This is a genomic window from Streptosporangium sp. NPDC006930 (assembly GCF_040635605.1).
Lineage (GTDB): Bacteria > Actinomycetota > Actinomycetes > Streptosporangiales > Streptosporangiaceae > Streptosporangium.
Genome location: NZ_JBEYID010000022.1, coordinates 57,672 through 115,342 on the forward strand (window position 1 = coordinate 57,672; position 57,671 = coordinate 115,342).

The window sequence follows — 57,671 nt, forward strand, 5'->3', positions numbered from 1 at the left end:
GAAATCCGCCAAGGAGACCACGACAGCTGGTTCGAGGACCCTGCGGCATGACCATCACGGACACCACCGCGCTGGAGGCGACGTTCACCGCGCCAGTCGCCTCCTTCCGCAATCCCCTCTACGCGGGTGTACAGGTCACCCTGCCGTGTCCTCCTCCGGCGACCGTCGGAGGGCTGCTGGCCGGTGCCGCTGGCGGGTGGGACGCCGTGGACCCGGGTTTGCAGTTCGCGATGGCGTTCCGGTCTGCCGGGAAAAATGTCGACTACGAGACCTACCACCCGTTGGATGCCTCCGGAAAGAAAGCCTCCCCCACACCACGGGATCGCGAGTTCCTGGCCACAGCTGTCCTGACGGTGTGGCTTCCCGATGATCCAGAGGTCTGGTTGCGTAGGCTACGCCGCCCGGTATGGCCACTGCGCCTGGGCCGCAGCCAAGATCTCGTAGGAATTTCACTGCGCACAGTGACCCTCACCCCCGATCCTGGCGCGCTGCGGTCCGCGATCGTTCCCGAGGACGCCGGAGTCTCCGGAGGGACACCGCTCCGGCTGCCGACGACCATCGGGCCAGGCCGGGACCGGACGAAGTGGGACACCTACCGTTACGACTCCTCCGGACTCAGCCAAGCTGTGGTGCCGGGGAGCCGGTCGACCGAAAGTGGTCAGGCGGTGGCGCTGCTACCCGTCTGCCACCCCGAAACCGTCGCTTGGCGATGACGTCGGTGGATCTGAAGTCTTCTGTTTACGCCAAAAGCAGCCGCGGCGGTCGCCCTCCGGAGTTACTCATTGACCACCTGGCTGATACCCATGTCGCCGCCCGCCAGATCTCGCGCCGGGTGGGGGCACTCTCGGGTCTCGACGACAGTCTCCGGCCGCTGTTCTGGGCTGCCGTGGAGCTTGCGGGGCTTACCCACGACGGCGGGAAAATCTCCACCGGGTTTCAGGACATGCTCGCGGGACGTGTCCGGATGTGGGGGGAACGGCACGAAGTCCTGTCCCTGGGATTCCTGCCGTCCCTCATCGACGACCCGGACTTGCTGCTCTGGGTTGCCACCGCCGTCGCCACCCATCACCGGCCGCTGCACGGGGAACCGGGCCGTGACTTGATGAGCCTGTACGGCGACTGCGACGTAGCCGACCTGCAGGAAAGAATTGGGCCGATCCATGAGCAAATCGTCCCCGACTTGGAGGACTGGTTCCGCGACAAGGCCCGGTTGGTCGGTTTGCCCGTGGCCACCCCGGCACGGACGCCGTTGGACGTCGACGCCCTACTGATGGCGGCGTACGACGTGCTCGATGTTGTGCTGGAGAAGTGGGACACGCGGATCACGCCGGATCGTGGCCTCACCGCGGTCCTCTTGCAGGGAGCCGTCACGCTGGCTGACCATCTGTCGTCCGCGCACCAGCACCTGTCCCTGGTCCAGCCCTTGGACAGCTCGTTCCGCGCGCTCCTTGATCAGAGATTCGCCGATCAAGGCAGAGCACTCCATCCTCACCAGATAAGGGCCGAGACGAAACTGGGCCATTTGCTCTTACAGGCTCCAACGGGCAGCGGTAAAACCGAGGCCGTCCTGTTGTGGGCGGCTAAGCAGATCACCGACCTGGCCCAACGCACCGGCGGCGTGCCGCGTGTTTTCTTCGTCCTGCCTTATCTGTCGTCCATTAACGCGATGGCTGATCGCCTCGAAGGACTCTTCCAAGTTCCCGGAACCGTAGGAGTCGCGCATTCAAAGGCCGCTTCCTACCACCTCGCCGCGTCCATCGCTCCTGAGGACGGCGACGAGACGGATCAGGACAACGATCCTTGCCGTGTCGACGCCGCCACCAAGGCCGTTTCCCGTGCGGCAGCGACCAAGCTGTTCCGCGAGAGCGTCCGGGTCGCCACCCCGTACCAACTGATGCGCGCCGCGCTGGCCGGCCCCGCCCATTCCGGCATCCTCATCGACGCCGCCAACTCCGTTTTCGTCCTCGACGAACTCCATGTCTACGACCCTCAGCGGCTCGGCTGCATCCTCGCCTCCGCTCGCCTTTGGGAACGCCTCGGAGGACGCGTCGCCGTCGTCTCGGCCACCTTGCCCGACGTGCTGTCGGAACTGTTCGCCCAAACACTTACCCAGCCCGTCTCCCCGGTGGGCGCCGCCGATCTCAAACTGCCCTCTCGTCATCGCCTCCGCACCAGAGGCCACCACCTCATGGATCCGGCGGCACTAGACGAGATCCGCTCTTGCCTGGCCTCTGACAAGTCCGTTCTGATAGTAGCCAACAACGTCGCCCAGGCGTTGGAACTGTTCGAAGAACTCAGCCCGGATACGGAAGAACTTCATGGCGAAGGCTCCGCGCTACTGCTGCACTCCCGTTTTCGACGCGGCGACAGGAACAGCATCGAACGGAGTATCAGAAACAGGTTCGGTGCCGGTCTACCGGAACGGCGTCCGGGACTCCTGGTCGCGACACAGTGCGTCGAGGTCAGCCTGGATCTGGATTTCGATGTTCTCCTGACGGCCGCGGCTCCCCTGGAGGCCCTGCTTCAACGATTCGGCCGCGTCAATCGCCTTGCCGCTCGGTCTCCCGCCGACGTCATCGTCCATCTCCCCAACTGGACGACGCGCCGTAACGCACCAGGCGCCGAGTACGCAGACGGGATCTACGCTCGTGAATCCGTCGAGACCGCCTGGCGACTTTTGGTCACCCACTCCGACACCATCGTCGATGAGTCCAACGCCACCGCCTGGTTGAACCTCATTTACGCCACCCCCTGGGGAGCGGCCTGGCGTAAGGAAGTGCACGAGTACTACGAAACCTTCACCGATCGGCTCCTGACCTTCCGGCGGCCTTTCGACTCCCGCTCCGACCTCGCTGCGGTCTTCGACGAACTCTTCGACGGTTCCGAAGCGATCCTCGCCGAAGACCGGGAAGCATACGCCGATGCCCTGGCCCAGGCCCCCGGGCAGCCAAGAGCAGGCCGCTTGCTGGCCGACGAATATCTGTTCCCCATGCCTCACTGGGCCGGCCGCCTCAGCGGCTACGACAAGAAACTCCAGGTCCGCGTTATCAACGGTGACTACGACTCGCGGTTGGGCCTCCGCGCCGTTCACGGTCCCGCCCACATCACCTATCAACCAGGAGAGGTCCTGTGATCGAAGCCGAAGACGTCGGCGGCACTCACATCAAGTACCTCTACCACTGCCGCCGTCAGCTATGGCTCTTCCTGCGAGGCATTCGACCGGAACACCTGAGCGCGGCCGTGCAGATGGGGGAAGCCGTTCACGACACCACCTACACCCGCGCCACCCCGGTCGATCTCGGTGCCGCCCGCCTGGACTTCGTCGATGGCCAGAGATGGGTCCACGAAGTGAAATCGTCCAGTCGGCCGACCTCAGCGGATGAGGCCCAGGCACGCCATTACTGCCACCGCCTGCACCGTGTCGGAGTCGATGCGAAAGGTGCGGTCCTGCATTACCCCAAGACACGCCGGACCAAAAGGCTGGACTACACCGAAAAGGCATCCGCACAGGCAGAGGCCGATATCGCCATGGTCCTGGAAACTGCAGCGCTGTCCACCTCCCCGCCTCGACTCGCTCGCAACGCCTGTAAAGGATGCAGCTTCATCGACTACTGCTGGACGGAATGACTCGTGCCAACTGCTTCTCGTACTTACTGGCTTACCAGCCCTTGCCGTATCCGGCGTAAGGATCAATCGCTCTTGATCGAGCGCGAGAACGCCTCGCCCGTCCACATCCCCATCACCGATGTGCGGGATATCGTCGCCTGCGCCGAAACCGACATCAACACCGCGGTCGTCTCCCTGCTCAACCGACACCGCATCAACGTGCACCTGCTCAGCTACTACGGCGATTACGCCGGTTCCCTGCTGACCTCCGACACCAGCACCTCAGGCGAGACCGTCCTCGCTCAGGCCCGGCTCGCCGGCGCTCCAGAAGCCGCACTGAAGATCGCTCGCGATATCGTCGAGACCACCGCCTTCAACGTCCGACGCGTCGTTGACCGTCAATTATTGAAGGGTCCCTACACCGCCCTTCAAAAAACTGTCGCCGAAGCTGAGAGCGCGGCTCATCTAATGGGCGCCGAAGGGACCTTCCGCCGTTCGGCCTGGGCCGTTATCGACACAAAACTGCCCGCATGGCTTCAGCTTGAGGGACGCAGTCGGCGACCGCCGAAAAACGCCGGCAACGCATTCATCAGTTATGTCAACGGCATTGTGTATGCCCGCGTTCTCACCGCTGTCCGGCTCACACCACTGCACAGCGGAATCGCGTTCCTGCACAGCAGCATGGAACGCCAACGACACTCGCTCGTCCTGGACCTTTCCGAGATGTTCAAACCGCTCTTCGCCGAACGTCTGCTTCTCCGTATGGCCAGCCGTAACCAGCTCAAGGAGCATCACTTCGACAGCGACACCAACCAGGCCATGCTCAGCGAGGCCGGCCGCAAACTCGTCGTCCAAACGGTTCGTGATGAATTCGCCGTCACAGTCGCCCATCGCACCCTGGGCCGCTCCGTGGCGTACGACGAACTGCTCTACCTCGACGCGCTCGCCCTTACACGCCACTGCCTGGAGAACGTCGGCTACAGACCTTTCCGGATCTGGTGGTGACCTCATGTACGTCGTGGTGGTCTATGACACCGCTGCCGAGCGGAATCCGCAGATCCTACGAACCTGCCGCCAATACCTCCACCACGTGCAGCGCAGTGTCTTCGAAGGTCGGCTCACTCCAGCACAACTCCGTCGCTTCCAGAGCGCTGTGACCGCTGTCCTCGACCTCAGCTACGACAACGTCATCGTCTACACCTTCCCGCCCGGCGCCACGCCGCAACGGCTCGCGTGGGGAGCCACCGAACCGGAGCCCACAGATATCCTGTGATCCGGCTCTTTGACCACTCCATAGCGACAAATTTCAGCGACACACCGGGCTCGGCTGCACTACCGGAGGTCTGCTGAAAATCAGGCCGAAAACGCATCGATCCCACCGCCTGTGACCAGCGGCTTTACATTGGGGTCCTCATCGCCCCTACGAGGGGTCTCAACCTGGCTGCTCCGGACGGGTCGCTGAGCAAGACGGGCCGTCCTCATCGCCCCTACGAGGGGTCTCAACTGTCTGGGGTTCCAGCCTTCCGCTCGACTCCCCTAGAGTCCTCATCGCCCCTACGAGGGGTCTCAACGTGGAGGCAGGAGTGGGGCGGACGGTGCTGAGCGCGGGTCCTCATCGCCCCTACGAGGGGTCTCAACACGGCCGACTCGAACCGCCGCGCGGGCGCGCGGTCGTGTCCTCATCGCCCCTGTGAGGGGTCTCAACCGGACGATGTGGAACGGGCGCGTCATGCCGCACCTCCGGTCCTCATCGCGCCCCTGCGAGGGGTCGTAACCTGATTGGTCTCGATGGCCCACTCAGCGCACTCCTGCGTCCTCATAGCCCCTGCAAAACGCCACTACTCATTGGTAGTGACCTGCTACTTGACGCTCACATGGCTGCTCCCTGATCGCCGTGCCCGAGTCTCTGGATGGTCTGCTTTACGTCCTCGATGCTGCTCAGATTGTCACCCGATGCCACGGTTACCTGGTCTGGTCGGGTACGGCAACGCGACTGCGAGGAAGGTCTGTCGCCGCACCCGACCGGTGATCATTTGGTGTCGTCGGTTTGCAGCGCGTGTTTTCCGCGACTGCCCGGAGTGCGGTGGGACTGGAGGCGGGCCAGCGCAGTATCGACCAGGCGGCCGAGGTTGCCCAGTTCGTACAGCATCCGGTGGCGCTCAGCGTCCTCCCACGCCCTGATGACCGACCTGATGTCGCCCGACTTACCGGCCGTGACGATGACCTCTTTGCCGTTGACTCTCTTGGTGGCCGCATCGCCCACGATGATCCAGCCGTGCACGGTTACCTCCCCCGAGCAGCCACGATCAGGGCGACCACCTGTTCGGGATGCTCGCTTCGCACTGCCTGCAGGCCCGCGCCGTCGCGAAGAGAGACCAGGTAACTGCCCGAGCGCGCCCCCACGGTCACCGTGGCCACACACCAGCCCTGCGGACCCTTCACGGTCAACTCCGGCGGGTAGCGCTCCATCCACGACCGCAACGGCGGCTGATCGGGCCAGGCAGCCTCACTGTCGGCGAACAGTCCCAGGCTGATCGTGTGATGACGGTGAGCACGGATTCCCCGCTCGGTGAGAAGCCGCTGGACGACGGCCAGCGCCTTGTCATGGCTCTCCACCGTCGCCTCATCAACGGCGGGTGGGACGGCTCTACAGTTGTCCACGGGTCGCACCTCCAGTGTGCGATCAAGGACCCGCCGAACGAGTGGTGTCGTGTCGGCGGGTCCGCCATTTATTCGTTGCGCCAATCTCCGGTTCTGTTGTGCGGCTACCGAGAAGCATGTGTGATTGGTATCTCTCCGAACGAGGGGTTGCCTGGGCGAGGCAACGTGGCAACGGGAAGAGGCAACGATGAGTTTCGGGGAACAATTGCGTCGATATCGTCAGCAACGGAAGATTTCACTGGCGGGTCTTCACGCGGTGACCTACTTTTCCAAGAGCTATCTCAGCCGCGTTGAACAGGGGAAACGCAACCCGGAACGGGTATTGGCCGAACTCGCCGACGATGCCCTCGGAGCGGGAGGGAAGCTCGTCGAGGCATGGGAGAAGCAATACGGAAAACCGTTGCCTATGCTGGAGACGAGCACAGGAGGTAGGGCAACGAAACGACGTACGTTCATCAAGAGCGCGGCGATCGCTGCGGGAGTCGGGCTGACCGATGGAGCCGGACAGACCGACCAGAGCGCGGCAGCCGTTGCGCGCCTGCGTGATGCCCTCATCCCCAACGAGCCCAGCTCAGGACCCGTCCTCACACAGGCGTCCTTCGCCCGCGCCGTCACCCGTGCCCGGCGGGACTTCACCGCCGCCCGCTACGCCGATCTCGCCGGTGATCTCGCCGAGCTGATCCCCGTTGCCCGCGACGCGTCCGATCCGGCGGACCTCGCCACGGCCGCACAGGTCTACCACCTGACGACCCGCACGCTGATCAAGCTGAGCGCCTCACCGTACGCGTGGGTGTCGGCCCATCAGGGCGAGCGGGTCGCGCACGCCAGCGGTGACCTCCAGGCCATCGGGGAGGCACGTCGAGACCTGGCCAGCCTTTTCCACCGGGCGATGGACTACGGCAAGGCTCGTGACCTCACGGTGAGCACGGCGGAACTCCTTCGCCCGCAACTGCCCTCCGCTCCCGCCTCCGCCTGGGGATCGTATGGGGCGCTGATGTCCACCGGCGCCATCGCCGCAGCCCGGTTGGAAGACCGTGACAACGCCCTGGGCATGCTGGAGGAAGCCGAAGAGGCCGCCCGGCACGCGCCCAAGCTCGTGCTCAGCGTCGGGCATGTCGCCACCTACAAGATCGGTGTGTCCATCGTTCTCGGGGACGCCGGAACGGCCATAGAGCACGCCAGGGACATCGTTCCCGACGAGATCCCGACCCTGGAGCGTCGCGCCAGCTACTACACGGGCATCGCCGAGGCTTACACGCTCTGGGGGAAGACCGACCGCGCCGTGCGTGCGCTCCTGGTCGCCGAGAAGATCGCCCCATCCGAGGTACGGCGCACCGGACCACGGCAGGTGATCACCGATCTACTCCACCGCGACCGCCACGGCAAGCTCTCCGGTCTGCACGCTCTCGCACGTCGCTCCGGTGTAGCTCTGTGATCATTTTCTGAGTGACGATTCGACTGATCCCGCCCTCGTAGCCACTACTCGGCGGTTGTTCCTCCGGCCTGCGGTTTTCTGTGTTCGCGCGGTGGAGTTTCTATTGACGGCACCGAACTTCCGCCGGAAAGCGACAAAAGTTCCACGATTTCGACCGTAACATCTGGACAGTCGGTACGTAACATTTTAAGCTCACACCAGAATGAGCCGCGAAGTTGGCGAAAGTTCGGGAGGTGCAGCGATTGAGAACGCAGCACCACGCTCTTCGTCCCCTGCGCGGCGAGGGGCACCGCCCGAGATCAGTGGTCGGCTCGGACCCCGCACGGCCGTCGGACCGGAGCCGGAGTGACCGGGAGCAGTCCCTTCGCCCACTCACCCCCCACCCCCCTCGAACGGCCTGGAGGTCGTCATGCTGCCACCGATCTCTCCCACCATGACCCGCTGACGGCCGACGCGGCGCCCGAGGGTGCCGTGCCGCCGTCACAGGGGGATAGCCGGGGCGGCGGGGGCGGACGCCGACCGCTCCCGCCGACCCGGTCCCACCTCCCCGTTTTCCCTCTTACCGACCCAGCCCTCGCTCCCTCTCCCGCCGCTCCGGTGCCACCTTTCCGTTTTCTCGCGCCGTGGTCACCCATGACGGCGGATGACGGCCACCTTCGTGATGCCCTCCGACGCGCTCGCCCATGTTCACCGAACGGCGCACCCCGATCACGCAGCGCTCGAAAGTGACGTGTCTCACATTTCCTGACAGCAGCTTATTGACTGTTTTACCAATAGCAGTCACAGTTTGTCCGAGCGACGTCGCCGAGGGATTCCCCGTCTCTCCGCGTCGCCGGCGTGATCGGCGCACGCCCGCATGGACTCGTACCACAGGAAGCGAGCACCGCCGATCATGTTAAGAAAACTCGTCTCTTGCGTCGCCGTACTGGCGACGGCCCTCAGCCTGGCTCCCCCACCGGCGCAGGCCACACCGAACACCGCCACGAACACCGCGTCGAACGCGGTGGCGCTCGCGGCGCCCGGCTACACCCAGGTGACGCTCGCCAAGGGTGCGGCGGAGACCGGCGAGCCGATGGGCCTCACCGTCCTGCCGAACCGGGGCGTGCTGCACACCTCGCGCGACGGCACGATCCGCTACACCGACGTGCTGGGCAACACCAAGGTGGCGCTCACCATCCCGGTGTACACGCACGACGAGGAGGGCCTGCAGAGCATCAAGGCCGACCCGAACTTCGCGTCGAACCGGTGGGTGTACGTCTACTACGCGCCGCCGCTGTCCACCCCGGCCGGTGACGCGCCGGCCTCGGGGACGGCGGCGCAGTTCGCCCCGTTCAACGGGGTGAACCGGCTGGCCAGGTACACGGTGAACGCCGACCACACCCTCAACGCGGCCTCCGCGGTCACCGTCCTCGACGTCCCCACCAGCAGGGGCATGTGCTGTCACGTCGGCGGCGACATCGACTTCGACGCGGCAGGGAACCTCTACCTGTCCACCGGTGACGACACGAACCCGTTCGACTCCAGTGGTTACACGCCGATCGACGAGCGGACCGACCGCAACCCCGCCTACGACGCGCAGCGCACCTCCGCCAACAGCAACGACCTGCGGGGCAAGGTGCTGCGGATCAGGCCGAGCGCGGCCGGCGGCTACACGATCCCCTCGGGCAACATGTTCGCGCCCGGCACCGCGAACACCCGGCCGGAGATCTACGCGATGGGGTTCCGCAATCCGTTCCGGATGAACGTGGACAAGGCCACCGGCATCGTCTACCTGGGTGACTACGGGCCGGACGCGGGCACCGCGAGCGCCACCCGCGGGCCGGCGGCGTCGGTCTCGTTCGAGCGCATCACCCAGCCCGGTTTCTACGGCTGGCCGTACTGCTCGCAGTTCAACGTGCCGTACATCGACTTCACGTTCCCTTCCGGCCCCTCGGGTGCCGCGTTCAACTGCGCCGGCGGGCCGGTGAACACCTCGCGCAACAACACCGGCCTCACCCAGCTCCCGGCCTCGCGCGCGGCCTGGCTGCCGTACGGGGTCGGCCAGGACCGGTCGGAGCTGTGCTGCGGAAGCTGGTCGCCGATGAACGCCCCGGTCTACAACTACGACGCCGGGCTCGCCTCCGACGTGAAGTTCCCGGCGTCGATGAACGGCAAGGTGTTCATCGGCGAGTTCGGGCGGCGGTGGATCAAGACGGTCACCCTCGCCTCGGGCGGCGGGGTGGGCGCGATCGAGGCCTTCCCCGCCTGGACCGGCACCCAGGTGATGGACATGGAGTTCGGGCCGGACGGCGCGCTGTACGTGCTCGACTACGGCACCGGCTGGTTCGGCGGTGACGCGAACTCGGCCGTGTACAGGATCGAGTACAACTCAGGGACCGGACAGGCGCCGATCCCGGTGATCAACGCCACCCCGAAGGCCGGCAACGCGCCGCTCACCGTGCAGTTCAGCTCGGCCGGGACGACGGATCCGGACGGCGACCCGATCACCTACGCGTGGGACTTCACGACGAACGGCAGCACCGACTCGACCGCGGCCAACCCGTCGTTCACCTACGCGGCCAACGGCACGTACACCGCGACGTTGACGGTGAGCGACAACACCGGCCGCAGCGCCACGGCGAGCACCGTCATCAGCGTCGGGCAGCCGACGGTCACCCTCAACCTGCCGCTCAACGGGCGGGTGTTCAACTTCGGCGACGCGATCCCGTTCCAGATCAGCGTCACCGATCCGAACTCCCCGACCGTCGACTGCTCCCGGGTGAAGATCAACTACATTCTCGGTCACGACAGTCACGGCCACCAGATGACCAGTGCGACCGGCTGCTCGGGCACCATCCAGACTCCCGTGGACGGTGAGCACGACGCCAACGCGAACATCTTCGGCGTCTTCGACGCGGAGTACACCCCGGCCGGCTCAACCACGGCCGTCCACGCGCCGCAGGCCGTCCTGCAGCCGCGGACCCGCCAGGCCGAGCACTACAGCGCCCAGCAGGGTGTGCAGATCGTGGCCAAGCCGTCGGCGAACGGCGGCAACGCGGTCGGGCACGTCGAGAGCGGGGACTGGATCTCGTTCACGCCGTACAACCTGACCGGGGTCACGTCGTTCACCGCCCGGGTCGCGTCGGCGGGCGCCGGGGGCACGCTCACCCTGCGGGCCGGTTCCGCGACCGGGACGGTGATCGGCACGGCCACGGTCGCGCCGACCGGCGGCTGGGAGAACTGGGTCAACGTCACCGGCACGGTGACGCCGCCCTCGGGGACGACGAACCTGTTCCTGGTCTTCACCGGGGGGACGGGCTCGCTGTTCGACGTCGACTCCTTCACCTTCAACGGTGGCACGACCTCGACGAACCTCGCGCTGAACAAGCCGGCGACGGCCTCCAGCGTGGAGTCGGCCACCTACCCCGCCTCCGCCGCGGTGGACGCGTCGGCGACGACCCGGTGGTCCAGCGCGTTCTCCGACCCGCAGTGGATCCAGGTCGACCTGGGCGCCACGTACACGGTCAACAGGGTGCGTCTGGTGTGGGAGGCGGCCTACGGCTCCGCGTACCAGATCCAGACCTCGACGAACGGCACGACCTGGACCAATGCCCGATCGGTGACCGGCGGCAACGGCGGTGAGGACGACCACACCGGCCTGAGCGCCTCCGCCAGGTACGTGCGGATCAACGGCACCACCCGGGCCACGGTGTACGGGTACTCCCTGTTCACCTTCGAGGTCTACGGAAGCTGATCAACGGGGCGGAGCCGGCCACCCGGCTCCGCCCTGCCGGAGACGAGGGTCCGGACATGGCGGTGGCCCCGCCTCACCCCCCCAGGGGAAACGGGGCCACCGTTTTCCGACCGGACCCGCCTGAGCCGGGTGAGCGCACATCCGGTCGGAAAATCGGGTACGGCGCTACGCGGCCGTCGTCACGAGGTCAGCCCGCGCTACAGGAGACCGTCGGCCAGGTCGAGTTACCGTTGCGCTGGATCGTCACACCCCAGTTGTTGCCGTTGCCGTTGGGCCTCGCGGTCAGCACCTGGGCGCTGGGGTAGTTGGCGCTGATGTTCCAGGTGGAGAGGACCTTCGCGGGGGACGGGACGTTCATCGTCACGGTCCAGTTGCTCGAACCGCTGACCGAGACGTTGAGGTTGTAGCGGTCACTCCACTGCTCGCCCGCGGAGAGCGACGCGGTGCAGCCACCGTTGCCGCCACCGTTGTTGCCGCCACCGTTGTCGCCACCGGAGGAGCCGCCGATCGTGATGTTGGAGTTTCCGCTGCTCTGGTATCCCTCGGTGGCGAGGATCATGTAGTCGTGGCTGCCCAGGTTCATTCCGTTACGGGCCCACGCGTCGAAGTGGTTGCCGGAGGTTATGGTCCCGCCGGTCTTCTTCGACTGCCGGACGCTCCAGTACTGGTTGAACGTCCTGTTGCCCTCGATGGACGGGGCGTTGTACCGCGTCGTCTGGTAGATGTCGTACGTGCCGCCGTCGCTGGTGACCGTGCCCTTGTACGTGCCGGTGGGCCGGTAGTTGCCCCAGTTGTCGACGATGTAGTACTCCACGAGCGGGTTTCTCGTCCACCCGTAGAGGGTGAGGTAGGCGTTGCCCGACGGGTTGAAGCTGCCCGAGTAGTTCACGCTTCTGCGTCCGCCGGTGCGCCAGCCCTTGCCGGCGACGAAGTTCCCGGTGTTCCTCCACGAGGTGCTGTAGTTTCCGCCGGACCCCAGCTCCATGGAGACCGTGCCCTGGCTGTCGGTCCAGAACGAGTAGAAGTAGCCGCCGTTGTCGCCGGTCTGGTTGGTGGTGACGGCCGCGTGGGCGGGGCCGGGCAGTACCGCCACGGCGATGGCCAGGGCCACGGCGCAGGCACGGCCGACGAGCAGCCTGACGCGACCGCGTCCGCGCCTCTTGCGGGGGGCATCGTTCATGTGCGTGCTTCCTCCTCGTGAGGGCTGGGGCAGGCAGCGTGATACGACCCGGCGGGGCTCGCGGTGGCCGGGGGGACGTCCACCACGCGTTGGGGTCGTACAACGCGACAGGGCTGGCCGGCCGTCGTACGGTCGACGGCCGGAGGACCAGGCCGCGCGGCGAGTGACCCGGATCGGCAGCGTTTCGGGCTGTCGATGGTGAGAGTGTGGGTTCGACTCCGCCGAACTGTCAATAAGTTTCAGAAACATATCGGAAATCTGATCTTGCTAGAGCTTTGTCGATGAAGCATTTTGCCTGGTAGAAGACATTGCCCGATCAAACAGGGTCGGATTGATCCATGAAAGCTTCTTCTTGATGATCAAATACAAGGCGGCGATTCCGAAACGTTTCGATGCTTCCTTGACAGGTTTCGTAACAATCCACAGAATGACTCACCAAACAGGTCCTGCTCGCCTCACCCGGGGCGAGTGACGACGGAACCGCGGTTCCGTGCGTTCCGTACGTGTTACGCCGCAGCCGTACGGTGTCCGCTCTTACCGATCGATGTTCCAGTGGAGGAACAGAATGATCGAAAACGCGACCATCGGCAGTGGAAGCCGGATACGCCTCTCACGCGTCCGGCATTCACTCGTCATGAGTCTCCTCGTGGTTCTCGGAACGGTGTTCGCCGTGACCTCATCACCCGCGGCGCAGGCCGCCGACTGTAGTGCCGGATATGTCGGACTCACCTACGACGACGGCCCCAACCCCGGCAACACCGCCAACCTGCTGAACGCCCTGAAGCAGAACGGCCTGCGGGCCACCATGTTCAACACCGGGCAGAACGCCCAGAACAACCAGGCCCTGGTCCGCGCCCAGCAGGACGCCGGAATGTGGATCGGCAACCACAGCTACACCCACCCCCACCTCGTCAACATGAGCAGCTCCCAGATCCAGTCGGAGCTCCAGCGGACCCAGCAGGCCATCCAGCAGGCCACCGGGACCGCACCCAAGCTCTTCCGGCCTCCGTACGGGGAGACCAACGCCACCCTGCGATCGGTCGCGCAGCAGCTCGGCCTCACCGAGATCATCTGGGACGTCGACTCCCAGGACTGGAACGGCGCCGGTACGGCCCAGATCGTGCAGGCCGCCGGACGACTGCAGAACGGTCAGATCATCCTGATGCACGACCAGTACGCGACGACGCTCAACGCGATCCCGCAGATCGCCGCGAACCTGAGGAGCCGCAACCTGTGCGCCGGCATGATCTCACCCTCCACCGGCAGGGCCGTGGCACCTGACGGCGGCACCACCCCGACCAACCCGCCGAGCGGCAGTTGCACGGCCGGTATCACCGCCGGCCAGCAGTGGAGCGACCGGTTCAACCTGTCGGTCAACGTCTCGGGAAGCAACAACTGGATCGTCACCGTGACCCTGCGGAACGCCCAGCGGATCAGCTCCACCTGGAACGGCAGCCCGACCTGGGACGGCAGCGGCAAGGTCATGACGATGCGTCCCAACGGCAGCGGCAACACCTTCGGCTTCACCGTGATGCACGGCGGCGACTGGACCTGGCCGACGGTCTCCTGCCGGGTGGGCTGACACTTTCGTGTCCGGCCCCGCGGGGCGGTGTTGGCACCGCCACCGTGCCGCGAACCGGACGAGGGCGCCCCGCTCCCCCTTACGCGGGGGGAGCGGGGCGCGCCGTCGTCGGGTCAGGGGGCCCCGCATGTCAGTACCGGGGTGGCGGCGGTTCCGTTGGCGGTGAATCCGAACGTGGTGGTGGCGTTGGCGGCGAGGCTGGCGTTCCAGGTTTCGTTCCGGACGGTGACGGCCGCTCCCGAGCCGGACCGTATGCCTCCCCACAGCTGGGTGATGGACTGTGAGCCGGGCCAGGCCCAGCTCACCGTCCAGCCGTTGATCGCGCTGGAGCCGGCACGCACGGTGACATTGGACTGGAAGCCACCGCCCCAGGCGTTCACCGTCTGGATCGTCGCCGTGCACCCACCGGGGACGGGCGTGGGGGTCGGGGTGGGCGTGGGGGTCGGGGTCGGCGTCGGCGTCGGGGTCGGCGTCGGCGTCGGCGTCGGCGTCGGCGTCGGCGTCGGGGTCGGCGTCGGGGTCGGCGTGGGCGTCGGGGTCGGCGTGGGCCCGCCGATCACGACGGTCGTGAGGGAGCGCGGCCTGAGGGTGACGGCGCCGCCCGTCACCGTGGCGCGCGTGAGCGAGTTGGAGTTGTCGGTGACGTAGGCGGTGGTGCCGCCCTGCAGTCCGTCCCAGGTGACGGCCGAGTTGCCGGTGTTCAGCACCCCGACGACCTTCGAACCGTCGGAGTTGAGGAACGCCGACACCCTCAGCGACGAGTTGCTCGTCGACGTGCCGAGCCGGACCGCGCCCGGCCGGATGAACCGGCTGTACGCCGCCATCGCCCACAGCCGTTTGGACACGCGGTAGGTCCGCGCTGCCGGGTCGATCTGGATCAGCGCCCGGGTGGCTCCCGAAGAGCCCCCCAGCCAGTAGAGGTAACCGCTCACGTTGCCGACGGTGAGAGCCTGATGGATGCTCTGGGCGATGGTGAAGCCGTCCTGGCCGCTCCCGTCGTCCCAGTTCTCGTTCCAGGTGCTTCCGTCCGGGCCCCATTCCGACATCCAGCTGCGCTTGCTCCCGGGTTGCGGGCTCGTTATCTGGCTGGCGTAGGTGTGACCTGTGTAGGTGGACACCCATCGGCGGGCCTCAGGGTCCGCCTCGATGGCGTTGGTGTACGCCTTGGCCTGGTCCCAGCCGAAGGAGTCGCAACATGCGATCTTGACGTCGGTCGCGATCGGGCCGAGGACCTTGACGAAGGCGGCGGCCTGGGCCGGAGTGAAGCGCATGGACTCGTAGGTCGCCGTGTAGTCGGGTTCGTTGGTGAACCCCAAGTCCGTGATCTTGATACCTTCCTGCGCGTAGAACTTCGTGTACTGCGCCAGGTACCGGGCGTAGGCCGCCCTCCACTCGGGCTTGAGGGTGCCGCCGTTGTTCTCGCTTCCGTTGTCCTTCATGTAGCCGGGGGCGCTCCAGGCGTTGGCGTAGAAACGCTTCAGGCCGTACGACTGCGCGACCTTGGCCACCCACACCTGGGCGCCGTCGTCGCCGTCCCACACGTATCTCGGCGGCGCGTCAGGTCCACCGGGGTTCTGCGGCTGGATGGAGACCATCTTGTCGTACGGACTGCCGACCGGTGAGGCGCCGATGCCCAGGCGCAGGATGCTGAGCCCCGCGCCGGTCTCCTGGTCGAACCACAGGCGGAAGATGTCGTTCTGCTGCGCCGTCGACAGGTCACGCAGCAGTTCGCCCCGGCGAAACGCCGTGGAGACGCCGAAGCCGTCCATCTCCTGATAACGCACGTTGTCTGAAACGGTGATGACAGGCGCGGCTGCGACCTGCCCGGCCTGCCCGGCTACGGCCACCAGTGATGTGCCGAGAAGAGCGACTGACATGACGATCCGTATCACGGACCCTCCCGAGATCGTGCCATCCGGATGCTTCTAGCAGGTGAAGCTGGTCTGACTGAGACGGCTCAATGCTTTCCACGGCTGTTCATCCCGCTGCGTACCTGGCTCGCCGACGAGAGTTCCCCTCTCGGCCGCCGCCGGCCCGAGCGTGATCGCCGCGACGGCCGCCGTCGGTCCGAGAAGGGCGATCACCGTGTGTTCGCGCTAACAATCGAGTGAAGCGGTGCGTCCAGCCCGGGCACCCAAGTGTGGGAAAAGACCCCAAAGGCGTCAAGGACGTGACTGAAAGTTTCGAGCCTCTCGCTTCCGTGTGGATGCGGTGACCAACGAAAACCACATTCCCGCCGCGGAAGACAGCAGCCTCTTCATCGGCGGAAATACGGCTTGCGAGGTCGAGGTTGTTCAGCGGTGCCGCTTGACCGCCGAAAGACCGGCGGTTCTGAAAGTTTCACTTCCCACGATGTCCGGACTCCAGCCCGTTGATGTGCGGCCAGCGCTGAAAGGCGGCGGCGAGCCAGGCTTGACGACGGAGGCGCTGGTGCGGGGCGGAGAAGCCGACGGTGACGCCCTGGAGTACGCCCGGTCATGATGCCGTCGGCCGTTCAGGACCAGGCGACCGGGATGCCGTTGGCGCCCTCGACACCGGGTATCCGTCCAACCGCCGAGTGGTTTTTGAAATGTTTCGGGGTTCCGGCATTGACCTTTCTTCTTGAAGACAGATTTAATACGATCGTTTTCGCCATTTAACCGAAAGTTTCGGGGGCCGATTCCGAGGGAGTTCGATGAAGCGTTTACTGATCGTCGGTACCACCACGCTCATGCTGGCCGGTGCGCTGAACACCGTCCCCGTCCAGGCGAAGGAGCGGCCCCCCAAGGTCGCCGAGCAGAGCCTGCGCGCACTCGCCGCCCGCCACGACCTCGCCATCGGCACCGCCGTCGACATGGACGTGCTGCGCGACGCGAGCGATCCGCAGTACCGGGCGCTCACCGCCTCGCAGTTCTCCACCGTCACCGCCGAGAACGCGATGAAGTGGGAGTCGCTCGAACCGACCCGGGGCGTGTACAACTGGGGGCCGGCCGACGAGCTGATCGAATTCGCCCGCAAGAACAAGCAGCAGGTCCGCGGTCACGTCCTGGTCTGGCAGAACCAGCTGCCGGCCTGGCTCACCAAGGGCGTCGAGGACGGGACGATCAGCAAGGCCCAGCTCCGCGACATCCTGCGCAACCACATCACCACCGTCGTCAAGCGCTACAAGGGCAAGATCTGGCAGTGGGACGTCGTCAACGAGGCGGCGAGCGACCCGTGGGACAGCCCGTCGTCGATCCACCTGAAGGGCTTCTGGGCGCAGCACCTCGGCCCCGGCTACATCGCCGACGCCTTCCGCTGGGCCCGCGCGGCCGACCCGGGCGCGCTGCTGTTCTACAACGACTACAACATCGAGGCGTTCGGCGATCGCGGCGCCTCGGACAAGACCTGGTACGTCTACAACATGGTGAAGCAGCTGCGCGCGAGCGGCGTCCCCATCGACGGCGTGGGCAGCCAGGGGCACCTCGGCACCCAGTACGGCAACTTCGACGCCTTCCAGGCGCTCGAGGTGCTCGACGCCTTCTCCGACCTCGGGCTCGCCACCGCGTTCACCGAGGTGGACGTGCGCAGCCAGATGACCGACGGCGTGCGGGCGGGCGACTCCAACGAGGTCAACCCCCGCCTCCAGGCGTCGGCGGCCAACTACAGCGTGCTCCTGCAGGCCTGCCTCGCCAACCGGCACTGCCTCGCCTACACCGTCTGGGGATTCACCGACAGGCACTCCTGGGTGCCCGGCTGGTTCTCCGACCCCCCGGAGGGCCTGGCCACCCTGTACGACGAGTCCTACCAGCCCAAGCGCGCCTACAACGTCGTCAAGGCCGACCTGGCGTTCACCGGACCGCCCAACGTCCTGCCGAGGATCCCGCAGAAGCCCCGGCGATGAGCGACGGCGGGGTGTCCGTGCTCGGACACCCCGCCGTTTCTCAGCCGAGCCTCCCGTGGAGGACCCGGTGACGAGACGAACGGGCCGGGCCGCGGTGTTCGCGGCCCGGCCCGAACCGGGATCGGATCAGGGACTGGTGCAGGTGGCCGTGGGGGTGGCCGCGGTGCCGTTGCCGGTGAAGCCGAACGTGGTCGAGGCGTTCGCCGCGATGGAGCCGTTGTAGGGGGCGTTGCGGACGGTCACGCTGGAGCCGGACACGGTGTGCTCGCCGCTCCACAGGCTGCTGATGCTCTGCCCGCCCGGCCAGGTCCACCGTACGGTCCACCCGTTGACCGGCGAGTTACCCGCGCGAACGGTCACCGTCGTCTGGAACCCTCCCGGCCAGCTGTTGGTCGTCTCGACCGTCGCCGTACACGCCCCCGTACCCGGGGTGGGAGTCGGGGTGGGCGTCGGGGTCGGGGTGGGCGTCGGGGTCGGGGTCACGGTGGGAGTGGGCGACGGGGTGGGGTTCGGGGTCGCGGCGTTGAGCGCGTCCAGGACGGCGTTGTAGGCCGGCTTCTTGTTGCTGCCACTGAACAGCAGCGGGGTGTCGCCCGAGCGCCAGGAGTCCTGGTCGCGCACGCCCCACACGGTGATGCCGTTGCAGCGGGGCACGGCCAGGCAGTCGTTGACCACCGCGGCGTAGGTCTGCGGGGAGGCGCCCTGGATGTCCAGCTCGGTGATCTGCACGTCCACCCCCAGCGCCGCGAAGCTCTGAATGGTGGTGCGGTAGTTGCTGTTGTAGGGGCTGCCGCTGTTGAAGTGCGACTGCAGGCCGACGCAGTCGATCGGGACGCCGCGCGCCTTGAAGTCGCGGACCATGTTGTAGACGCCCTGCGTCTTGGCCCAGGTCCAGTTGTCGATGTTGTAGTCGTTGTAGCAGAGCTTGGCGGCCGGGTCGGCGGCGCGCGCGGTGCGGAAGGCGACCTCGATCCAGTCGTTGCCGGTGCGCTGCAGGTTGGAGTCACGCCGGCCGCCACCGCTGTCGGAGAAGGCCTCGTTCACCACGTCCCAGGCGTAGATCTTGCCCTTGTAGTGGTTCATCACACCGTTGATGTGATTGATCATCGCCTGGCGCAGCGCGCTGCCCGACATGGATTCCATCCAGCGCGGCTGCTGGGCGTGCCAGGCCAGCGTGTGCCCGCGCACCCGCTTGCCGTTCTGCACCGCCCAGTTGTAGATGCGGTCGGCGTTGCCGAAGCTGAACTGGTTCTGGTTCGGCTCGGTGGCGTCGATCTTCATCTCGTTCTCGGCCGTGATCATGTCGAACTCACGGTTCGCGATCGTGGTGTACTGCGAGTCACCAAGCCTGCCGGCGCTGATCGCGGTGCCGAAGTATCGCCCGCTCTGCTGGGCCGCCGCGCCGAGCGTGGTCGCCGCGGCACTCGCGGAGCTCGAAGCGCCGGCCGAACCCGGCACCGTCACCGCCGCGAACGTGCCGAGCACGAGGGTGCCGAGGGCGCCGGCGACCAGGGTCCGGCGGAGACCACCGAGGGGTCGCCGGGTTCCGGGCGGGGGGATGGCATTTGTGCCCATGCCTGAGCCTCCATAAATGCATCACGGGAAACACGGGGGACATCCCCGCGAGTTCGACGTCACGCCCGTTGCCGGAAAGGCCGGAAATGCACACCACAGGGCGTCGCAGGCGACGGCCCTGCTGCGCGCGCCACCGACCTGGCCGTAGGAGGACGCCTTGGGGACTCAGTGTGGAAACCTCACCGAAATACGTCAAGGCTGCACAGAAAGTTTCGGATCCTCGCTCGGCGTATATGCCCAGGCCATGCTCACAACCTCTGTCCCTGCCTCCTGAAACCTTGCGGTCCCATCGCGGCGAGGCGAGACACGGTGAATGTAAGTTTCAGTGCGACGCCCTCGCGGTCGAAGATCGCGAGGGCGGGAGATCCTCGTTCCCGTCCCCGCGAATCAGGGAAGGCGGCTGCCGGCGAGCAGTCGTTCGCACGCGTCGAGCAGACGTTGCCGCAGCGGCCTCGCCCGCTCGGCGAACCCCCGCTGCTCGGCGGCGTACTCGGCCCGTCCCTCGGACGTCTCGATCCGGATCGCCCGATGGCCGAGCGCGGTGAGGTCGTACGGAGAGGCCCGCATGTCCAGGGTCCTGATCTCTCTGGCCAGCTCGAAGCAGTCGGCCACGAGTTCCGAGGGGACCAGGGGCGAGAGCTTGTAGGAATGCTTGTAAAGGTCCATGTTGGCGTGCAGACAGCCCGGCTGTTCCAGCTCCGGCTGCCGTTCCCTCGTCGGCCACAGCGCGTTGAGCGGGCGCGCCTCGGGGGTGAAGAAGCGGAAGGCGTCGAAGTGGCCGCAGCGCACGCCCCGCTCCTCCACGACCTGTGCGATCTCCTCCCCGCTGAGCCGCAGCGGCCAGGAGTCGTGCCGCACCTCCGTGGCCTTGTAGACCATCGCCCACTCGTGCAGGCCGAAGCAGCCGAAGTATCCGGGCCGTGACGCGGTGGCGGCCAGCAGCCGCATGATCCACTCGACGGAGGGACCGCGCCTGCTCATCAGCGTCGCGGTGTCGAGCGTCGCTCCCTCTGAAGTGTCGAGGTAGCCGCGGCCCACATCGCGCGCCCCCTTCAGAAGCACCCCGGCGCCCGGATGCCACCTGCGCAACCGCGCCGGCCGGTGCCCGTAGTAGGTGAACAGGAAGTCCTCGATGGGATGGGCCTCGCCCCGCGCCCGGCGCGCCAGGTGCGGCTCCGCCCACACCTCGACCCGCCGGCGGTGGGCCTCCGCCCGAGCCCGCCACTCCTCCGGTTCCAGAACCTCCACCGCTGAATGGTACGCGCGGGCGGGTGGTGCCCGTCCGCCCTCCCTTCCGGGTGCGGTGACGGTGAGCGCCTGCCGAACGGCGCATCGGTGAACGGAAGATGAATTGTCAATACAACTGCGGGTGCCGCGCTTCGCACTGTCGTAATTAATCACATAATTCGATTACAGCCGCTATTACATGGCGATATGGGGCAAGCCTTCGAGGAATCACATGAAGCGTTGGATCGGTGTCGGGCTGGCGCTGCTCCTCGGCGCCGCCGTGGTGGCGGCGATCGTGGTGGGCAACCGTGGCGGCGGCGCGGAGACGCGGGAGCTCACCCTGGTCAGAGGGGTGATCGGGTCGGAGAAGAAGCCGTTCTTCGACGATCCGGGGGTGCGGGCGGTCTTCGCCGGGCACGGCCTCCGGGTGGAGGTCGACACTGCCGGGTCGCGTCAGATCGCGACCTCGGTGGACCTGGGAGAATACGGCTTCGCGTTCCCGTCCAGCGCTCCGGCGGCCGAGAAGATCAGGCGTGACCGGGGCGTCGCCCGCACGTTCGCGCCGTTCTCCTCCCCCATGGCGGTCGCCACCTTCACCCCGATCGTGGACGTCCTCACCAAGGCGGGCGTCGTACGGGACTCGGGGCAGGGTTACCAGGTGCTCGATATCCGTAAATATCTGGATATGGTGGCTAAAGGCACTCGGTGGGACCGACTACCGGGTAATACTGCTTATCCGGCACGCAAGCGCGTCCTGCTCACCACCACCGACATCCGCACCTCCAACTCCGCGGCGATGTATCTCTCGATCGCCGGTTACGTGGCCAACGGCGACGACGTGGTCACCTCGGAGGAGCAGGGTGCCAGGGTCGCCGGCACCGTCGCCCCCCTCTTCCTCGACCAGGGATACTCCGAGACCTCCACCGAGGCGCCGTTCGAGGACTACCTGTCCCTGGGGATGGGGAAGACGCCCATGGTCGTGATCTACGAGGCGCAGTACGCCTCGCGGCTGTTCGCCGGGGACGGCTCGATCCGTCCTGACATGCAGCTGCTCTACCCCTCGCCCACGGTCCTGAGCAAGCACACCCTCGTACCGTTGAGCGCGCAGGGCACCGAGGTCGGCAGGCTCCTGCAAGAGGATCCCGAACTCGGACGCCTCGCGGCCCGGTACGGCTTCCGCACCGCCGCCGCCAAGGCGTTCGACGACCTCGTGGCGAAGGTGAACGCGCCGCTGCCTCCCGGCCTGGTCGACGTGGTGGAACCCCCCGAACACGAGCGGCTGGAGGGCATGATCTCCGCGATCGAGACGCGCTACCGGTCCGGAGCGGTCCCCTCACCCACCCCCTGACCTCACCTTCCCAGCGCTTCGAGGAGAGACCACCGTGAGCGATCTCGTGCTCAGCCCGCCAGAACCCGTGGCCAAGGTGCCCACGGAGAAGGCCGCCACCATGCTGCCGGTCCCGGAAGGGCGGGAGGCGGAACTGACGGAGAAGGCCCGCGGTTTCGCCGAGGAGCTGAGCGGCCTGGACCCCAGGTCGCCGGAGTTCACCCGGAAGGTGCACGACATCACCTCCATGGGCGACTCGGAGATCCGGGCCTCCTCCCAGGTGGCGAACCGCATGCTGAAACGGCCGGTGGCCGCGCTGGCGTCCGTCAAGGGCGAGGGCCGGGACGCGCAGGCGGCGGTGGCGGGGCAGCTGGTCGCGCTGCGCCGGACGATCGTCGACCTGGACCCCAAGCAGACGTCCGCCCCGGCCAGGAAGCTGCTGGGGCTGATCCCGTTCGGCGACAAACTGCGCGACTACTTCGCGAAGTACCGATCGGCGCAGAAACACCTCGACGACATCATCCGCGCCCTCAGGTCCGGGCAGGACGAGCTGCGCAAGGACAACGCGGCCATCGAGGGCGAGAAGACCAACCTGTGGGAGTCGATGAAGCGCCTGCAGGAGTACGCCCTGCTCGCCGCCGCCCTCGACGCCGCGGTGGAAGAGAAGATCATGTATGTCGAGGCGGCCGAGCCGGAGAAGGCCACCGCCCTGCGCTCGGACGCGTTGTTCGGCATCCGGCAGAAGCACCAGGACCTGCTGACGCAGCTCGCGGTGTCCGCCCAGGGGTATCTCGCCCTCGACCTGATCCGCAGGAACAACCTCGAACTGATCAAAGGCGTGGACCGGGCGACCACGACGACGGTCGCGGCGCTGCGCACGGCGGTGACCGTGGCCCAGGCCCTCGCCAACCAGAAACTCGTGCTCGACCAGATCACCGCGCTGAACGCCACCACCTCCGACCTGATCGTGGCGACGAGCGAGATGCTGCGCACCCAGGCGGCCGACATCCAGACCCAGGCGGCGTCGACCACGGTCGACATGGACGCGCTGCGCAGGGCGTTCGACAACATCTACGCCACCATGGACATGATCGACACGTTCAAGGCCAAAGCCGTGGAGAACATGGCGATCACCGTGGACAGCCTGACCGTCGAACTCGACCACGCGCGCACGTACCTGGAGCGCTCCCGGCGCGGCGACGAGCAGGAGCTTCCGCGATGAGAGGCTCGGCGCCCGGCGTGCCGCCCGACCCCCGCCCGGCCGACGTCGCACCCGGCACCCGGAACGAACCTCGTCAGGCCGGATCCGCACCCGGCATCCCACGCGACCCCCGCGCCACCGGGCCGGTGCCGCTCGACTCCCGCCGCAGCAGGCGGGTACCCGGCGCGCGGGCGGGTGCCCGCCGGCTCGGGTGGGCGCTCGCCGTGCTCGCCCTGCTGACGACGTCGGTCGCGTGCGGCGGGACCGGCACCACAGAAACCCCCGGCACCGCCGCGGATGGCCCGGACGTGCTGCGCGTCCTCGCGGGAAGCGAGGTCGGCGACCTGGAACCGCTGCTCAGGCGGTCCCAGGAGGCCGTCGGCGTGCGGGTCGCCCTGTCGTACGCCGGAACGCTCGACGGGGCCGACCAGGTGGCGGGCGGCGGCGCGGACGGGCGGTACGACGCGACCTGGTTCTCCTCCAACCGCTACCTGTCGCTGATCGAAGGGGCGTCCGCGCGGCTCTCGACCCAGACCAAGATCATGGTTTCGCCCGTGCTGCTCGGGCTGAAGGCGTCCAAGGCCCGCGAACTCGGCTGGGACGGCAAGACCGTGACCTGGAACGACATCGCCTCGGCCGCACGGGAGGGGAGGTTCACCTTCGGCATGACCAGCCCCGCGGCGTCCAACTCCGGATTCTCGGCCCTGGTCGGCGTGGCGGCGGCGCTCTCCGACACGGGCGAGGCCCTGGACGAGGCCAAGATCGCCGCGGTGACCCCCAGGCTGAAGGAGTTCTTCTCGGCGCAGACGCTCACCTCTGGCTCCTCGGGCTGGCTCGCGGACGCGTACGCCAGGGAGGGCGCGGTGGACGGGCTGGTGAACTACGAGTCCGTACTACTCGGCCTCAACGCCTCGGGAAAACTCGCCGAGCCGCTCACCCTGGTCTACCCGGGCGACGGGGTGGTGACGGCCGACTACCCGCTCACGCTCCTGAGCTCCGCACCCCCGGAGAAGAAGGAGCTGTACGGGAAGCTCGCCGCCTGGCTGCGCACGCCGGAGATCCAGCGGGAGATCATGACCACCACCCACCGCAGGCCCATCGTCCCCGAGGTGAGGCCGGAGGCGCGCTTCGGGACCGCGTCACCGGTGGAGCTGCCCTTCCCCAACCGGCGCGACGCGGCCGACAGACTGATCGGCGCCTACCTCAACCAGGTGCGCAGGCCCTCGCGGACCCTGTTCGTGCTGGACACCTCCGGCTCGATGGCAGGGGGGCGGATCGACGCGCTCAAGCAGGCGCTGACCGCACTATCAGGCGCCGACACCTCCGCCGGCGGATCGTTCTCGCGCTTCCGCGACCGCGAGACGGTGACGATGATCCCGTTCAGCACGGCCCCCGGCAGCCCGCGGACCTTCACGCTGCCCGACCGCGACCCCGAACCGGTGCTCCGGCGGATCCGCTCGTACGGCGAGGGGCTGCGGGCCGAGGGCGGAACCGCGATCTTCGACAGCCTGCGGGCCGCCTACGAGCAGATCCGGTCGTCGCCGTCGGAGGACTTCACCTCGATCGTGCTGATGACGGACGGTGAGAACACCGACGGCGCCTCCTACGACGACTTCGCCGACTACTACGCCTCACTGTCCGTGAAGTCCCGGACGTTCGTCGTGCTCTTCGGCGACAGCGACGTCGACGAGATGAAACGGATCGCCGAACTCACCGGCGGAGCGACCTTCGACGCCCGGCAGGGGTCGCTGGCCACGGCCTTCAAGGAGATCCGTGGCTACCAGTAGCCCGGCGGGGCGGATCCTCGCCTACGCCGGGTCGACCAGGAACATCGCCGGATGCGCCCTCGCCCTGGTCGGAGTGGTCCTGGTCTTCCTCGGCGTCGCCGGGACGTTCTGGCCCGTCGTGGTCGCCGGACTGTACGGCGTCGGGGTGCTGCTGGCCCCGGCGGACCGGGTGAGGCTCACGATCTCGCACGCGGAGGTGGAGTCCCGGCGGTTGGAGGCCGACCTCGCCACCCTGTTGGCCAAGGTCGACGAGAACCGGTTCCCCGACGACGTGGTGAGGCGGGTCGGCGCGCTCGCCGAGGTGCTGCGCGACATCCTCCGGCGGGCGGACACGCTCACCTCCTCGCCCGACCACCTGCACATCGTGTCGCAGACGATCAGGGACTATCTGCCGTCCAGCCTGGAGACGTACGCGAACCTGCCACGCTCCTACGCGCTCACCCGGCGCGGCGAGCGGGAGCGCAGCGCGCACGAGGAACTGCTCGCCCAGCTCGACCTGCTGGACACCCGGCTGCGCGAGGTGGCCGAGTCGGTCTACCGGGGTGACGAGCAGGCGCTGCGCGACCAGGGCAGGTTCCTGCGGGACCGGTTCGGCGGCTCCGGCCTGGATCTCTGACCCTGCCGCCCGGCACCTCCGGCGGCGCGAGGGGGTTCGTCGGACTCGGCCTCCGTCAACCGAGGCGTACGACGACCGTGTTCGAGCCGCCGCCCCGGCCCGCCAGGCGCCCGAAGGTGAGCGTGAGCCGCGCGCCGGTCGTCGCGCCCGCCAGGAGGGGATGCCCGCGCGACACCCCGGTCACCGGCCGGTTCCAGGTCACGGTGAGCTCGTCCAGGTCGCGCCGGGGATCCGACACGGTCAGCGTGGCCGTACCGTCGCCGGTCTCCCTGACGAGGACCGCGCACGGGGCGGAGGCGGCGAGGTCCCCGGCGGTCCCGTCGTTCCAGAAGTTGACGGCGGTGATCCCGAGCGACGGGACCCGGACACCCTGGCAGCGGGCGCTGTTGGCGAGCACCCGCGCCCAGCCGGGGTCGGCGGCGCGGGAGCGGGTCTCCGCCAGGCTCGCGCCCGGCAGGAGAAGGTAGACGTAACCCGCCGAGACGGGATCGACGCCGTGGTCGAACCAGAGCGTCACGTAACTCCGGGTCGCCCGCTCCCGGCCGCCGGTGCGCTCCTCGCGCAGCGTGCGCAGGCGGGTGCCGCAGGGCAGCACGTAGCCGCCGTGCCCCTCCAGGTGCGCCCACCCCTTCCCCTCGTCCACGACGAGAGGCGCGCCGGTCCTGCGGTTGTCCACGACGGTCTCGACCGGCACGCCGTCGGTGGCGGTGATCGCGGCGCCGAGGCAGACCACCGCGTCGTCGAGGAAGAACCACGACTTGAAGGCCTCCAGGGTGCTCTCGAAGCCGTTCAGGTGCTGGCCGACCGTCGCGTACCCGCCGTCGGTGGCGCCGCCCACCCAGCGGCCCGGTGGGCAGGTGTCGCCCCACGCCTCGCCGGCGCCGTCGGCCAGTCGCCGGGTGGAGACGGTCGTGCCCGGCAGGCGGTAGGGGTCGACGGTGGTCCAGAAAGAGTCGGAGTACTGGTCGCCGTGGCCGTCGGCCCACCAGTAGAGCATCCCCGAGCCGGTGTGCCAGCCGCGGAGGTTCTCGCCGTTGCCGTGCTCGTAGTGGCCGATGCGGTGGGAGGCCATGCTGAGGCCCGCGCACCAGCCGGGCCCGCGGTGGACGGCGCGGGCGCTCATCGCGAGCAGCCGGTGCCCGGCGGGTTCTTCGGCCGCGGGAACGGCGTCGTCGTCCAGGATCGCGGCGAGGCGGGCGTGGAACCCCAGGTCGTCCTCCTCGGCCGCGTCGAGCATGGGCCGGTGGGTGTTCCGCAGCGCCCATCCCTTCACCATGCCCTGCCAGCGGGATCGCTCGGCGGCGGAGGCCGTCTCTCCCAGCAGCAGGATCGCGGAGGCGATCGCCCGCCCCCTGTCGTGGTCGCCGTACGGTCGCCTGCCGACCGCCCGGCCGCTGACCAGGTCCATGCAGGAGCCGTCGTGGACGACCGGCGCGAACGTCCTCTCGACGCTGTCGAAGACGACCTGCCTTTCCCGGTCGACGACCTCCCACGGCGAGCCGCGCAACACCGCGAACAGCGTCGCGAGGCCGGACAGCAGCGACGCTCCGTACGTGCCCTGGTAGGGGACGGTCGTGTGCTGGACGAAGGAGCCGTCCCGGTAGAACCCGTCGCCCTCGGAGACGTAGGGGAAGACCGGGGAGAGCGCGGAGACCGCCGGCGCGATTTTCGCCGGGTCGGAGCCGAGGACGGCCCGCAGCAGCGTCACCACGCACAGGTCCACCCGGTTGGCCCCGGTGCTGGTCCCCTCGTAGTCGTCCAGACGGCACTCGGGGACGAAGTGCTCCACCGCCTCCCGCAGCGCCGCGGCCCGCGGGTCCGCCAGGTGCGGGCCGATCAGCAGGGCCGCGTCGAGGAGGTTCTTGGGGGCGCCGATCTGCCAGTGCCACCAGTTGCCGATCTGGTCGGCGCCCGCCGCGTACACCCGCCGCCGGTAGTGGTCGATGCCGGCCGCGACGGCCGAGGCCAGGTTCGCGTCGCCGGTGAGGCCGGTCCCCGGCAGGGCGTACGCGCGGGCCATGGTCCGCAGCCGGGCGGTGGTGGCGCCGAGCGAGGGGAACGGCAGGCCGGGCCAGAGCGACGTGTCGGCCGGTGCCATGGCGTCCCGGTATCCGGCCGCCCTCGTCCCCAGCCTCGCCAGCCGGGTCCGGTACGGCTCGGCCGTCGCGTCGAACCCCGACCCCGCCGTCACGTCCCGCCAGCGGTGACGCAGCGCGGTGAGGGGATCGGCCGGTGTGCGCGACGCGATCTTTGGGTACGCGGTCTCCTCGTGCCGCCCGATGCCGGCGTGCGCGGCGTACGCCGGGATCATCGCCCCGGTCGCGGCGACCCCGCCGAGCCAAAGAAAAGATCTTCGGGAATGTCGGTCCACGCCTAGATTGTCGGCCGGAAATCATCCTTGCCGTGGACACCGCGCCACATTGCCGTCATTTGCCATGATGTGGGCGGCTCGCCGCGGGCAGGGGGTCAGAGATCCACGTCGCGGGAGGCGACCACGCGGACCCCCTCGGGTTCACGGCCCACCGGGGTGACCACGACCCGCCTTCCCCGCTCCTCGTAGCCGTGCTCGGTCAGCCACATGAGGGTGTACACGTCGAGTTGGCTGAAGTGGATGGGGGAGGCGGGCGAGAAGATGTCGTCGCCGGTGTCGCCTTCGACGATCGACAGGGTGTAGGTGGTCATAGCAGCCTCCGGGCCGTGGTCGTCCTCGGGAGGTCCATACCCCGGGGTTGTCCTTGGGAGGTCCATCCCCCGGTCGAGAAGACCCCGCGCACATCCTCCGACAGCGGCGAACCCTCGCTCGCCCCGGCGCCCCGGCCATGGCACACATGCGCCCTCGTACGGCCGTCGCGCGCCTTGCCCTGCGGGCGTCCGAGGGGGGGAGCACCACCCTCCGAGCGGTCTCGGAAAAGCAGGGTTCCAATTACCCGAACGACGGCCGGGAACCGAACAGCTAAACAGAGGAAACGTATTCATATCAAGTCGCTATGACGGCTTGCACCAATCCCGAGTGGGAAACGCTTGCGCGATCGCCCGTACGCGACGAGAGCTCCACCTCCCCGCCGGAAAGCCCAACGGGAGGCGAACGACCGGCCTTCCCCAGGGAAATGGCAGTTCACCAAGAAACGTGAGGGATCATCCGAAACCTCCGGATGGCCGTACATCTCTAGAGAACCAGTGGCACGATCCAACCACAGGAGGGCTGCAGGCGGGGGCACTGGCCGTTTCGGACTGTCCGTATATCCACTTAGGTGTTATTTATAACCCAATAACCATAAGTGTCAATTACTGAGCCCTTTACCTTCCAAATAGATCACGGTCAGTCTAATATTTGGACCTATGTCATGGCGTGCATCAGATTTCCCAGATGGACAGGCTGGGTCCTCTCGCCGTGGCGGCGCTTCCTCTAGGCACGATTCCGAACACGCATCCGACTGGCACCCCGAACGCCTCCTGTCATTCGATTGGCGGAAGGTTATTCTGTTCACGGCGGTTTTGGCGATCATCGCCTTCGCCGTGATCTGGCTCGTGACCAGATCGACCTCCGGTTCGTCCCTCGCGGCGAACCCCACGCCCGACCCTTCCGACACCGGCTGGGAGAAGGCCGACTCCTCGCCTTCACCGACGCCGGAGTCCTCTCGCTCCACCCCCGAACCGACACCGAAGCCCACGCCCACCAAAAGCGGCAAGGAGAAGTCCCCTCGCCCCGAGGCCACTCCCACCCGGAAGCCACGGACCGAGACCAGGACCACCCCGCCACCCGCCGACCCGCCCGCCGGGTCCCGCTCACCCGAGCTCACCGCCAGGGAGGCGTACGGCATCCACGGCCGTTACCAGCGGGGGTTGTCGGCGGCCCAGGCCAGGAAGGACCAGGCGGCCATGGCGAAGCTGGAGCACGGGCTCGCGCTGGAGATGACACGGGCGAGTTTCAAAACCGCCGAGATGCAGGGAACCTCACTCGCGACGGGGATATGGCCCAACCCCCAGGTGTGGATCCCGCGCCACGTGGAGGGCACCGCCGACTGGTTCGTGGCGGTCTCGCACGAGCCCGGCGTCGCGAGGATCGTCGACGTGATGAGCTCGGCCCCCGGAGGCTGGAGGCTCGTCGCCTCGGCGGCCGACACGCGCGACACCCCGGCGCGGTTCCCCAAGATAGCCACCGACGGCGAGGGGTACGCGACGAGCCTGCCGGAGAACGCCACCGGCCTGAGCGCGACCCCGCGGCAGATCGCCCGCGCGCACCTCGCGAGCCTGGAGAACGCGGAAATCGACTCGCGGTTCGAGGAGGGCCCGTGGACCAGCGAGGCCTCGCTGTTCTGGCATCAGGAGCGGGTCCGGCTGGAGCAGGCCGACTGGAAGCTCACGCTGTCGTACCGGCTTGAGGGACCGGTACGCGCACTCAGGACCAGTGACGGGGGCGCCCTGGTCTGGTACGGAGCCCGATCCACCGAGCTCCGCGAGGCGGTGCGGGAAGGGGCGAAGGTCAAGCTGAAAGGCTCGGCCGCCGTCCGCACCCGCGGCAAGTCCTTCGCACGCTCGGTGAGCGCCACATACGGACGCATGTATGTGACCCATGTCCCCCCCGTTGGCTCGAACGAACCCGCTCGCGTACTGGGCGAGTGGAGCGACGTCCTGGAGAGCCACGGCGACTGACGTTTTTACCGGAAGAAAAGGAACATTCTAATGACACCCTCACGTAAGCCATCGCGCGCGACGGTGATCACTGCGAGTGTCGCGATCGGTGTCTTCGGCGCCGGCGCCGGGCTGGGAACCGTCATCGCCATCCGCCCCGACCCCGGCCAGGGGCAGGTGATGCGACTCGCCGCGGGAACGTACCTCCTCGACGACCAGGCGGGAGCCTGGACGGCGGGCGCGGCACCCGGCGGTGACCAACCGCTCCCGCTCTCCGGTGCCGACGCGGGCAGCACGATCGCGAAGGGCACCAAACGGGCCTCCGCCGCCGGGGACCAGCGGGTCTGCCTGACCACCACCACCGACGGGCGCGCGGTCGGCGGCGCCGCGGAGGGCTGTGTCGCCCTTCCCGTCCTGGGCGTGGCCGCCGCCGCGGCCGCGCCCCTCCAACGGCCGGGAAACCCCAAGAGCACTCCGGCCCCGCCGTCCGCTCCCAAGGCGACCGCGTCGACGAAGACCACGACGCCCAAGAAGGCCGATCCGCCCGCCAAACCCGACCCTGCGCCGGTCCAGCCCGCGCCCAACCCCGGGCCGGCGCAACCCCCCGCCCAGCCCCCTCCCGCCCAGGTGAACAACCAGCCCGTCAACCCTCCCGCTCCACCGCCTCCGACCCCGACGAAGAAGATCAGCGGCAACATCTCGGAGAGCCAGAACGAGAGCGGCAGCGTCATCGAGCCGCGCCCCGTGGAGCAGGTCGAGGTCGTCTCGCCGCCCAAGCCGGCTCCCGAGTCCGGCGCGACGAGGTCCTCGGGCCCCTCCCTGTCGGCACAGCCCCAGCCCAGCGGAGGGAACGGGCAGCAACCCCCCGCCGACAACGGAGACAGGCAGCCACAGCCGCAGCCCACCGGCGGCAACAGGCAACAGCCCCCTGCCGACAACGGAGACAGGCAGCCGCAACCGCAGCCCACCGGCGGCAACAGGCAACAGCCCCCCGACGGGAAGTGGCAGCAGTCCCCGGACAGGAACGGGCAGCGTCCCGGCGAGGGGAACCGGCAGCAGCAGCCCCAGCCGACCGGTGGCCTCAAGCCCCCGCAGGCCCAGCCCACCGGAGGAAACGGGCAGCAGCAACCTCGGCCCATCGGTGACGCCAGGAACCCACAGCCCGGGGACAACGCGAAAAACCCCCGGCCCACGGGCACTCTGAGGCCGGCGATCCGCTCGGGCACCGGCCAGCCGATCGTGCCCTCGGGTCAGGGTCCCGTGTCCACGTCGTCTCCCGAGACCAGGCCGACCGGTGACCCCGGCACGCCCTCGGCGGCACCGGCACCGCGCGCCGGCGACCGCACTCGCTCCCAGGCGCCCGACCCGTCGCGGAAACTCCCCTCGGCCGGGCCGTCCCAGCCGCAGCCTTCCCTCGGTCCCGCCGAGAACGCGTCGCAGGGTCCCGACGGGACCGTGCTCATGCCGGCCCCCCCGCAGCTTCCCGGCGGTGGCCCGGACGGCGGTGTCTCGCTGCCGATCTTCGAGAACCCCGAGCTCATGCGGCGCGCCCACGAGGCCCTCGGGCTGGACAGGGGGATGCGCTACACGGACGAGAACGGCGTGTGGGACCTCAACATCGCCCCGCCGGGCACCCCGCCGTGCCGCGACTACACCGCCGAGGAACTCCGGGCGCTCAGCGCGACCCAGGGGCCGGACCAGGCCCAGGGCGGCCAGGCCACGATCCCCCGCGACTCGTGCCTGTGGCCCGCCTTCATCCGCTGGCTCTACGCGGAGCCCGCACCCGGCCAGATCAGCAACTGGACCAAGTTCACCGGACTGCCCCAGCGCAACCTGGAGCTCGTGGTGACCGATCCTCCCCCCGTCCCGCTTCCCAGCCCGATCCCCAGCGAGAGCACCCTCCCGCAGCCTGACCAGGGACAGACCGACCGGCGACAGGGCGAGCAGCGGCAAGGCGAACAGCGACAGGGCGTCCCCGGCCAGGAGGAGCCCTGGCAGCCGGACACGGGCGGGCTGAACCCCGCCCAGCCGGGTCCCGAGGACGCGGTGGCCCCCAGAGACACCGGAGGCGACGTCTCCGAACAGTGGCCGGGCGAGAACACCGCTCCCTCCCACTCCGACCGGGGCCGGCCTCCCCGAGACCGGACCGAGCCGAACCCGTTCGAGTACGAGGGCCGATGAGCACACCTACCGGAACCGGGCGTCCCACGCCCGGCCCCGGCCAGGGGGCGGCCTGGGTGCGTGAGCACGGCGCGCACCTGATGGACTACGCCGCCTCCCACCTCGAACCCGGCCGGGCGCACGCGGCGGTCGTCTCCGCGCTGGCGGCCGGCCGGGCCGAGGCCGCTCCCGAGGGCGTCACGGCCCGGGGGCGACTGCTGGCCGCACTGCGACGTGACTGCCGCACCTCTCCGGGATACCGGGAGCGGTACGTGCCGGGTTCGGGGCCCGGCATGCCCGACGCCTCGCTGATCGAGCGGGTGTGGACGATCGTCGACCCCCTGGGCACGGAGGCGCTCAGGTTGACGTACCGCCACGCGCTCAGCATGGAGGACCTCTCCCACATGCTGGCGATGCCCGTCAACGAGGTCAGCAGGCTCACCACCCGTACCCAGGATCTGATCGAGACCCTGGTGAGCGGACTGGACGCGCTCACCCACGGGCGGCGTACCTGTCCGGAGCTCGCCCCGCTGGTGGAGAACGTCTTTCCCGACGTCTTTCCCGACGGCCCGCCCGGCGGACGGACGGCGCACTCCTCCGCGGACCCGGCGGAGGCCCAGGCGAGCCTGCTCTCCCACATGATCAGGTGTCCCGTGTGCACGCGGCCGATCAACATCCGCTACACGGCGCCGCAGATGATCGCCTATCCTCCGGTCGCGCCGCTCTCCGCCGAGGAGCGGCAGCGGCTCGTGGACTCGCTGCCTCCCGAGGCAGCCCGCGACGCGGCCTCGGAGGCGGCCCCGCCCGCACGACCGGCCCGTGGCGGGTCTCCCGTCCTGTCCGCCCCGCCTCCGGGTGGGCACTCCCCGGTCCTTCCCGCGCCCCCGGCCGGGGGCCGAACTCCCGCCCCACCCGGACGACGGTCCTCCACGCCACCCGCCTCCCCGCCCGCCTCCCCGGCCGGACGACGGTCCTCCACGCCACCCGCCTCCCCGCCCGCCTCCCCGGCCGGACGACGGTCCTCCACGCCACCCGCCTCCCCGGCCGCGGGCGGCACCACCCCGGCACCGCCCCCGCCCAGGGTCGGCACGCCTCCCTACCCACCGGTGGCGTCGAAACCTCCCACGAAGCCGAAGCCACCTGCCACGACGCCGCCGAGTACGACGTCGGGCGCGGTGTCGCCGGTCACGGCACCGGGAGAGGAGCCCGCGGCGGCTTCCCGCGCTCCCGCCCCCTCCTCGGGCCTGCCTCCGCTGCCCGCCCTGCCGCCCCGCAGGACCCGGCCGGCCCGCCCGCCGTCCGCGCCTCCCGTACCCGGACACGACACCCCCCTCTACGACGCCCTGCTCACCCAGGCGTGGGCTCGCGAGGTCCTCGCCCAGAGCGAGGAGCTCACCGGCACCATCCCCCGGCAGGAGCCGCCGGCTCCCCAACCGGTCGCCAAGGCCGAACCCGTCGTCATCGCCGGGCAGGCGTCCGTCGAGATGCGCGATACCGGGACACGCGAAACCGGAGTACGCGAGGCCAAAACCCGCGAGACCAAAACCCGCGAAACCGGAGTACGCGAAACCGGAGTACGCGAGACCGGAGTGCGCGAGACCGGAACACTCGACGACACCCAGGTTCCCGCGCTGCGCTTCCACACCGAACCCGACGACCGCCCCGACGAGGAGCGGATCGAGATGGGGATCCGCGTGCTGGAGGCGCTCAGCTGGGCGGGTGCCCGGATCAGGAACACGACGATCAAGATCGTCATCATCGTCGTGGCGGGCGCGGCGGGCACCCTGACCGGAATGAACTTTCTCGGTCCCGCGATCGGGCCCGAGGAGCCCGCGAGGTCGCTGCAGGCGTCCACCAGCCAGGCCACCCGTTCTCCGCCTCCCGCCGCCGACGCGCCGACGCGGCAGGACGGGCTCGCCTCCCGGCTTCGGGTCCCACCCGTGGTGACGCTGGACGAGTTCGGCCTGGGAAGCATGGTCCTCACCTCCTCGGGAGAGCCGTTGAAATGGCGGATCTCGGCTCCCGGCCTGGCCGTGACCCCTTCCGGCGGCACGCTGCGGGAGGGGGTCACACAGGTGATCAACCTACGTGCCCACCGGGTCCGCAACTGGTGCGGCGCCCCCGCGTCGGCCACCGCTCCGGTGACCGTTCACGCCCTCGACGACTCGATCAGTACGACGGTGCGCTGGCGGACCTGCTGACCGACCCCATCCCCCACGATCACTTTTCAAGAAAGGACCAGGGAAATGACGGATACCTCTCCCCATATCCATGCATCACCGCCCAATCCGCCGCTCCCGCCCGACCAGTTCCACGAAACGGTCCCGCTCACCGCGGAGCACCTGCTCACCAACCGCCGCCCGGAACCCGCCGGGGGGTGGCGCCGTCTCGTCTGGCAGCTCTCCGGCAAGCGCATCATCCCCGCGGAGTCGGCGGCGGAGGTGGAACGGCGCACGCTGATCGCGCATGCCCAGACCCCCGTCGCGAGCGGGCACCACCGGATCGCGGTCATGAGCCTCAAGGGCGGGGTCGGCAAGACCACGACGACGGTCGCCCTCGGCAACACGCTGGCCTCGCTGCGCGGTGACCGGGTGATCGCGATCGACGCCAACCCCGACCGCGGGACCCTCGGTCTCAAGGTCAAGTCCGAGACGGCCGCGACCATCCGCACCATGCTCGCCGAGGCCCCCCACATCCTGCGCTACGCCGACGCGCGCGCCTTCACCTCCCAGTCACCCGCCCGGCTTGAGGTCCTCGCCTCCGACACCGACCCGGCGGTGAGCGAGGCGTTCAACGCCGAGGACTACCGCACGGTCGCCGGGCTCATCGAGCGCTACTACTCCATCTGCATCACCGACTGCGGGACCGGCCTGCTGCACGGGGCGATGGGCGCGACGCTGGAACTGGCCGACCAGATCGTGCTGGTCAGCCTGGTCGCGGTGGACGGGGCGAGTTCGGCCGCCGCGACGCTGGACTGGCTGACCGCCCACGGCCACGCCGACCTCGTCAGGAACGCCATCGTCGTGCTGAACGCCGTGGAGCCCAAGTCCGACGTGGACCTGGACCTGCTGGAGCGCCACTTCTCCTCGCGCTGCCGCGCGGTGATCCGCATCCCCTACGACCCGCACCTCAAGGAGGGTGCCGAGGTGGACCTGGTCCGCCTCCGACCCACGACCCGGGGCGCGTACCTTCGCCTGGCCGCCGCGGCCGGACAGAGCTTCGGGCAGCGCCCCGACCGGAGCAACTAGTGCGACCGGTCGCCGACGATCCCACGCTGAACTGGGATCTGGGCCCGCCGCCAAGCGCCCGGCGGCGGATGCTCATCGTGGTCGTCTCGATCGTGGGGACGATCCTGCTGGCGGCCGGCGCATGGCAGCTCCTCCGACCCGACTCCGCCACCCCCGTGAACGCCTCCGCGCCGAAGGCCCTCGGAGATACCGTTCTCCTCGCCCCGCCCTCCGCCTACGAGGGTGCGGCCGGTTACCCCGTCGGGTTCCCCCGCACCGAGCTGGGCGCGGCCTCCGCCGCCGCCGCGGCGCTGGAGGCCGCGTGGACCCTGGACGTCGAACAGGCCGAGCAGGCCGCGGTGCTTTACGCGCGGCCCGAGGAGCATGACGCGGCGCGGGCCGGTGCCCGCGAGGCCGTCGCGGGGTGGAGGGAGATCCTCGGCCTGCCCAAGGACGGGGCACTCCCCGACGGCGCCGCCATGAGGACACGGACGATCGGTGTCCAGTGGAAACCCCGCGCCCAGGATCAGGTGCAGGTCTCGGTCCTGGTCCAGGTGACCGCGACCAAGGGCGTCGGCGACACCGATCCAACCTATTCGAGCCCGTACGCCATGAGCCTGCTCATGGTCTGGCAGCCCGGCATGCGCGGTGCGAACCAGGGGGACTGGGTCAACGTCCCCGACCCCCTCGCCACCTCCGTGCCGCCGGTCGCCCTCCCGGGCACCCCGGAATTCACCGCCGCGGGCTGGAAACCCATCTCCGGCCCAGAGCCCACCCCATAGATCGAGGAAGAGCGATCAATGCCCCCACGCAGCTCATCCCGGCGTGTCACCTTACTCTCCGGCCTTCTGCTGGCCGCGGTATCCGCGACGACGAGCGCGGTCATCGCCCAGCCGTGGGCCGCCATGGCGGATCCCGGCCTGAGCTCCGGCTCATCGTCGCAGGAGTTCGCCGGTTCTCCCCCTTCACGCCAGGAACCCCCCTCCGAGGTCGAAGACACCTCCCAGCAGGACGGGACTCCCCCGTCGGGCGACTCCCGCTCGGCCCCCTCGGACGACTCCCGTTCGACATCCGACAGGAACCCGCCCTCGGACGGCGACTCCCGTTCCAGAACGGACAGGAACCCGCCCTCGGGCAGCGGCTCCCGCTCCGGGGACGGGAATCCGCCCGCCGAGACGCGGACCCGTCGCGCCCCCTCGGAGGAGACCTCGTCCCCCGAGACCGACAGCCCCCCGCCCACGTCCCGTAACCGTTCCGGCGAGAGGAACACCGCACCGCGCGTGGAGGAGGACGCTCCCGTCGAGCGGCGCTCCGCCTCCCCCGATGGGACGACGACGCGGGAGGCCACACGGTCCAGGAACGCGGCGCCGACGAGCTCGCCGTCCAGCAGGTCACGTCCCGCCGAGGACCCGCCCGTGAGCACCAGGTCCACCGAGAGCTCACCGAGGAGGTCCGAGCCGACGACCAAGCCGACGACCAGGAGGAACACCAGGTCCACCGACGCCCCCGTGGAGGCCAGGAAGGTCCCCGCGCCGTCCAGGAACACCAGGCCCACCACCGACCCGTCCCCCGAGGCCAAGAAGCCCACCCCGGCGCCGTCGGCGACGTCCACGGCGACCTCCGCCCCCGCCACCCCGGCGCCGTCGCCCAGCGCCACCTCCTCACCCGCGTCGACCGGGACACCGCAGCCGCCGGCGACGACACCGTCCCCCTCCGGTACGACCACCCAGCCCGCGCCGTCCCCCACACCCACCGCGACGGCGACCGCGACCGCTACGGCAACGGCGAAACCCACCGCGACGGCGACGGCGACCAAATCCGCGCCGAGCGGCACCCCCGCCCCCAAGCCCACTCAGAAGCCCACCACTTCGCCCAAGGAAACTCCGAAGCCCTCGGCGAGCCCGACCCCGCCCGTCACCCCGGCCCCCACCGCCACCTCGTCGCGCCCCGGCGCGCCTCGTTGGGCGACCCACGCGCCCCGGCCCGCACCCGCGCGGACCGACGTCCGTGAGCCCTCCCTCCTGCTCGAGCCGGTCCAGAGCACCCGATCCCCGATGGCGGCCCCGTCCCCGGCGCCCTCGATCCGTACCGTCCTGCCTCTGCCCCCGCTCAAGCGCTCCACCTCCGACCTCTGTAAGCCGGAGGACCTCGCCTCGTGCTGGAGCCTCGCGCCCTGGCGTGGCCGTACCGCGGCGTCCCCCGGCGTCCGGCTGATCGCGAACCACGAGCCGGCGGGCGCGCCGCGCTGGGTGTTCGCGCCGCCCGCCTCGCCCACCCAGCCCTCGGGCCCGACCGTGTGGGCGATCCCCAGCCCGACGAGCACCGGCTGCTGGAGCTTCAGTCCCTCCACACTCTGCGCAAGATCCTGGGAGGAGTAATCATGATCACCAGATCCCACGTGCGGGTGGCCGTACTCAGCATGGTGGCCGCGCTGACGGTGAGCACCCTCAGCGCGGCCCAGGGAGAGGTGGTCTCCGCGGCCCCCTGCGCCCCCGCCGCCACCGGCGAGGCCAGCGCCGCGCAAGCCCTCAGCTGGGGCGCACCGTCCTGGTGCGCGGAGTTCGACGACTACCTCGACGAGTCCGACTGGGTCTTCTACGACTCGGCCGGGCACGCCGGCAACGGCCGCCGATCCCCCCAGCAGCTCTACCTCGGAAACGGGGCGCTCTACCTGTACGGTCGCGAGGACGGGACCACGGCCGGCCTGGCCGCCCGTCACGCCCAGGCGTACGGGCGCTGGGAGACCCGTATCCGCCTGTACCCGGGAGCCGGGTCGTACCATCCCGTCGCCCTGCTGTGGCCGAAGGACGGCGGCGGCAACGTGCGGAGTTCCACCGGTGAGGAGATCGACTTCCTGGAGGTCATCAACGATCCCGAGCGGCAGCGGCCGAACTTCTTCCTGCACACCCCTCAGGGGCAGGAGCAGGCCCACGCCAACATCGACATGACCGCCTGGCACACCTACGCCGTGGAGGTCACCCCCAGCAGCGTCGTCGGCTACATCGACGGGCAGGAGTGGTTCCGCTCGGGGAACGCCACCCGTAGTTCGATGTCGGTCTGCCTGCAGCTGGACTGGTTCCCCGGCCAGGGAAGCTCCGGCGAGGCGTGGATGGAAGTGGACTGGCTCCGCATCTACCCGGCCTCGGCGGGAACCGCGGGCTGACCCCGCTCCGCACCGCAGGAGGGTGCGGGACCCGTCACGGGTCCCGCACCCTCCTCGCGTCCGCGGCCTTCCCGCTCACCCGGCCCGCTCACCCGGCCCGCACCACCCCGGCACGGCCCTCTCGGCGCGGGACGTTCGGGGAGCGTCGAACCTCTTCGAGGTGGTGGCCCCTCTGCCCGCCGTTCAGCCCGTGGCCACGGGGAGCCTCGACTCCAGGACCTGGCCGGGCCAGTCGCCGACCTTGAAGCTCTCCGTCCTGGTGAAGCCCTGGCTCTCGTAGTACGCCACCAGCCGGCCGTCGTCACCGGCGTAGCAGTCGACCCGCACCAGCGCGATCCCCAGCCCTGCGGCCTCCGCGCGGGCGCGCTCCAGCAGGGCGGCCCCGACTCCCCTGCCGTGGAACCTCGGATCGACGACCAGCCCCTGGATGTAGAGCTCCGGCTCGGGAGCGGGGGGGACATAGGGCATCGCGGGCCCCACTACCAGGCAGCCCGCGGGCCGGCCGTCGAGCTCGGCGACGCGCATCCCGCCGGATGTCGCCCACGAGGTGACCCGCTCGACACGGGCCGCGTCGACGGAGAACGGCTCACTGCCCCACTGGCCGGTGCGGCCCAGGGAGGTCAGCCACGCCACCGCGCCGTCGAACATCGCCAGAACGGCCGGTGCGTCGCCAAGATGACCGTCACGGATAATCATCGGCGGATCTTAACAGGACACACACCTACATAGGAGGACATGCCAGCCAGGTGCGTCATACCGGGAGTCTTTTCGAGCCACTTCCGGCACCACTTGGCCGATGCCTCTCCCGGTCGCGCCGCAGGTGGGAACCATTGCCCTCCCCGACCGAACAACAACGAGAGCTTGTTCGGGCTTTGCTAGTTAATTAACGACAATCACCTATAAATGACTTAAAAGGATGTCATTAAATACGAAGAGATGATTTTCGGGGGGGTAGCCATATTACGACGTCCGCGGTCAATCCGAGGTCAGGTGACCCTCATAGCGATCATCGCGTTCGCCCTGGTCCTGGGAATGGGCATGTTCGTCACCTTGCAGGTCGTGAAGACCAGGCTTTCGGCGGACCTCTCCGACCTGGCGGCCGACGCGGCCGCCAACACGGCCCTGGACATCGAGAAAGGCCCCGCGGACACCGTCATCTTCCCGCTCAACCGCGTCAACCGCATCCAGGTCGTCGCGAACGACGGCCGGGTGGTCGCCGCCAGCCCGGCCATGAAGGAAAAGCCGCCGCTCACCCAGAAGCGCCCACCTCCCGGCCAGGCGCGCGTGGACGAGACGGTGTGCGCGACCCTACCGCCGAAGGAACGGGCGTGCTACAGCGTCGCGGGCCTCCGGGTCGAAGACTCCGTCTACGGCGACGTGATGATCTACGCGATAATGCCGGAACCCCCGTTGCTCCGCTCCAGCTTCCTCGCGATCACGCTCACGCTCTTCTCCTCGGGGCTTCTCGCGCTGCTCGGCTGGGGCGCCTGGCAACTCGCCGGCCGTACGCTCGCCCCGGTGGAACGGATCCGCGCCGAGATGACCGAGATCACCGCCTCCGACCTCAGCCGCCGGATGCCCGTCCCCGCCTCGGGGAACGAGATGGCGCAGCTCACCCAGACCATCAACGCGACCCTCGAAAGGTTGGAGCGGGCCGTGGAGAACCAGCGTCGCTTCGCCTCCGACGCCTCCCATGAGCTGCGCACCCCCCTGACCGGGTTACGTACCAAGCTCGAACTGGCGATCTCCGACCCCGAGGCGGAGGACCCGCTCACGACGATGCGCTCGGTGCTGGCCGACGCGGACCGGCTCCAGGCCGTCATCGAGGACCTGCTGCTGCTCGCCTGTCTGGACTCCGGCGTGCGGGTCGCACCGGAGGTGATCGACCTCGCCGACCTGGTCACCTCGGAGGTGAGGCGCCGGCCGACCCGGCACGAGGTGCTGTTGAAGCTCGACCCCGGCGTCACGGTGCGAGGCAGCAGGGTCCAGCTGGTACGACTGCTCACCAACCTGCTGGCCAACGCCGACCGGCACGCGGTGAAGGAGGTGCAGGTCCGGGTCGGGAGCCGGCTGGGCGAGGCCGTGCTGGAGGTCATCGACGACGGGCTCGGCATCCCCGAGACAGAGCGGGAGCGGGTCTTCCAGCGGTTCACCCGCCTGGACTCGGCGCGCAGCCGCGACGCCGGGGGAACCGGCCTGGGCCTGTCCATCGCCAGGGACATCGCCGTGGCACACCGCGGCAGGCTCTACGCCGCCGACAACACCACCGGCCGCGGCGCCCGGCTCGTCCTCCGCCTGCCGCTGTCGACCGCGCCCGACTCCTGAGCCTGCCTCACGGTGGGGGACGGGGCTTCACGGCAGGCACCCCACAGTGAAAAGGGCTTCGCGGACGGCGATTCTCGATGAAGGGAACGGGCTTCGCAGGTGGCGCCCCCTCGGCGAGGGGAACAGCTTCGCAAGAGACGGTCCTTGGTGACGCGGCGGCCATCGGCGGGGGTGGCCCGTACCTCACCCATGTAAGAATCGGGTCATGCACAGGATCGTCATGCTCGCCATGGACGGCGTGATCCCCTTCGAGCTGGGCATCCCGCCGCGGATCTTCGGCGTCGCCAGGGACGCGGACGGCAAACCGCTCTACGAGGTGCTCACCTGCACCGTCGACGGCGCCCCCGTACGCACCGACGCCGACTTCGCGATCGCGGTGGACCACGGAGCCGAGGCCCTGGAGGACGCGGACACCGTGGTGATCCCGGCCACCCACGCCCTCGGAGCGATCTCCGCCGAGGGACGGCTCCCCGTCCCCGTGGCCGACGCGATCGCGCGCATCCGGCCGGGCACCCGCCTGGTCTCGATCTGCACCGCCGCCTACGTGCTCGCGGCGGCCGGACTGCTCGACGGCCGTCCCGCGACCACCCACTGGAGCAGCACCGACCACTTCCAGAAGCTGTTTCCCAAGGTCAAGGTCAACCCGGATGTGCTGTTCGTGGACGACGGGGACGTGCTCACCTCGGCAGGGGTGGCCGCGGGGATCGACCTCTGCCTGCACATCGTCCGGCGCGACCACGGCACCGAGGTGGCGAACCGCGTGGCCAGGCGGTGCGTCGTCCCGCCGTGGCGCGACGGCGGTCAGGCACAGTTCATCGAGCGCCCGATTCCCTCCCCGACCGCGGCGACGACCGCCCCGACCAGGGCCTGGGCGCTGGAGCGGCTGCACGAACCGCTCTCCCTCGGCGAGCTGGCCGCCCATGCCCGGATGAGCCGCCGTACCTTCACCCGGCGCTTCCGCGACGAGATGGGGCTCAGCCCCGGGCAGTGGCTCATCCTGCAGCGGGTCGAGCTGGCCCGGCGGCTCCTGGAGACCAGCGACCTGCCGGTGGACGGTGTCGCCCTGCGGTCGGGGTTCGGCACCGCCGCCTCGCTCCGCCAGCACCTGCAGGCGGCCATCGGCGTCTCGCCGATGGCCTACCGCCGCACCTTCCGGCCGGTGAACGTGAACGCCTGACCTCGCCGGGACCCCCGGGAGCGCTCAGCGACCGGATGGGAAGCCACTGTCGAGGCCCGGGCGGCGGGAAGCCGTCGAGAGGTTTTCACCGTCCTGCCGGCGAGAAGCCGAGGAGGGCTCTCACCACAGGACGGCGGGGAAACCCGGAGGAAGACCCTCACTCGCCGCGCGACCACTCCTCCTGCAGGCGGTCGGCCGCCTTCTTCGCGGTGATCCGGCCATGGGCGACGTCAAGGATGACGTCACCCTCCACCCGCTCCAGGAAGGACTCGTCGGGGACGTTCAGGGAGCCGCCGTCCTTGACGAGCTCCTGGATCGCGGCGTAACCCTCCTTGCCCTCCGAGTCGGCGAAGACGGAGGAGTCGATCCGGAAGTCCTCGCGCGCGGGGACGAGCGCCAGGTCTCCGACCCAGTTGGAGACCCCCTCGCCCACCGTCAGGAACTCGATCAGCGTGGCCGCCTCGGCCACGTGCTTGGAGCTCTTGGGGATGGCGAGCCCCACCTCGGCCGTACTGCGGACGGCGGGCTTGGAGCCCTGCAGGACGGTCGGGAAAGGTCCGGCGCCGATCTTCTTGACGGAGATCTTCGCGGTCTTGCGGTAGGACGCGGACAGCATCGGGCTCCGGCCCGAGCCGTCCACCAGGAACAGGGCCTTGCCTGAGCGGAAAAGCTCGGCAGGGCGGTCGCCCTTGAGTGCGAGCCCCGACTTCGCCAGCACGCCCCTGTCGAACAGCGACCTGTAGGCGGTCAGGGCCGAGACGACCTCGGGGCCGTTCCACGGCTTGCCGCCGGTCAGCAGCTCGTCGGAGAGGGTGGGGTGGCTCTGGCCCGCGATGGTGAACAGGAGTTCCTCCTGCCGACGTGGCTCGCCGGAGAAGACGATCGGCCGGAGGTCGGGGATCTCCTTCTTGACCCGCCTCACGACGCTCTCCAGATCGGCGGCCGTCTTCGGGAAGGAGAGTCCGAGCTCGGACAGGAGACCGGCGTTGTAGTACATGACCGCGCCGCCGTTGGAACCCATCGGGACGGAGTAGAGCGTGCCGCCCTTGGCGGCCTTCTCCGTCTGCTTCACCGCGTTCTCCCCGAGCTCGTCGACCCAGCCGCCGGAGACCTTGTCCTTCCAGTCGTCGACCGGGCGGAGCCGGTTCGCGACCGAGCGGGTCATCGTCGGGATCGGGAGGCCGACGACGTCGAGTTTCTCGTCGCCGGCGAGCGCCTTGGGGAGCCGCTTGCGGTAGTCGGCCTCGGCGAAGGTGCGCAGCTCGACCTTGATGCCGGGGTTCGCCCGTTCGAACGCGGCGACCGCCCTCTTCAGCGCGGCCTCGGGCGGGGTGAAGGTCCAGTACTTCAGCGTGACGGGTCCCGCCGGCTTCTCGGGCTTCTTGGTCTCCTCACCGGCCTTGGGGACGGCCTGCTTCACCGGCCGGCCGTCGGCCGGCTCGCCCGCGCTGCAGGCGGTCAGTCCGAGGGCGAGGGCGGCGGTGGTCACGGCGAACGCACGAGCTGTACCACGCATGGCATACCTCCAGCAGAATCACGGTGCGGGTGACGGTGTTCAGCCCGGCGAGGTCGATCACGGTCATTCCGGTCGATCACGAAAAAAGATCTTATGGGGTCCTCTGCCGCGACAGGGGTTCGTCAAACTACCCGGCGGAGCCGCGGCTCTCGGCCCGAGGTGGTGCCCGGCGGCCCGGCGGTGTTCTCCAACTCCTGTCCTCGGCCTTGACCTTGAGGAAAAGATCCACCACCCCTTTATCGATCATGAAACTCGTGTCGGCGCGAACGGACGACGTGGGAGCGCGGTGCGGAAGGACGGCATGACAGGACGGCGCGATGCCGTCTTCACGACCGGCTTGTGCAGGTATGTGATCTCTCGTCCATGTTTGCCCGTCTTTCTCGCATGACCAGGACAAAACACCGTGTTTTAGATACATTGCGCGAGCATGTCGAGACTTCACGCTGTTCGGCTCGACGCTGTTCGGCTCGACACTGTTCAGGGATAAAAGGAGATCAATGAAAGCCCGGATCACGGGCGTCGCGACGTATCTGCCGGAGCGGACCGTGTCCAGCGCGGACGTCGAACGGCGGATCGAGGGTTACACGCCCCACAGGGGCGTCGTCGAACGGCTGACCGGAATCCGGCGCCGCCACGTGGCCAGGGACGACCAGCAGGCGTCGGACCTGGCCGCGGAGGCGGCCCGCGAACTCGACCACTCCGACGTCGACCTGCTCGTCTTCGCGTCGGCCTCGCAGGACATGATCGAACCCGCCACCGCGCACATCGTGGCGGCCAAACTGGGACTCTCATGCCCGGTGTTCGACGTCAAGAACGCCTGCAACAGCATGCTCAACGGGATCCAGATCGCCGAGGCGCTCATCCTGACCGGGGCACACCGCAAGGTGCTGGTCTGCTCGGGCGAGATCCCGTCGCGGGCGATCCGGTGGCGGGTCAGGGACCGCGCGCAGTTCGTCGACTCCTTCGCCGGCTACACGCTGTCGGACACCGGGGCCGCGGTCACGGTCGCCGCCGACTTGGAACGTGGCATTTTCTACCGCGACTTCGCGGCCGACTCCACGTCCTGGGCGATCGGCACCCTGCCCGGAGGCGGTTCCGCGCACCCCCGCGACCTCGAGTACTCCTACTTCCGTGGCGACGGGCGCAGGCTCAAGGACGCCTTCGAGGCGATCGGCCCGGACATCTTCCTCAACGCCCTCAAGCGCACCGGCCTGACCTGGGACGACTTCGCCGTCGTCGCGGTGCACCAGGTGGCGCTGCCCTACCTGCGCTTCCTGGCCGAGGTGCTCGACATCCCAGGGGACAGGCTCGTGGTCAGCCTGCCCGAGCACGGCAACTGCGCCTCGACGACGCTGCCGCTCCAGCTCACCCTGGGCGACTGGCGACCCGGCGACCGGGTGGCGCTGCTCGGGCTGGGCGGCGGGATCAGTACCGGTGTGATGCTGGCGGAGATGTGATGGACCTCTGGGTGATCGTTCCCGCCTACAACGAGGCCCCCGGCATCGAGGCGACGCTGCGGGCTCTGGCCGAGCAGGACGACCGGGACTTCACGCTGCTCGTGGTGGACAACGCGAGCACCGACGGCACCGCCGAGGTCGTACGGCGGCACGGTGTTCAGGTGGTCGTCGAGACTCGGAAGGGCACGGGCGCCGCCTCCGACACCGGCATGCGCCACGCCATCGCGCACGGGGCGACCCACCTGGCCAGGACCGACGCGGACTGCCTGCCCCGCCCCGACTGGGTGCGCAACATCCGGCGGGCCTTCGACGACGGGCTGGAGATGGTCGGCGGGCAGCTGAGGCCCAGGACCGACGAGTTCCGGCTGAAGTTCTGGGAGCGTCACCTCATCCCGTTCGTGGTGGAGGTGGCGGCGACCTTCGGCCGCTTCCGGCCCGGCAACAGGGACCCGCGCTACCTGGGCCCGTACGTGATGATGCCCGGCGCCACCCTCGCCATCACCGCGGACCTCTACGAGCGCGCGGGCGGCTTCCCCAGGACCGCGATCGAGGAGGTCCACGAGGACCGTGCCCTGGTCAACCAGGTGCGCGCCCTCACCCCCGCGTACGCCTCGCGCCGTGACGTGGTGGTCTTCGGCTCCGTACGCAGGCTGCGGGCGTACGGCCTCGCGGGCACCCTCGCCTGGTACGCCGACCACCACTACCGGCCGGAAGTGATCGACGTCCGGTGAACCACGAGACCCGCCTCTACCTGGCCGCCCACCCCTTCGCCTACCCGCTCATGCGGCTGCTGGCCCGGCTCGGGCCCGTGGTGCGCGTCCCCGGGCTGGGAGTGGTGGTCAACGACGCCGCCGTCGCGCGGGCCGTGCTGATGGACGAGCGGTTCCGCAAGGACGGGCCGGGGTCGCCCGGCGACCTGTGGACGCCCGTGCTCGGCCCCTCCGTACTGCTCAACATGGAGGGCCCCGGCCACCTCGCGCTCCGCAGGAAACTGATGCCGCTGTTCACCACCGGGTACGTGTCCTCGCTGGTGGAGGACGTGCTCCGTGGACCGCTCGACGATCTCTCCGCCCGCCTGGGGAAGGGCGAGACGGTCGACCTGGTGGACGCCATGCGGCTGATGGCCGGGGCGGTGATCTGCCGGGTGATCGGGCTGGGCGAGGTCTCCGAGGCGCGGGCGAGGGAACTTTTCGCGGACGGGGAGCGGGTCGTCTCGATGGTCTCGCTGCGCTCGCGGCGGTTGTCCGACCGGCAGGTGGCCGTCGCCAGGCGGGTGCTGGACCGGATCGGGGACATCGCGCAGACCGCCTACGAGGCCGGGGACGAGTCCACGGTGATGGGCCGGATGCGGGCGCAGGGACTGTCCGTGGCCGAGGCGCGGGGCGCGGCGGGGGCGTTCTTCCTGACCGGTACCGAGACCGTCGCCACGTTCGTCCCCCGGCTCGTCGCCCTCCTGCACGACCACGGCACCCAGGTCGGCGACCTGGACAGGGTCATCGAGGAGGCGATGCGGGTCACCACGCCGACCCCGCTGATGCTGCGCTCGGTGGCCGCCGCCGCGCACGTCGGCGGCACGGCGGTACGCCCCGGCGACCGGGTCCTGATCGTCACCCACAACTGCGCCAGGGCGTACGGCCCGTTCGACCCCTCCCGCACCCACCCGCCCGAGCTGCGCAGGCTCTGGTTCGGCGCGGGCCCGCATTTCTGCATCGGCTACCCGCTCGCCCTCGCGGAGATCCGGGCGGTGGCCTCCGTCCTGCTCTCCCACCGGGTGCGCGTCGTGCGGCGACGGGCGGCCAGACGGGTCCTCATTCCCACGTACGAGCATCTGTGGATCGGCCGGGCGGGAGCCTAGTGAACGACATCGTCAGCGGGATCATGACAATCGCCGAGCGGGAGCCGGGGCGCACCGCGATCGTCGACGGGCGGGGCCGGGAGATCACCTACGGCGAGCTGGCCCGTCGGGTGTCCGCGGTCCGCGACGCGATGGGCGGAGGCCGGCCGGGGAACGACGCTCGGCCGGAAGACCGGGCGCGGCCGGGAGACCGGGCGCGGCCGGGAGACCGGGCGCGGCCGGGAGACCGGACACGGCCGGAAGACCGGACACGGCCGGAAGACCGGACACGGCCGGAAGACCGGACACGGCCGGAAGACCGGACACGGCCGGAAGACCGGGAACGACCGGGAGACCGGGCGCGGGCGGAGAGCGGGACACAACCGGAAGACCCGGTGCGAGTAGAAGACCGGGTCCGGCCCGAGGACGGGATGCGGCCGGGGGACGGTGTGCTGTTCGCGGTGCGGCCGGGGGTGGACGCGGTGGCGCTGGCGCTGGGGGCGGTGGCGGCGGGCGGGACGCTCGTCCTCGCGGACCCCGGTCTGGCCCCCGACGTGCTCGCGGCCCGCATGGCCGCGACCCGGCCCGCATGGGTGATCAGCGAGTCCCTCCTCTACACCCTGAGCGGCCCGCTCAGGCGCCTCGCCCGCCGCCGGGGGCTGCTGCTGCCCGACCTCGCGGACCCGCTTCCCGGCCACCCCGTCCGTCACCTGTACACGGGGCCGTGGCTGCCAGGAGTGCCCCGCGGAGCGCTGCGGCTCTCCCGCGTCCTGCGACGATCGTCCGCCGTTCCCGGCCGGGAGGTGTACGGGGCGGATCCGGACCAATCGGCGGCGGTGATCTTCACCTCGGGGACCACCGCGCGTCCGCGAGGGGTGGTGCACACCCGGGGGTCGCTCGCGGCCGGGCTGGAGATGTTCAGGAGCGCGTTCCCGCTGGGTCCCGGTGACGTCGTGCACACCGACCAGCTGATGCTCGGACTCCCCGCCCTGCTGGCCGGGGCGACCTGGTCCCTGCCCGGGGGCGGTGACCTCGCCGCGGAACTGGCCGCGCGGCGGGCCACCCACACCTTCGCCGTGCCGGTGCACCTGGATCGACTGCTGCGCGAGACCCCCAGGCTCCCCGGGACCCTCCGCTACCTCCTGCTCGGCGCCGCTCCTGCCCCGCCGGGCGTGCTCCGACGCGCGATCGAGGCCGGGCCCGAGGTCCTCTCGGTATACGCGATGACCGAGGCGCTCCCCATCGCGATCGCGTCCGCCCGCGAGAAGCTGGCCCAGGCCGAGGGGGATCTGCTCGGGGAGCCCCTGCCCGGCGTCGGGGTCCGGGTCGCCGAGGACGGCGAGTTGTTCGTCTCCGGCCCCCACCTCGCGTGGCGCTATCTCGGCGAGGAGCCGCTGCGGGAGGTCGCGACCGGCGACCTCGTCAGGCTCGAAGGGGACCGGCTGGTGCTGCTCGGCCGGAAGAAGGACATGATCCTTCGCGACGGGGTCAACATCTACCCGGGCCTGTACGAGTCCGGCATCGCGGCGCTGCCCGGGGTCGCCGAGGCCGCGATCGTCGGGCTCTCCGACCCCGAGACCGGGGACGAGGAGGTCGTGCTGGCCGTCGTTCCCTCGGAGGGCTACGACGAGGGCCTGTTGCGCAAGGCGCTTCCCGAGATCGTGGACGCCGCGGCCCTGCCCGACCGTATCGAGCCGCTCGACGCCTTCCCCCGCTCGGGACGGGCCGACAAGCTCGACCGGGCCGCCCTGCGAGACCTGGTCGCCCGCCGTGCCTGAACGACCCGCCGCAGCTGAGCGACCCGCCATACCTGAGCACCTCGCCGCAGCTGAGCGCCCCATCGGGCCCGGCGGGCGGCCGAGGGTCGCGGTGACGGGCGCCTCCGGATTCGTGGGAGGCGCGGTCTGCCGGGCGGCCGTGGTGCGGGGCTGGACGGTGCGGGCCTTCGGCAGGCGACCCGCTGTGGACGCCGGGCACCTCGGCGGCGCTCCGTACACGTCGTGGGACCTCCTCACCCCCCGGCCCGCGACACCCCCGAGCGAGGTGGACGTGGTGATCCACTGCGCCGGGAGCGTCACGGACTGGGGACCGCCACGTGACATCTGGGCCGTCAACGTGGACGGCACCCGCAACGCCGCCGCGGCCTTCCCCGGCGCCAGGTTCGTGCACGTCAGCACGGCGAGCGTCTACGATCCGTTCCGGCCGACCGTGATGGCCACCGAGGACACCGCCCCGGCCGGGCGGTACGCCAACGCGTACGGCGCCTCGAAGGCCGCCGCGGAGAGGTGCCTGGAACGGGCGGTCATCCTGCGACCGCACGCGATCTACGGCAGGGGGGACACCACGCTGCTTCCCCGGGTCCTCGGCGCGGTCAGGGGCCGCAGGCTGCTCGCGGTGGGCGACGGGCGCCAGCGGATCAGCCTGACCTCGGTGGACAACCTGGTCCAGGCCTGCCTGCTCGCCGCAGAAGGTCCGGTCGACCACGGCGTCTTCAACGTGACCGACGCCGAACCCGTCGTGCTCGACGACGCCCTGCGCGCGATCCTCGCAGAGCGCGGCATCGACGCCGAACCGTACTATCTGCCGCTCGCGCTGGCGGATCCCCTCGCCGCCGTCGCCGAGACCGTGTCACGGCTGCTCCGGCGCCCGCGCCCGCCCCGGCTCACGCGCTACGCCGCGGGCCACCTGGCCGTCGAGCGGACCCTCGACATAACCGCCGCGCGCACCCGGCTCGGCTATCACCCCTCGGAGACGTCCTTCGAGGGGTCCGCGGACTGGTGACGGTGGTCTTCGAGCGCCGCGGCCGCGAACCTGGAACGGACGCGCTTGCCCTTGATGACGAAGGCGGTCCCCGCCACGAGCAGGCCCAGTGTGAAGAGCACGCGCAGGCCGTCCCTCAGGAAGGTGGTCAGCGCGTCGAATATCGCGGCCACGGCGGAGTACGACATGCCGCCGGTGGCGGAAGCGGGCAGGTAGACGTTGCGGATCACGGACAGGACGACGGCCAGCGCGAGCATGCTCGTGGCCAGGCCGAGCCCGGCGCCGATCAGAGCGACGTACCGGTCATGGGGCAAAAACACTCCCGTGACGATCAGTACCGGTGACAGACCGATCAGAACCCATTTCAGCGAGATCAGCCTGTCGTAGAAATTGTCGATCACGAAAACGGCGGAGGTGGGCAGCAGCAGGGTGACGGGGTGCGTACTGGGCAGGCGCGAGGCGTCTCCCACACCGACGATCTCCAACCTCCGCTTGACCAGCTCGTACACCGGGGCGAGGTCGTAGCCGACGCCGCCGTCCGCCACGCTGGGATTCGGGGCGTGGCCCAGGATCGCGAAGAGCCTGCGGTGCGTCTGCCGGTTGATCTCCACCCAGGCGACGGCGAAGTCGTTGTCGACGCCGGACCTCACCGTCTCGCGGACGACCTCCCCGCCGACCGAGACGCCCAGCGCGCGCAGCCGCACGATGACCTCGTCGGTGACACGGTCCGTGACGGCGTTCCTGACATCCGGGTGAGCGGCCAGCGGGGCGACGTTCTTGATGTAGCGGTCGGGATCGGCGATCTCGTTCGCCGCCCAGTAGGCGGTGAGGGCGAAGGGGGCGAGGAGGCATCCGAGCACGATCAAAATCGAGCCGATCACCGTACGTACGGACTTCCCTGACCGCATTACCTGGAAATCCCCGCTTTTGCCAGGCAAAACCAGTTAGGGCATCTTTTTGACGTGAACTTGGAGATCAATGTCATCCAGACGGCGAAATCTGGTTTACAAACCTTGACCCGTCGCCCTCAGCGCGTCGAACAACCACATAGCCGATTCAACCGAAAACCGTTACTAACCTGCGACGTATTGGTCTGACGGACGGGAGATGTCACGGCTATGGCAGGCAATACGGGGCGAACGGGCGTCGGATCGAGCCTGGCACTGACACTGGGCTCAGCCGTTCTGTGGGGTCTGGCCCACGTCTGGGTGGGCCGCCGCCTGACCGGTGCCATCTTGATGGGCATCGAGTTGATCCTCGCCGCAGCCGCCGCGACCGCCGTGCTGACCGCCGGCCCCTCCCTGCTCTCCCTCGCCGTACAACCCTCCTGGCTCTGGGTCTTCGCCTTCACCGCGATGCTGGTCGCCGGCGTGACGGTCACCGTGACCATCCGCTCCCACCTGCTGGTGCGACCAAAGGCGGCGTCACCTGCGGCCCGGTACCTCTCCGCCGCGGGCGTCGGCGTGATATGCGCGCTGGTGGTCGCTCCGATGATCTACGCGGCCAAACTGGCCTACATCTCGCACGGCGTCGTGACCTCGGTGTTCGCGGAAAGCGTCGCGCCGATCCCGGTGGACCCGTGGAAGGACGTGGACCGGCTCAACATCCTGCTCGTCGGCGCGGACGCGGCGGCCAACCGGATCGGCGTACGCACCGACAGCATGACCGTGGCCAGCATCGACCCCAGGACCGGAGACACGGTACTGTTCGGCCTGCCCAGGAACCTGGAGAACGTCCCGATGCCGCCGGGCCCGGCCCGCGAGCGCTTTCCCTACGGTTTCCAGGGCGAACCGCCGTACACACCGGGCATGCTCAACGAGATCTACCAGTACGCCGAGGACTATCCCGAGATGGTTCCCCGGCAGAGCAAGCGGCACCGCGGCCCGACGCTTCTGAAAAGAACGATCGGCGGCATCCTCGGCCTCGACATTCCCTATTACGCGATGGTCGACATGAGGGGCTTCGTGGAAATCGTCAACGCGATGGGCGGTGTACGCGTCCGCATCAAGGATCCCATCGTGTACGGCAGGCAGAACGAGGGCCTGATCGAGGCGGGAAAGCGGAAACTCTCGGGCGAGGAGGCGCTCTGGTACGGCAGATCCCGCACCTACAGTGACGACTACGTGCGGATGGGCCGCCAGAAGTGCCTGCTGAACGCCGTCGCCAAACAGGCCGACCCGGTGACGGTCTTCAGGAGCTTCGAGAAACTGGCCGCCGCCGCCGTCGACACCATCTCCACCGACATACCTCGGCAGTTGCTGCCCGACCTGGTCGAACTGGCGGAGAAGGTGAAGAACTCCAGGATCAGGAGTCTCCAGTTCGTCCCCCCGCTCATCTACTCGGGTGCGCCCGACTACCACCTCATCAGGCACGAGGTCATCGCCACCCTGGCTGCGCCACCCGCCCCGCCCCGCTCCGTATCCGCCGCACAGGCCGGAGACCAGGGGAAGGCGGGCGAGCACGCCGAGACGAAGGCCGTCGTCCTCGATTCCGCCTGCCACTGACGAACCGGCCGAGGCCGGAGAACTCGTTGGGCCCGAACGCCCCGACGGAGCAGAGAACCGGCCGAGCAACGAACCGGCGAACCAACTGACCGCGGACCGAGGGCCAGCGGGCCGGGGCCGGAGGCCGGGGGGCCAGCGGACCGGGGGCCGGAGACCAGAGGCCGGAGACCGGAGACCGGGGCCAGGGGCCAGGGGGTCAACGAGCCAGTACACCGACGACCTCACGGATGACAGGCCCAGCGCCGTGTCCGGCGCGTTGAGAGCGCCCACGAGGGTCGGAATGCTGTTATGGAGTGATTACTTAGCGTGACAACGGAGGTTAGAGGATGAAACACCACCTTGCGAGCGTGAGCCTGCTCGCCGCGATCGCCGCACCCGCTGTCGGATGGCCACTCGCCTGGGCCGATCCGGTCCCCTCGGTCTCCATCTCCCTCGACGACGGGGCGAGGGAGACCACGCCCGGCGCGGAGAACACCTACACGCTCCGTCTCAGCAACCAGGGAGGCGACCGGTTGAAGCGCGTCCTCCTGGTGCAGTCCCTGCCGCCGTCGATGACCTTCGTGAAGGCCGACGCCGGAGGCCGTGTGGAGCAGGGCAAGGTGGCGTGGACGGTGAACGTCCCGCCCGAGAAGGACACGGTCGTCCACGTGAGCGCCCGGGTGGGCGCGGTGGCCGGCGCGACGGTGCAGAACCTGGCGACGACGGCCTGCGCTCGCAGGGGCGCCACCGGCCCCGTACTGGCCTGTGCCACGGACATCAACACCGTGACCCCACCGGAGGAGACGGCCGCCTGGGTCCTGCCCGTCTCGCTGGCCTCCGCCGCCGCCGCGGGGCTGGCCACCGCCGTGTTCCTGTTCCGCCGCGGTCGCCGGGTCCGACCGGTCTGATCCGGCGCCACGAGCGCCCGGCCAAGGTCCGCGCCGACCTCTACGCCGACCGGCCCGTACCCGGCTAGGTTCTCCCTGGCCGGGTACGCAGCCGCAGGGCCAACCCGAGGCCGGAGAGCAGGAGTCCCACCAGGGCCGGCCCGAGCGGCAGACCCGTGAACGGCAACGAGGGGCCGGCCGACACCTCGCGAGGCCCACCGGCGAGACAGGGGACCGAGAAGGACCGCCCCCGGCCCGGCATACACGACGGGTCGGAGACCGGCTCCGGCACCCGCGCGGGCGCCGGTTCCGGTTCCCGGCCGGGAACCGGAACCGGCGCGGACACAGAACCGGGAACGGAGTCCGACTCGGGAACCGGCACCGATGCGGAATCCGCCCCGGGAACCGACGCCGACGCGGAGTCCGACTCGGGAACCGGCACCGGCGCGGAATCCGCCCCGGAAAGCGGCACCGGCCCGGAGTCCGACTCGGGCGCGGGTACCGAGCCGGGAGCCGGCACCGGCGCCGAGCCCACCTCGCGATCCTCGGGCCCGAGCGTCCCGGTGCCCGTCGTCCTCCGTACGGCGACCCGCTGCGCGCAGCCGAGGCCCGTACCGGGGACGGGTGCGGCACGCCTCGCGGACCACGGCACCGGGTCCGGGCAGTTCGTCCCACCCCCGAGGGCCTGGACGGCGCTGTCCAGCACCCCGTCCCCGGTGGCGGGAGTACCGACGGTCACGCTGTAGGTGACCGTGACCGTCTCGCCCACCCGGATGTCCCCGGCCCAGTTCAGCTTCGGCGCGCCGTACGAGACGGTGCCGCTCGTGGCCCGCGCGTCGCCGTTGTAGACCGCGTCGTCGAGGATCCTGGAGAGCTCCCCGGTGAGTGTGGCACCGGGATAGGTGGCGTTGCCGACGTTGCCGACGGTGATCGTGTAGGCGACCGTCTGGCCGGGGTCGGCGGCCTCGCTGCCGGCGGTCATGAGGACGTACAGCAGCGGCAGGCCGATCCCGCCGAGGTTTCCGCAGGCGCGATCGGCCGACCCGGCCTCGCAGTTGGAGCCCTCGGGCCCGACCAGTTCGCCGGAGAGACGCAGGTCCCCCGCCGGGGGGTCGTTCACCGTGACCCCGTAGGTGACCGTCACCGTCTGCCCGGCGGCCACGTCACCGGTCCAGGCCACCCTGGGTTCGGCGAAGGAGACCGTGCCCGACGTGGCCGACTGGTCGTGGTCGAAGCTCGCGTCGTCGAGCAGCCCCGACAGGTCGTCGGTGAAGGTGAGGCCCGGGTGGGCGATGTCACCGGTGTTGTGCACCTCGACGGTGTAGGTGACCTTCTGGCCGGGTTTCGCGAGGACGGGCGAGGCCGTCTTGGTGATCCTGACCTCCGGCTCTCCCGCCCCCGCCGTACGACTCTCGCCGCCAAAGGCCCCCCGCGCGTCCCGCCTTCCCGCAACGGACGCGGAAGCCCGCCTCCCCACCACGGACGCGGGAGCCCGCCTTCCCGCAACGAACACGGGAGTTCGCCTTCCGGTCACGGACGCGGAAGCCCGCCTCCCCGCCGCGAACACGGAGGCCCGCCTTCCCGCAACGGACGCGGGCGAGGACACCTCGCGCTCCTTCCCCGCGGATACGGACGAGGGTTCCCTCTTCTTCGCGACCCGCTCAGCCGAGGACCTCCCGTCCATCGTCGTCCGGGGAGTCAGGGTCTCCGCTCGGACGGACGGCGAGGACACCTCCGCCACACCGGTCCGGGATGCGGCGAGAGTGAGCGACGGCGTCACGAGCACCGCGAGCGCGACACTCCACGCGGCGAATCCACCGATCCCTCGCGGGGAAAACCTCCCGCGGGGAAACCACCGCTCGAAGAACCGCCGTTCAGGAACCCGCCGTTCGGAAACGCGACGCGACCAGGTACCGGTACGTGCCACCAGAGCCCCTTGCTGATCCTTGTCCACGATCTCACCGGGGGGTCAAGATCAACCAACTCGGGATGGGATACCCGGACTGGCCGGATCTCATCGGCGCCGATGGCAAACATCCGCCCCGCCGATCCCCAAGCCGGTTGTCGAGTCCGTACAGGAGACCGCGAAGCGGTAACAGCGGATCTTTGGCACCGGTCATGACATGGCAGACGTTTTTCCTCGCACCTTTCGCCGATATTTGTCATGAGAGATCACCTTTATTGATATTTGCGACGCGAGCACGCCTTCCCTCTTCCCCGCGATACGCGTCACGCGCCCCCGCCCGTCGTGGCATGATGGGCCCTCCGAGGTCTTGAAATGATTTTCATAATCAGATTGGATCGTTGTTGTGAGGGTGGCATTCGTCGGCAAGGGCGGCAGCGGCAAGACGACCCTGTCGGCGCTGTTCGCGAGATACGTGGCGAGCCGGGGCGGTCCCGTGGTGGCCGTCGACGCCGACATCAACCAGCACCTGGGCATGGCACTGGGGCTGGCCGAGGGTGCGCTGCCCAGGCCGATGGGCTCGCACCTGACCGAGATCAAGGAATACCTGCGGGGCGACAACCCCCGCATCTCCTCGGCCGCCGCGATGGTCAAGACCACCCCGCCGGGCTCAGGCTCGCGGCTGCTCCGCCTCGACGAGGACGACCCGATCCACACCGGATTCTCCGTCGCCACGCCGGAGGGGTCCCGGCTGATGGTCACCGGGCCGTTCAGCGAGGACGACCTGGGGGTGGCGTGTTACCACTCCAAGGTCGGCGCCGTGGAGCTCTACCTCAACCACCTGCTCGACGGTGCGGGCGAGTACGTCGTGGTCGACATGACGGCCGGGGCCGACTCCTTCGCCTCGGGGCTTTTCACCCGTTTCGACATGACCTTCCTGGTGGCCGAGCCAACCCGTCAGGGCGTGAGCGTCTACCGGCAGTACCGCGACTACGCCGCCGACTACGGCGTGCCGATCGCGGTGGTGGGCAACAAGATCCACGGCCCCGGGGACGTGGCGTTCCTGCGCGATCAGGTCGGCGACGACCTGCTGGTCTGCCTGGAGCACTCCTCGGCGATCCGCGCGATGGAGCAGGGTCACCCCTTCACTCTCCAAGACCTCGAACCGGCCAACTCCCAAGCCCTGGGCACGCTTCTCGACCGTCTCGACAGCCAGGAGAAAGACTGGTTCCGCTTCGGACGCCAGGCGGTGCAGTTCCACCTCCGCAACGCGAAGGCCTGGGCGAACAGGGCGACGGGCGAGGACCTGGCGGCCCAGATCGACCCCGGCTTCGTCTTCGGGCCCACACGAGTGTCGCTCTCCCGCTAGGTGGAGCGATCGGTAGGCCCGACCTAGTGTCTGATGAATCCCCTTCTGTGAGGAGAACGCAGCATGTCGCTGACCGTTTCGAACGATCTTCTCGACCAGGCCAAGGCCGGTGAGGTGGACGACGCGGCATTCGTCACCTGTGTCAGAGACTCCCTTCCTTACGCCTGGTCGCTCATCAGCGGCCTGGTCAAGGAGCGCGAGGACACCGGTGCCGAGTTCGCCGACAACACGGTGCCCCCGCCGGACGAGGCCGCTCGTGGCCAACTCCTGCGCGCTCTCGCCAGCGACGCCATGCGCGGCGCCCTGGAGCGCCACTTCGGGGTGAGACTCGCCTTCCAGAACTGCCACCGGGTCGCCGTCTTCGACCCGACCGCCACCGGCGCCCACGCGGAGTTCGTCACCGCCAGGTCGCAGATCCTCAACCAGTCGCCCGAGCTCGTCGACTGCTGACGTCCCCGTTCCGAAGCGGACCGCCTTCCCCGGTCTCATCCCGGTCTCCGGACCGGTCTCATCCCGGTCGGCCGGCCCCGGCCGGACGTGCCGGACGTCCCCAGACAAAGAGGTTCTATCCGAAAAGCCCGAGTTGGCCCTCTCCGGCCAGCGGGTTGCGATGCCTCTTGAGATGGCGCCACCGGGGAAGGTCGTCCAGATAGGACCAGGAAAGGCGGTGATGCTCCGTCGGGCCGAGGGAGGCGAGCGCCGCCTGGTGAACCGGCGAGGGGTATCCCGCGTTGTCGGCGAACCCGTACTCCTCGAAACCGAGTGAGGCCATGTACGTGTCCCGCCGGACCTTGGCGATCACGGAGGCCGCGGCCACGGAGACGCAGGAGAGGTCGCCCTTGACCTCGCACCTGACCGGCCAGGGCGCGCCCAGATAGTCATGCTTCCCGTCCAGAACGACCACGTCGGGACGGACGGGAAGCCCGGCCAGCGCCCTCCTCGCCGCCCTGCGCAGGGCCTCGGTCATGCCGAGTTCGTCGATCTCC

The 57,671-nt window shown here is 69.3% G+C and carries 46 protein-coding genes and 1 CRISPR repeat array (2 of these 47 cut by a window edge); of the genes, 31 read left to right on the forward strand and 15 right to left on the reverse strand.

Features of this window, described 5'->3' with window-relative positions:
* The 6 genes in view from cas7i to cas2 are tightly spaced (at most 5 nt apart) and all read left to right on the forward strand, a layout consistent with a single transcriptional unit that may run on beyond the window.
* Positions 1-51, forward strand: the end of a protein-coding gene (gene cas7i, locus ABZ664_RS30845) for a type I-B CRISPR-associated protein Cas7/Cst2/DevR (protein ID WP_362517461.1). It extends 975 nt beyond the left edge of the window; only the last 51 of its 1,026 coding nucleotides appear in the window; its start codon lies off the left edge, out of view; the stop codon is at positions 49-51.
* Positions 48-713, forward strand: a complete 666-nt coding sequence (cas5, locus tag ABZ664_RS30850; RefSeq protein ID WP_362517464.1) for a CRISPR-associated protein Cas5 — start codon at positions 48-50, stop codon at positions 711-713. Before cas7i ends, cas5 begins: the two co-directional genes overlap by 4 nt.
* A 5-nt stretch (positions 714-718) precedes the next feature.
* Entirely contained in the window at positions 719-3,133 is a 2,415-nt protein-coding gene (cas3, locus tag ABZ664_RS30855; RefSeq protein WP_362517467.1) for a CRISPR-associated helicase Cas3', read from the forward strand.
* The gene (locus ABZ664_RS30860) at positions 3,130-3,627 is read left to right on the forward strand and encodes a CRISPR-associated protein Cas4 (protein WP_362517470.1); all 498 of its coding nucleotides are present in this window, start codon (positions 3,130-3,132) and stop codon (positions 3,625-3,627) included. The genes cas3 and ABZ664_RS30860 overlap by 4 nt, the downstream gene beginning before the upstream one ends.
* A gap of 3 nt (positions 3,628-3,630) precedes the next feature.
* Entirely contained in the window at positions 3,631-4,611 is a 981-nt protein-coding gene (gene cas1, locus ABZ664_RS30865) for a CRISPR-associated endonuclease Cas1 (protein ID WP_362517473.1), read from the forward strand.
* Positions 4,612-4,615: 4 nt separating this feature from the next.
* Complete coding sequence (gene cas2, locus ABZ664_RS30870) at positions 4,616-4,879, forward strand: CRISPR-associated endonuclease Cas2 (protein WP_362517476.1); 264 nt, start codon at positions 4,616-4,618, stop codon at positions 4,877-4,879.
* Between the two features lie 134 nt (positions 4,880-5,013).
* A CRISPR array of direct repeats spans positions 5,014-5,379; the repeat unit is 30 nt; unit sequence GTCCTCATCGCCCCTACGAGGGGTCTCAAC.
* A gap of 256 nt (positions 5,380-5,635) precedes the next feature.
* On the opposite strand, the gene ABZ664_RS30875 is transcribed toward cas2, so the two are convergent.
* A complete protein-coding gene (locus tag ABZ664_RS30875) occupies positions 5,636-5,887 on the reverse strand; it encodes a hypothetical protein (RefSeq protein WP_362517479.1) in 252 nt (83 codons plus the stop codon).
* A gap of 2 nt (positions 5,888-5,889) precedes the next feature.
* Positions 5,890-6,267, reverse strand: coding sequence for a hypothetical protein (locus tag ABZ664_RS30880; protein WP_362517482.1), 378 nt, complete (start codon positions 6,265-6,267; stop codon positions 5,890-5,892).
* A gap of 187 nt (positions 6,268-6,454) precedes the next feature.
* Here ABZ664_RS30880 and ABZ664_RS30885 point away from each other — a divergent pair, with 187 nt between their 5' ends.
* Together ABZ664_RS30885 and ABZ664_RS30890 are read left to right on the forward strand one after the other, a co-directional pair.
* On the forward strand, positions 6,455-7,702 hold the full coding sequence (locus ABZ664_RS30885) for a helix-turn-helix transcriptional regulator (RefSeq protein ID WP_362517485.1): 1,248 nt from the start codon (positions 6,455-6,457) through the stop codon (positions 7,700-7,702).
* Between the two features lie 892 nt (positions 7,703-8,594).
* Positions 8,595-11,435, forward strand: a complete 2,841-nt coding sequence (locus ABZ664_RS30890; RefSeq protein ID WP_362517488.1) for a carbohydrate-binding protein — start codon at positions 8,595-8,597, stop codon at positions 11,433-11,435.
* Positions 11,436-11,622: 187 nt separating this feature from the next.
* Here the strand turns inward: ABZ664_RS30890 and ABZ664_RS30895 are convergent, their stop codons facing one another.
* Positions 11,623-12,615: a glycoside hydrolase family 11 protein gene (locus tag ABZ664_RS30895; RefSeq protein ID WP_362517491.1), complete on the reverse strand. Its 993-nt coding sequence runs from the start codon at positions 12,613-12,615 to the stop codon at positions 11,623-11,625.
* 670 nt (positions 12,616-13,285) lie between these two features.
* On the opposite strand from ABZ664_RS30895, the gene ABZ664_RS30900 reads away from it, so the two are divergent.
* On the forward strand, positions 13,286-14,197 hold the full coding sequence (locus tag ABZ664_RS30900; RefSeq protein WP_362517494.1) for a polysaccharide deacetylase family protein: 912 nt from the start codon (positions 13,286-13,288) through the stop codon (positions 14,195-14,197).
* A gap of 113 nt (positions 14,198-14,310) precedes the next feature.
* Here the strand turns inward: ABZ664_RS30900 and ABZ664_RS30905 are convergent, their stop codons facing one another.
* Positions 14,311-16,074, reverse strand: a complete 1,764-nt coding sequence (locus ABZ664_RS30905) for a cellulose binding domain-containing protein (protein WP_362517497.1) — start codon at positions 16,072-16,074, stop codon at positions 14,311-14,313.
* A 334-nt stretch (positions 16,075-16,408) separates the two neighbouring features.
* On the opposite strand from ABZ664_RS30905, the gene ABZ664_RS30910 reads away from it, so the two are divergent.
* Positions 16,409-16,678, forward strand: a complete 270-nt coding sequence (locus ABZ664_RS30910) for a hypothetical protein (RefSeq protein WP_362517500.1) — start codon at positions 16,409-16,411, stop codon at positions 16,676-16,678.
* 193 nt (positions 16,679-16,871) lie between these two features.
* Positions 16,872-18,059: an endo-1,4-beta-xylanase gene (locus ABZ664_RS30915; RefSeq protein ID WP_362517503.1), complete on the forward strand. Its 1,188-nt coding sequence runs from the start codon at positions 16,872-16,874 to the stop codon at positions 18,057-18,059.
* Between the two features lie 126 nt (positions 18,060-18,185).
* Here the strand turns inward: ABZ664_RS30915 and ABZ664_RS30920 are convergent, their stop codons facing one another.
* The gene (locus tag ABZ664_RS30920) at positions 18,186-19,634 is read right to left on the reverse strand and encodes an endo-1,4-beta-xylanase (RefSeq protein ID WP_362517506.1); all 1,449 of its coding nucleotides are present in this window, start codon (positions 19,632-19,634) and stop codon (positions 18,186-18,188) included.
* A 387-nt stretch (positions 19,635-20,021) separates the two neighbouring features.
* Entirely contained in the window at positions 20,022-20,882 is an 861-nt protein-coding gene (locus ABZ664_RS30925; RefSeq protein WP_362517509.1) for a 3-methyladenine DNA glycosylase, read from the reverse strand.
* A 211-nt stretch (positions 20,883-21,093) separates the two neighbouring features.
* Between ABZ664_RS30925 and ABZ664_RS30930 the strand changes: the two genes are divergently transcribed.
* Genes ABZ664_RS30930 through ABZ664_RS30945 form a run of 4 tightly spaced genes read left to right on the forward strand, consistent with a single transcriptional unit; the run spans position 21,094 to position 25,792 of the window.
* Entirely contained in the window at positions 21,094-22,209 is a 1,116-nt protein-coding gene (locus ABZ664_RS30930; RefSeq protein WP_362517512.1) for a hypothetical protein, read from the forward strand.
* 34 nt (positions 22,210-22,243) lie between these two features.
* On the forward strand, positions 22,244-23,410 hold the full coding sequence (locus ABZ664_RS30935) for a toxic anion resistance protein (protein WP_362517515.1): 1,167 nt from the start codon (positions 22,244-22,246) through the stop codon (positions 23,408-23,410).
* The gene (locus ABZ664_RS30940; RefSeq protein ID WP_362517518.1) at positions 23,407-25,176 is read left to right on the forward strand and encodes a VWA domain-containing protein; all 1,770 of its coding nucleotides are present in this window, start codon (positions 23,407-23,409) and stop codon (positions 25,174-25,176) included. The genes ABZ664_RS30935 and ABZ664_RS30940 overlap by 4 nt, the downstream gene beginning before the upstream one ends.
* Positions 25,163-25,792, forward strand: a complete 630-nt coding sequence (locus ABZ664_RS30945; RefSeq protein WP_362517521.1) for a hypothetical protein — start codon at positions 25,163-25,165, stop codon at positions 25,790-25,792. The genes ABZ664_RS30940 and ABZ664_RS30945 overlap by 14 nt, the downstream gene beginning before the upstream one ends.
* Positions 25,793-25,847: 55 nt before the next feature.
* Here the strand turns inward: ABZ664_RS30945 and ABZ664_RS30950 are convergent, their stop codons facing one another.
* A complete protein-coding gene (locus tag ABZ664_RS30950; RefSeq protein ID WP_362517524.1) occupies positions 25,848-28,163 on the reverse strand; it encodes a polysaccharide lyase 8 family protein in 2,316 nt (771 codons plus the stop codon).
* 95 nt (positions 28,164-28,258) lie between these two features.
* Complete coding sequence (locus ABZ664_RS30955; RefSeq protein WP_362517527.1) at positions 28,259-28,474, reverse strand: hypothetical protein; 216 nt, start codon at positions 28,472-28,474, stop codon at positions 28,259-28,261.
* Positions 28,475-29,287: 813 nt separating this feature from the next.
* Between ABZ664_RS30955 and ABZ664_RS30960 the strand changes: the two genes are divergently transcribed.
* The 4 genes from ABZ664_RS30960 to ABZ664_RS30975 are packed head-to-tail and all read left to right on the forward strand — an operon-like array spanning position 29,288 to position 35,832.
* Positions 29,288-30,445 (forward strand): hypothetical protein, encoded by a 1,158-nt coding sequence (locus tag ABZ664_RS30960; RefSeq protein WP_362517530.1) that lies wholly within the window; start codon positions 29,288-29,290, stop codon positions 30,443-30,445.
* 30 nt (positions 30,446-30,475) lie between these two features.
* Positions 30,476-32,605 (forward strand): hypothetical protein, encoded by a 2,130-nt coding sequence (locus ABZ664_RS30965; RefSeq protein ID WP_362517533.1) that lies wholly within the window; start codon positions 30,476-30,478, stop codon positions 32,603-32,605.
* Positions 32,602-34,785, forward strand: coding sequence for a hypothetical protein (locus ABZ664_RS30970; RefSeq protein WP_362517536.1), 2,184 nt, complete (start codon positions 32,602-32,604; stop codon positions 34,783-34,785). Before ABZ664_RS30965 ends, ABZ664_RS30970 begins: the two co-directional genes overlap by 4 nt.
* 45 nt (positions 34,786-34,830) lie before the next feature.
* A complete protein-coding gene (locus tag ABZ664_RS30975) occupies positions 34,831-35,832 on the forward strand; it encodes a MinD/ParA family protein (RefSeq protein WP_362517539.1) in 1,002 nt (333 codons plus the stop codon).
* A gap of 571 nt (positions 35,833-36,403) precedes the next feature.
* Here the strand turns inward: ABZ664_RS30975 and ABZ664_RS30980 are convergent.
* Both ABZ664_RS30980 and ABZ664_RS30985 read right to left on the reverse strand, forming a co-directional pair.
* Positions 36,404-37,663 (reverse strand): hypothetical protein, encoded by a 1,260-nt coding sequence (locus tag ABZ664_RS30980; RefSeq protein ID WP_362517542.1) that lies wholly within the window; start codon positions 37,661-37,663, stop codon positions 36,404-36,406.
* On the reverse strand, positions 37,664-38,161 hold the full coding sequence (locus ABZ664_RS30985; protein WP_362517545.1) for a hypothetical protein: 498 nt from the start codon (positions 38,159-38,161) through the stop codon (positions 37,664-37,666).
* Positions 38,162-38,191: 30 nt separating this feature from the next.
* On the opposite strand from ABZ664_RS30985, the gene ABZ664_RS30990 reads away from it, so the two are divergent.
* Positions 38,192-38,974, forward strand: coding sequence for a glycoside hydrolase family 16 protein (locus ABZ664_RS30990; protein ID WP_362517548.1), 783 nt, complete (start codon positions 38,192-38,194; stop codon positions 38,972-38,974).
* 183 nt (positions 38,975-39,157) lie between these two features.
* On the opposite strand, the gene ABZ664_RS30995 is transcribed toward ABZ664_RS30990, so the two are convergent.
* Positions 39,158-39,670 (reverse strand): GNAT family N-acetyltransferase, encoded by a 513-nt coding sequence (locus ABZ664_RS30995; protein ID WP_362517551.1) that lies wholly within the window; start codon positions 39,668-39,670, stop codon positions 39,158-39,160.
* Positions 39,671-39,964: 294 nt separating this feature from the next.
* On the opposite strand from ABZ664_RS30995, the gene ABZ664_RS31000 reads away from it, so the two are divergent.
* Both ABZ664_RS31000 and ABZ664_RS31005 read left to right on the forward strand, forming a co-directional pair.
* Complete coding sequence (locus tag ABZ664_RS31000; RefSeq protein ID WP_362517554.1) at positions 39,965-41,299, forward strand: ATP-binding protein; 1,335 nt, start codon at positions 39,965-39,967, stop codon at positions 41,297-41,299.
* 205 nt (positions 41,300-41,504) lie between these two features.
* A complete protein-coding gene (locus ABZ664_RS31005) occupies positions 41,505-42,476 on the forward strand; it encodes a helix-turn-helix domain-containing protein (RefSeq protein ID WP_362517557.1) in 972 nt (323 codons plus the stop codon).
* A gap of 157 nt (positions 42,477-42,633) precedes the next feature.
* Here ABZ664_RS31005 and ABZ664_RS31010 read toward each other — a convergent pair whose 3' ends face one another.
* Positions 42,634-43,992 (reverse strand): extracellular solute-binding protein, encoded by a 1,359-nt coding sequence (locus ABZ664_RS31010; RefSeq protein WP_362517560.1) that lies wholly within the window; start codon positions 43,990-43,992, stop codon positions 42,634-42,636.
* 497 nt (positions 43,993-44,489) lie between these two features.
* Here ABZ664_RS31010 and ABZ664_RS31015 point away from each other — a divergent pair, with 497 nt between their 5' ends.
* From ABZ664_RS31015 to ABZ664_RS31035, 5 genes are read left to right on the forward strand one after another with little or no spacing between them, the layout of a single operon-like run.
* Positions 44,490-45,449, forward strand: coding sequence for a ketoacyl-ACP synthase III (locus ABZ664_RS31015; protein WP_362517563.1), 960 nt, complete (start codon positions 44,490-44,492; stop codon positions 45,447-45,449).
* A complete protein-coding gene (locus tag ABZ664_RS31020) occupies positions 45,449-46,180 on the forward strand; it encodes a glycosyltransferase (RefSeq protein ID WP_362517566.1) in 732 nt (243 codons plus the stop codon). Before ABZ664_RS31015 ends, ABZ664_RS31020 begins: the two co-directional genes overlap by 1 nt.
* Positions 46,177-47,304 carry a cytochrome P450 gene (locus ABZ664_RS31025; protein WP_362517569.1) on the forward strand — a complete coding sequence of 376 codons (1,128 nt, stop codon included), beginning with the start codon at positions 46,177-46,179 and terminating at the stop codon, positions 47,302-47,304. The genes ABZ664_RS31020 and ABZ664_RS31025 overlap by 4 nt, the downstream gene beginning before the upstream one ends.
* Positions 47,304-49,061, forward strand: a complete 1,758-nt coding sequence (locus ABZ664_RS31030; RefSeq protein WP_362517572.1) for an AMP-binding protein — start codon at positions 47,304-47,306, stop codon at positions 49,059-49,061. Before ABZ664_RS31025 ends, ABZ664_RS31030 begins: the two co-directional genes overlap by 1 nt.
* Positions 49,054-50,064 carry an NAD(P)-dependent oxidoreductase gene (locus ABZ664_RS31035; RefSeq protein ID WP_362517575.1) on the forward strand — a complete coding sequence of 337 codons (1,011 nt, stop codon included), beginning with the start codon at positions 49,054-49,056 and terminating at the stop codon, positions 50,062-50,064. Before ABZ664_RS31030 ends, ABZ664_RS31035 begins: the two co-directional genes overlap by 8 nt.
* On the opposite strand, the gene ABZ664_RS31040 is transcribed toward ABZ664_RS31035, so the two are convergent.
* Positions 50,022-50,924 carry a hypothetical protein gene (locus tag ABZ664_RS31040; protein ID WP_362517578.1) on the reverse strand — a complete coding sequence of 301 codons (903 nt, stop codon included), beginning with the start codon at positions 50,922-50,924 and terminating at the stop codon, positions 50,022-50,024. The two genes, ABZ664_RS31035 and ABZ664_RS31040, sit on opposite strands and share 43 nt — an antisense overlap.
* A gap of 237 nt (positions 50,925-51,161) precedes the next feature.
* On the opposite strand from ABZ664_RS31040, the gene ABZ664_RS31045 reads away from it, so the two are divergent.
* Entirely contained in the window at positions 51,162-52,547 is a 1,386-nt protein-coding gene (locus tag ABZ664_RS31045) for an LCP family protein (protein WP_362517581.1), read from the forward strand.
* Positions 52,548-52,873: 326 nt separating this feature from the next.
* Positions 52,874-53,434: a hypothetical protein gene (locus tag ABZ664_RS31050; RefSeq protein ID WP_362517584.1), complete on the forward strand. Its 561-nt coding sequence runs from the start codon at positions 52,874-52,876 to the stop codon at positions 53,432-53,434.
* Positions 53,435-53,498: 64 nt separating this feature from the next.
* Here ABZ664_RS31050 and ABZ664_RS31055 read toward each other — a convergent pair whose 3' ends face one another.
* The gene (locus ABZ664_RS31055; RefSeq protein ID WP_362517587.1) at positions 53,499-54,926 is read right to left on the reverse strand and encodes a hypothetical protein; all 1,428 of its coding nucleotides are present in this window, start codon (positions 54,924-54,926) and stop codon (positions 53,499-53,501) included.
* A 796-nt stretch (positions 54,927-55,722) separates the two neighbouring features.
* Here ABZ664_RS31055 and ABZ664_RS31060 point away from each other — a divergent pair.
* Both ABZ664_RS31060 and ABZ664_RS31065 read left to right on the forward strand, forming a co-directional pair.
* Complete coding sequence (locus ABZ664_RS31060; RefSeq protein WP_362517590.1) at positions 55,723-56,685, forward strand: ATP-binding protein; 963 nt, start codon at positions 55,723-55,725, stop codon at positions 56,683-56,685.
* Between the two features lie 63 nt (positions 56,686-56,748).
* Entirely contained in the window at positions 56,749-57,135 is a 387-nt protein-coding gene (locus ABZ664_RS31065) for an SCO5389 family protein (protein WP_350941753.1), read from the forward strand.
* A 115-nt stretch (positions 57,136-57,250) separates the two neighbouring features.
* On the opposite strand, the gene ABZ664_RS31070 is transcribed toward ABZ664_RS31065, so the two are convergent.
* On the reverse strand, positions 57,251-57,671 hold the 3' portion of the coding sequence (locus ABZ664_RS31070) for a ribonuclease HII (protein WP_350941754.1). The gene runs 248 nt beyond the window's last position; only the last 421 of its 669 coding nucleotides appear in the window; its start codon lies beyond the right edge, outside the window; it ends in the stop codon at positions 57,251-57,253.

Coding starts and splice junctions, on each gene's coding strand:
- cas5 (WP_362517464.1), top strand. CDS start 48: ATGACCATCACGGACACCACCGCGCTGGAGGCGACGTTCACCGCGCCA.
- cas2 (WP_362517476.1), top strand. CDS start 4,616: ATGTACGTCGTGGTGGTCTATGACACCGCTGCCGAGCGGAATCCGCAG.
- ABZ664_RS30975 (WP_362517539.1), top strand. CDS start 34,831: ATGACGGATACCTCTCCCCATATCCATGCATCACCGCCCAATCCGCCG.
- ABZ664_RS30930 (WP_362517512.1), top strand. CDS start 21,094: ATGAAGCGTTGGATCGGTGTCGGGCTGGCGCTGCTCCTCGGCGCCGCC.
- ABZ664_RS30990 (WP_362517548.1), top strand. CDS start 38,192: ATGATCACCAGATCCCACGTGCGGGTGGCCGTACTCAGCATGGTGGCC.
- ABZ664_RS31065 (WP_350941753.1), top strand. CDS start 56,749: ATGTCGCTGACCGTTTCGAACGATCTTCTCGACCAGGCCAAGGCCGGT.
- ABZ664_RS31050 (WP_362517584.1), top strand. CDS start 52,874: ATGAAACACCACCTTGCGAGCGTGAGCCTGCTCGCCGCGATCGCCGCA.
- ABZ664_RS31010 (WP_362517560.1), bottom strand. CDS start 43,992: ATGCGTGGTACAGCTCGTGCGTTCGCCGTGACCACCGCCGCCCTCGCC.
- ABZ664_RS31020 (WP_362517566.1), top strand. CDS start 45,449: ATGGACCTCTGGGTGATCGTTCCCGCCTACAACGAGGCCCCCGGCATC.
- ABZ664_RS31015 (WP_362517563.1), top strand. CDS start 44,490: ATGAAAGCCCGGATCACGGGCGTCGCGACGTATCTGCCGGAGCGGACC.
- ABZ664_RS30920 (WP_362517506.1), bottom strand. CDS start 19,634: ATGGGCACAAATGCCATCCCCCCGCCCGGAACCCGGCGACCCCTCGGT.
- ABZ664_RS30905 (WP_362517497.1), bottom strand. CDS start 16,074: ATGTCAGTCGCTCTTCTCGGCACATCACTGGTGGCCGTAGCCGGGCAG.
- ABZ664_RS30955 (WP_362517527.1), bottom strand. CDS start 28,474: ATGACCACCTACACCCTGTCGATCGTCGAAGGCGACACCGGCGACGAC.
- ABZ664_RS30970 (WP_362517536.1), top strand. CDS start 32,602: ATGAGCACACCTACCGGAACCGGGCGTCCCACGCCCGGCCCCGGCCAG.
- ABZ664_RS30890 (WP_362517488.1), top strand. CDS start 8,595: ATGTTAAGAAAACTCGTCTCTTGCGTCGCCGTACTGGCGACGGCCCTC.
- ABZ664_RS30965 (WP_362517533.1), top strand. CDS start 30,476: ATGACACCCTCACGTAAGCCATCGCGCGCGACGGTGATCACTGCGAGT.
- ABZ664_RS30995 (WP_362517551.1), bottom strand. CDS start 39,670: ATGATTATCCGTGACGGTCATCTTGGCGACGCACCGGCCGTTCTGGCG.
- ABZ664_RS30895 (WP_362517491.1), bottom strand. CDS start 12,615: ATGAACGATGCCCCCCGCAAGAGGCGCGGACGCGGTCGCGTCAGGCTG.
- ABZ664_RS30940 (WP_362517518.1), top strand. CDS start 23,407: ATGAGAGGCTCGGCGCCCGGCGTGCCGCCCGACCCCCGCCCGGCCGAC.
- ABZ664_RS30885 (WP_362517485.1), top strand. CDS start 6,455: ATGAGTTTCGGGGAACAATTGCGTCGATATCGTCAGCAACGGAAGATT.
- ABZ664_RS30915 (WP_362517503.1), top strand. CDS start 16,872: ATGAAGCGTTTACTGATCGTCGGTACCACCACGCTCATGCTGGCCGGT.
- ABZ664_RS31005 (WP_362517557.1), top strand. CDS start 41,505: ATGCACAGGATCGTCATGCTCGCCATGGACGGCGTGATCCCCTTCGAG.
- ABZ664_RS31045 (WP_362517581.1), top strand. CDS start 51,162: ATGGCAGGCAATACGGGGCGAACGGGCGTCGGATCGAGCCTGGCACTG.